Source organism: Brevibacillus humidisoli (assembly GCF_020923435.1).
Classification (GTDB): Bacteria; Bacillota; Bacilli; order Brevibacillales; family Brevibacillaceae; genus Brevibacillus_E; species Brevibacillus_E humidisoli.
In genome coordinates this window covers 746,731-803,960 of record NZ_CP087263.1, presented here as the reverse complement: position 1 = coordinate 803,960, position 57,230 = coordinate 746,731, and the positions used below count along the sequence as shown (strand labels likewise).

The window sequence follows — 57,230 nt, the reverse complement described above, 5'->3', positions numbered from 1 at the left end:
ACTCGCCTGCGAGCGGCCAATGGGCAATCTCGTCCAATAACCCTCGATCAGTCGAATCAATATGGATCGGCGTGACAGTAATATACCCACTCGTCAAGAGATGGTAATCGTCTCGCTCATCGGGCCTCTTCGCTTCTTTGTACTGCCGCTTGAGCCAGTACCCCTCATCCTCGCGGTGGTACTGGTCATCATAGTGATACAATGAGAGGACGGCTGGAGCAATCCCTTTTATGTCGGATTGCTTCCGATGCGGGATGTTCACATTCCAAAATACTTCAGGCGGCAGTTCGTTCTGCTTCGCCTTCTGCACGAAATGGCTAAGCAATGGCTGAATGATGTCAACCACTTCTCCGTAATCCTCTTCGTGGAAATAATTGTCATACGAGAGCGCGACAGCCGGTGTACCTAGGATCACCGCTTCCCGAGCCGCACTGCAGGTCCCTGAATAATAGACGTCTCGTCCAAGGTTATTACCCACATTAATCCCGGAGAGGACAAGATCCGGCTTCTTTTTGTCTGTCAACACCAGATGGTACGCAGACTTGATGCAGTCTGCAGGTGTGCCGTTCACCTCCCAAGCCTGTACCGGCAGCTCGTAAAAGGGATGGGGCTTGGGAGCCAGTGCCGAGCGATAAGTGATGCTGTGGCCGACACCACTGTTTTCTCCCGAGGGTGCTACCACAAACACCTCTACGTTGGGAAGCGTCAGGATAGCGTCAACCAGCAAGCGGATTCCTCGGGCGTTGATTCCGTCGTCATTTGATACCAAGATACGCACCATCTCCATGATTCCTCCTTCTGTTCCATTTTCTCATTTTACCAAAATCGCCACCGGGATGCGAAAGCGACAACAAAAAAAGCCGCGCATGCCACGGCTTTCTGGAAATGCTTCTTTATTCTCCGACGATCTTTTGCCAACGTTCTTTCCAATCGATACCTTCGAGTATCCAATCCTCCACCTGCTGCAGTTTATCCTGCTCGATTCCAAGCAGGCCGGCGATGCGCCGAATCTCTTGTTGTTCAGCGGGTGTGATCTTGCGGTCAGCAACCGCAACATGGTACAACTGTCGCAGCAAACGTAGCTTTTCCGTTCGTGTCAAGTCGGCCATATCTTGGACCAGTTGATCCGGCCGTTTGGGATTGTCTATGTCATCCATCAGGACTTGTCGTTCCCGCAGGGTAAAACGTTCGCTTTCCACCATGCGATAGACGCGCCCGATCTCTTTCTCTCCCATATACCCATCCGCATGACCAACACATATCATCAGTCGTATCGAATTAAACAAGATTTGCTTCTCATTCTCTGCATTGCCTGGCATGTTCATCCCTCTCTTTCGGCCAGCGGTGTTCTTGTCTATTATACGATGTTCAGCAGAAAGCGGTTGCAAAAAACTTTTGTCTTTTGTGTGAATCCAGTACGAAGTTGATTGATTGTTGCGCTTTCATATCTCCTGTTGAAACAAAAGCTGGCAATTCTTATAATCAGTCACATAGAAAGGGGTTGGGAATATTGAAAACGTTGGAACGAATCAGTCAATTTGTGGGGAACACGTTTGCTGTGTGGGTTTTGCTCTTTACGGTTCTGGCCTTTTTGTATCCATCCTGGTTTGTTGGCATTGCCCCCTATATCGTCCCTCTGCTGGGCATCATCATGTTTGGAATGGGATTAACCCTCTCCACCGCCGACTTTAAAGAAGTGTTTAAGCGTCCAAAAGAGGTGCTGCTTGGTGTTTTGGCACAATTCGTGATTATGCCGCTGTTAGGCTTCGGGCTGGCTGTGGGCTTGCGATTGCCCCCCGAAGTGGCAGTCGGCGTCATCCTGGTCGGTTGCTGTCCGGGTGGAACCGCCTCCAATGTGATGACCTACCTGGCCCGGGGGGATGTCGCCCTTTCTGTTGCGATCACCTCTGTCTCGACACTGCTCGCTCCGCTTGCCACACCCGGCTTGATCTTACTGTTCGCCAGCCAATGGGTTCCCGTTGACGCGCTCGGCTTGTTCTGGTCGATTGTTAAAGTGGTCATCATCCCCATTGCGCTGGGATTAATCGTCAAAATGCTGTTCAAACGTCAGGCAGAGGCAGGTGTAAAAGCACTGCCGCTGATCTCGGTCGTGGCCATCGTCGCCATTGTGGCCGCCGTGGTGGCCGGCAGCAAAGAAAGCATCGCCAGCAGTGGTCTCATGATCTTTGCCGTCGTTGTCCTGCACAACCTGATTGGTTTGGCACTGGGATACCTGATTGCCAAGCTGTTCAAACTGAACCTGAGCAAGCAAAAAGCACTTTCTATTGAAGTAGGGATGCAAAATTCCGGACTGGGCGCAGCGATTGCGGCCGCTCACTTTTCTCCGTTGTCAGCCGTCCCCAGTGCGCTCTTTAGTGTATGGCACAACATCTCCGGACCGATCATCGCCACTCTGTTTGGCAGAATGAAAGATCCAGATTGAGACACGTACAGGGTCTTCCCGATCTAATTCTTGTATAAAGAAGCTTGCAGGACACAGGAATCACCGGGAGCAAGAACCGATTGTCCGCTGCTTAGATAGGCTGATCGTTATCGCCTAACCGACGGGCAATCGGTTTTCCTTTTATACTTCCTGATGGACGCGCTCTAATTCAGCCGCTTGTGCCACCAGCTTCTTCACCTGAACCCGGTTGATCCGATAATGATCTACCTCGTCTACGATAAAACTATATCCTTCTGCGGTCACGTTATCTCCTACTTTTGGCGGATGGTCAATCTGCATGTAAATCCAACCCGCCAGCGTATCTACTTCCGTACCGTCCAACGAGAGTCCGAGGTAATCATTTACCTCTTCCAGCAGGACCCGACCGTCAAACGAGAAAACGTCATCTTTTTTCTCTACCTCCGGCCGCTCGTTGTCGAATTCATCCTGTATGTCCCCAACAATCTCCTCCATGATGTCCTCAATCGTTACCAGTCCTGCCGTACCACCGTATTCGTCGATCAGGATGGCCATCTGGTTATGCTGCTTTTGCATCATGGTAAGCAGTCGGCTGATGGAAATCGTCTCGGGAGCTGTCAAAACTGGCCGCATAATCGCTTCCAGCTCGCTCTTGTCTCCTTGCAAGACGTTGGTCAAGAGATCCTTGATATGCAGGGTACCGACTACATGATCCTTATCCCCTTCAATCACCGGATAGCGGGTAAACCTGCCATCCTTGACCAATTGTTTGTTGTGTTCATACGGATCGTGAAGATTCAACACCATCATATCGGTTCGCGGCACCATAATTTCCCGCGCCATTGTCTCGGAGAAATCAAAGATGTTGTCGACCAGCATCAACTCTGTCTTGTCGATCAAGCCGCTTTTATGGCTCTGACTAACCAGGATCCGGATCTCATCTTCCGTATGGGCCGCTTGCTGTTCGGTTATGGGTGGAATTCCAAACAACCCAAGAAACTTGAATGCCGCCCAATTGAGAAAGACAATAAACGGATACATCACCCTGTAAAACAGCTGAATGGGTCGTGCCACTTGTAAAGAAACCCACTCCGAACGCTGAATCGCAAGCGATTTAGGTGCCAATTCTCCCAGTACGATATGTAGGAACGTAATAAAGGAAAAAGCAACGATGAAGGAAATGGTATGGGTCCAGGGCTCTCCAATGGCAAAGAAAACGAACAACGGATGCAGCAAATCTGCAACCGCCGGTTCTCCCAACCAGCCCAAACCCAGCGAAGCCAGCGTAATCCCAAGTTGACAGGCGGACAGATACGCATCCAGATTGCGAATCAGTCGATCCACATGACGGGCCCGAGGGTTTCCCTCGGCGACAAGCTGGGCAATTCGCGACTCCCGCACCTTGACGACAGCGAATTCGGTAGCGACGAAAAAACCATTGAGAAAAACCAGCACCAGTACGAGGAAGAGGTTAAAGGCAGCGAGTAGCAGGAAATCGCTCTCCAAAGACAGTACCTCCTTTGCCAGCAGCTTCTCTCTAGTGTAACCCGCAACCCTTGGAAATATCGTCCCGACCAGCGCGCGGAAGACCGTACATGACAGACAAAGCCCCGTGCTGCTCTTCTGCGAAGACCACCACAGGGCTGTTACCAACTTGCTTCTCTATGCACTTGTTTATAACATCCTTTTCTCATCGTCATATCCGGCAATCGACAGCAGTTGTAGACAGCGGCATCACAATCCTCTGAGGAATCTCATCCCTCCCCCGACCTTTTCGCGAATTCCGTTTTTCAACCGGTTACTCCCTGCTATCAACCGCTCCTTTGCTGTAAAGTAGGCAGCGATGATGGATCGCTGTGACGATCATTATACGTATTATTTTTAATTTTGTAAATATTCAATCGTATGCGTTTGACGCGATCACCCCACCGCTTTTTCCCTCTGCTCACTCTCTCTTCTCCTTGCTCCTGTTTTGCATTTTTTCCTAACTCGCTTCCTGATCGGTTTTTTTCTTTTCTCTCCTCTACTGTGGTAGGATAGTGATAATCACTTGTACGAGGTGAACATCAGTGGAATACCGACCCGCTCTTCCCGCAATTGTGCAAAGTGACCGTACTGTCCTGCTTGAAGCCATGCATCCGCAGTTTGCCGAAGCGAGAGCGGCTTTGACCCGGTTTTGCGAGTTGGTCAAAAGCCCTGAGTACATCCATACCTACCGGATTACGCCGCTCTCTCTCTGGAATGCGGCAGCAAGCGGCGTCTCCGTTGAGGAGGTGCTCGACTCTCTGGATCGGTTCAGCAAGTATGGCGTACCCCCGACCATCGTCGCCGAAGTGCGGGACACGATGAGTCGGTATGGACTGCTGCTGATGGAACAATGGAGGGGACAACTGCTTTTGACGAGTGACAACTCCGGGATCCTCGCTGAACTCCTTCGCTATCCATCGCTGAAGCAGTATGTTCTGGAGCAGTTGTCGCCTACGACGTACGCCATCGCTGCCGACGCACGGGGGTTGCTCAAACAGGAACTGCTCCGGCTCGGTTATCCGGTGCGTGACCAGGCCGGTTACAACGACGGGGAGGCGTGCCCGATAGAACTGAAGGACGTGACGAACAGTGGCATGCCCTTTCACCTGCGCGATTATCAGCAAGCAGCCGTCGACGCCTTTTACGAGAGAGGCACGGAGTTGGGAGGAAGCGGTGTGCTGGTATTGCCTTGCGGAGCCGGCAAAACCGTGATCGGACTTGCTGCCATCAGTCGGCTGAAAACCGCAACCTTGATCCTGACTACCAACACCACATCAGTTCGGCAATGGAAACGGGAACTGCTTGACAAGACCAACATTGACCCCACCATGGTTGGTGAATACACTGGAGAAGGAAAGGAAGTAAGACCGATCACCGTCGCCACCTATCAGATCCTAACCTACCGCCGAAATGCGGAGGATCAGTTCCCGCATATGCGGTTGTTTCACGAGCGGAACTGGGGGCTGATCATCTACGACGAGGTGCATCTGCTGCCCGCTCCCGTCTTTCGAGTGACGGCCGGCATCCAGGCAAAACGGCGCCTTGGGTTGACAGCTACACTGGTGCGCGAAGATGGCTGCGCAGAGGATGTCTTCTCTCTGATCGGTCCGAAAAAGTATGATGTTCCATGGAAGGAGCTGGAGCAAAACGGTTGGATCGCCGAAGCCTGCTGTCGTGAGATTCGCCTGTCCATCGACCCGCTGTTGCGTCATGCCTACGCTCAGGCTGCACCGCAGCAGAAGTTCCGCATTGCGGCGGAGAACCCCCGCAAGATGCAAGTGATTCGCCAACTGCTCGATCGGCATCGCGATGACCAGATCCTGGTTATCGGTCAGTATCTCAACCAATTGAAGCAAGTGGCCGCTGAACTAGGGGCGCCGCTGATTACCGGCAGTGTCAGCGAGCAGGAACGGCAGGATTTGTACCGTCAGTTCAGAGCAGGTGAACTGAAGTGTCTCGTTGTGTCCAAAGTGGCCAACTTTGCCGTCGACTTGCCGGAAGCGAACGTGGCGATTCAGATCTCTGGAACATTTGGCTCTCGCCAGGAAGAGGCCCAACGGCTGGGCAGGATTCTGCGTCCAAAACAAAATGTCAACCAGGCTCATTTTTATACACTGGTAACACGTGATACACGCGAACAAGAGTTCGCCATGCATCGGCAACTGTTTCTCGTCGAGCAGGGCTACCGCTACGAAATAATGGAAGCAGAGGAGATAGAGTGAGTGATGAAACGCCGGCACCAATTGAATCGTCTCAATATCAGAAGGGGGGCCAATCGTACGTATGCAAACCGATCAGGAAATCATCCAGCAGATCACGCAGGGTGATGTAGAGGCGTACCGCGAGATTATCCAGCGGTATCAGCGGATGATTTTTGTCTTCATCTACAAGATGGTTAACAACACAGCAGACGCAGAAGATTTGACACAAGAAGTCTTTGTCAAAGCTTATGAAAAGCTTTCCACATATCGCGGTGACAGTCAATTCTCTACCTGGCTGCATACACTTGCTCGCAACCGTACGATCGATTTTTTGCGACGACGAAAAATCCACGATTCGGACGAGCAACTGGCTTTCATCCCTTCTCAGGCACGTGACGAATCGCCGCAAGATTCGTTATTGACAAAAGAACAGCGCAAAGAGATAGAGCGCGCCTTTTCGATGCTGTCTGATTCTTACCGCGAGGTGATTGTCCTGCGCTGCACGCACGAGTATCCGTTTGAGAAGATCGCTTCCCTCCTGGGGATTGCCGAATCGACCGCACGAGTACGTTATCTGCGCGCCCGTCAAGAATTTGCCAAATTATTAAGTCGCACGGAAGGAGGACTCGTTCATGAACTGCAATGACTTTCGCATCAAATGGATGGACCATGTAGACGAGACCGCCCTTTCCCATATCGAGACCTGCGACGACTGCTTGAACTGGATCGAAACCGCCTTTGCCAGTGAGGAGGAGGTTACATTCATGAAGGAGTTCCCCCAGCCGTCTGCAGAGTTGGAAGATCGAATCATGCAAACCATCTATGCCGCAAACGGACAAGGCGTGCTGCCTCCTTTGAGCGCTGCCCAGCAGTCTGTCTCCGTCGATCTAAAAAGACCGAAGCGGAGTTGGACGCGCTTGCGGACAGGAGCTTGGGTGAGTGCTGCAGGCATTCTTCTAGTCGTGGGCTTCATCGGAATGCAGGCACAGCTGGGCGGCGGAGGAATGCAGCAAGCCGGCTCGGACAGTACCGCGGTTGCACCACAAAGCTCTGCCCCATCTGCCGCTGAATTGGCTCCTGCCAACAACACGGCGATGACCTATGCCAGTCAGGAGAGCTCTATGTCCGATGAGCCCTCTCAAGAGAGTGGTGTGCATAACAGTGAGGCAGAGGCAGCGTCATTGCCAGAGGAAACAGAGCCGCAGGAACAGCGAGGCGGGACTGTCCCGGAGATGCTGGGGAAACCGCTGGAAGAGAATCTTAGCAACATGGAAGAAGCGCTGATCGCGATGGATTCGGCCAATCTCCCTCAAGCCAAGCATGCTTCCCGTCCTCACAGCGAAACATCACTTACCAGTCGGGATGCGGGTGCCAAGGTGCCGGAGAACAAGAACGCTTCTGCAGAGAACCCGAAAAACGCTGAAAAAGCGGATGGAACAGCTGCCAAGCCAACCGATGCATCGAATGCAGACCAGATAGAGGAACCTCTGGCGGTGCAGGATGGTACTGAAGAAAAGTTGACCGCAACTGGCAGCGAACAAGGGGAAGCAGCAACGGATGAAACGGGTGAGTTGTCTGATGACGTCCATCAGGGCATTGTCCGAGAGCCTGTGACGATTTCCACTTTTAGCGATGTAGAGACGGCCGCACAAGTCTCCGACATCCCGATTCCGGTACTGGTCAATCTGCCGAGCGGATTTGAACGGCAGTCGATCTCATTGCGGTATCGTTCCGAGACCAGCAACCAGGTTAGTGCTGTGTCCGCTGCTTATACGCGGGACGACGATCAGATTCAAGTGGCGATCACGCGCAACGATTCCCCCAAGCGGACCTTGTCGATCCCAGGTACGTTTGTGGACCGCCGCCTGTTCCCGGTCGGCAGCGATCAGGCGATAGCTGTGACACACGACCCGAAGAACTCTACAGCCAGGGCAGAACATGAGGTGCACCTGATCACCACACGTGACAACATCCCGCTCTATGTAACTCTGACCGCAAGCGGTATTCGCCTGGAAGAATTGATTGATTTGACGAGAACGATCCAGTGGGATCAGGAGTAGCAAAAACAGCCGGGGCATTCGCTCCGGCTGTTTTTATGGGAACAGCTGTTAGGTGGTCACATCCTTTTTGATAAAAACCAGATAAGAGACAAGCAGAGCCGCAATCGTCCAGACGGAAAGCACAGCGAGCGAGAAGGGTAACGTCATGCCTTTGATAGGGGGTAATGTTCCAGCCAGATAATCAGTTACCTGCAGGTTGACGACAAACAGATACTTGGCTGCCTCCCAGGATGAAGCCATCTGAGAGAGAATCGTCCCGCTGATCAGGGCGGCCATCATGATCCCCATACCCGCTGCGGCACTGCGGACAACGACTGAGACCATCAGGGTTATCATGCCGACGACCACGCAGACAAACCAGCCCAACCCGTACTGCATAAACAGATATAGCCACTGCGGCACCATAAAGACCTGTGAAGTGTCCAGTTCGGCACCGACCACCTGAAACCCGGTCAGTACCGGCATATCCCATCCCGAATAGCCAAAGACGATCCCAGAGATCAGGTACGCCAGCACCAATGTCAGCAGAACCGTCAAGGAAATGAACAAGATCAAGGTGATCAGCTTGCTGGTCAGTACCTTCCAGCGGCGTACCGGTCGTGTCAGCAGCAGTTTAATCGTGCCCTCGCTGTATTCCGATGAGACGAGATCGACTGCCAGCACGACGATCATCATCGGCAAAAACAGCGATACGGCCTGATCCATGAAGCCGCGGGCAAAGGTAGGGCCGCCCGGTGCTGTAGGGTTGATATCGTGTTCCAGGTAGTACTGCTGCTGCTGGACCCGGATTTTCAACCACTCCCGCCACTCTTCCGGCAGCCTGCTGGAGGTGAGCCTGTTCTGCGTATCGACGATCTGCTGCTGCAACAACGCTCGCCAGTCATCCGTACCGAGCCGTTCCTGGGCAGTGAGGGAGGCTCTGTACTGGGCATAGGTAAAAATCGGGATCAGGATCAGCAGAATCAGAAAGACCACAAGGAACCGGCGGCGGCGCAGGATCTTGATCGTCTCATTTTGTACCAGATGCAGCATGCTGCCGCCCATCGGACGCACCTCCTCCTGTCAACAGCAAAAACAGATCTTCCAATGTAACGGATCGCGAGACGATCTGCACAACGCCTACATGAGCATCCACCAGTGCTTTGTTTGCTTCGTCGATCCGCTCTACATCCATCTTGCATCTTATCGTACCATCCGGCAACGTCCAGACTTCCGTCACACTGGACAAGCGATTTAGCACTTCAACCGCTTTTTCCTGCCCTCCCTCTGTGAGCTGCCAATCGACCTGATCGGCGTAACGCTCCATCAGCTCACGTACGAATCCGACAGAAATCACCTTGCCCTTGTTGATGATCGCCACCCGGTCACACATCAGCTCGATCTCACTGAGCAAATGGCTCGATACGAACACCGCTAGTCCCTCTTCCTGCGCCAGTCTGCGAATCGTACGGCGGAGTTCCCGTATCCCCGCAGGATCGAGCCCATTGGTCGGCTCGTCCAGGATCAGCAGTTTTGGTCGGTGCAGCAAGGCTTGGGCAATCCCCAACCGCTGCCGCATTCCCAGCGAGTACGTTTTTACCTTATCGTCAATCGCCTGCCACAAATCGACGAAGCGAATCACTTCCTCTATCCGTTCCGCGCTGATCCCACCGCTCATCCGGGCATAGTGCTCCAGGTTTTCCCGCCCGCTCATAAACTTGTACATCTCCGGATTTTCGACGATACAACCCACCTGCCGAATCGCCTCGGGGAACCGGTCGACCAAGGAATGTCCATCAATCAGGATGTGTCCGCCATCTGCGGAAGCCAGTCCTGTCAACATACGAATCGTCGTCGTTTTGCCTGCTCCATTCGGACCGAGAAAACCAAACACTTCCCCGGCATACACATCAAACGTAATATCTTCGATAATGGGTTTGCCGCCCATCCGTTTCTGCAGGTGGGTGACTGACAGTACAACCTCCGCCATCCTCTCGCTCCTTTCCCACTGCTGTATGCCCATCTCAAAAGGTAGTCATCCGACCCGTATCAGCCGTTGGCAGCAATAGCTGCCATCCTGACGAGCGCGGACAACTTGTGGTACACTACCGATGATGAAATCTTGCGACCGATGATACAATCTTACAGTAGTATAACACGCACGCTTGGCAGACGAACATCGAAACGGAGGTACCAATATGCGCCGTCAGTCAGGACAACTGCTCTGGCCGATTACAGGATCGATCGCCTTGCTCTCCTTGCTTTTATTTGCCTGCGGCTTCGTTTTCGCCCTCAATCCACACATGCTGGCTGCTGACAAACCGTTGACTCCGACAGCAGAACAAGCGCCGGCCAATCCGGACCAGACGGACAACCAGTGGGACATAGTAGCACTGGGCGATTCGCTTACCCGCGGAACCGGTGATGTGAACGGTCAAGGGTACGTCGGCTTGTTCCGTGAGGCGTATGAAAAAGAAACGACGCACAAAATCGTCTTGCACAACCTGGCGATTAACGGCCTTACCTCCACCGAACTGCTTGAGCAATTGGAACAAAAGCAGGTACAGCAGCTGCTGGCGTCAGCCGATCTGATCCTGTTCACCATCGGCGGGAACGACCTGTTCCGCCTGAGCGAGGGTCTGTATGAGTTGGATGAGGAGACGATCGACACTGCGCTGTCGCATCTGGAGCAAAACTTCGTGAAGGTTCTGGCCGAACTCCGTCGGCACAATCCACAGGCAACGATTGTTTATACATCACTCTACAATCCATTTGGCAATACGGAGGCTGCCGGAGCCACGACCAAACCGCTCCTGCAGTGGAACAGTACGGCCCAGCAAACCGCCGCCCAGTTTGCCAAGGTACTCGTGGTCCCTACCTACGACCTATTTGCTCAAAAAGAAGACGCGTATCTCTACACCGATCATTTTCATCCCAACAGCGCTGGCTATGCCCGCATCGCTGAGCGGGTGTTGCAAGCAGTCGATTGAGGTGAGGTATCTAAGCAAACAGCGCGATCAAAACGGTACCGGCCAAAATCAATGCGGCGGTGATCCAGATGGAGAGCGTGTGTGTTTCCTCCCCTTTCAAAAACAGCATGCTGAGCAATACCGTCAAGATCGGCTCTACTGCCGCAATCACACTTACGTAGGTGACCTGCAGGGAAGTAGCAGCGAGAAAGAAAAACAGCGGTCCCAGGCTGGTCATGACGCCTGCGATCAGATAATACGGGTTCCACTGCGAAAAAGTACGCCGCAAGGCTACCTTCAGCTCCCCGCGCCAGCCTTGATAGATGAGCGCAAAGACTAGCGACGTGAGAGCGCCAACCCACGCTCCTAGAAAAGCGTCATTCATCTCCAGCAGCCCTTGCTTGCGTACACCCTGTCCCGCTCCAAAGATGGCGGCGGAGAGCAGCGCAAGCAGGAACCCGGCCCACCGTTTGTTTCGCTCCGCCAGTTGGTCTGCCGATTGCCCAGCTGTTTTCTCTGCCGATTGATCTGTCAATCTCCCCGCTGATTTCTCACTCGATTTCCCGGCTTGCAGTTTTCCGCTCGCTGAACCCCGGTACAGCACAAACCCCTGTAAAAAAATTGCAGCCAGCAACATCCCGATGCCAAGACCAGGAAGCAGCGTGATCGCCTCTCCCAACACCAGAAGGGCGAACAGCATGGTAAAAACGGGTGTACTGTTGCGGATAGCGGATGCTTTCGACGGACCGATACGGTGGATGCTGGAAAACAGCGTCAAACGTCCTAAACCAGTGGTGAACAGACCCGCCAGGACAAAGTACCACAGCCCGGTCCACGAAAATCGTAGTTCCCACCCTTTCCAGGCAGCCGCTGCGACAAAAAACAGTCCCAGCACCACCACGTTGATCAGGACCGTAGTGAAAAAACCGTTATCTTTTCCATCGCTCTGCTTAAACCCCTGTTTCACGACAATATTGTTGATCGCAAAAACCAAAGCGGTCAAAAAGGAAAATAAGATTCCTATGTCATTCCCCTCCTATCCTCTAAATGGAACAGCCTGTATGACTGCTCTTTCTGCTCCTCCTGTTTGTCCTGTTCCTCCCGTTCTCCTGTTCCTCCTGTTCCTCCTGCTCCTCCCGTTCCTCCTGCTCCTCCCGTTCCTCCCGTTCCTCCTGCTCCTCCCGTTCCTCCTGCTCCTCCCGTTTTCTCCTGCTCTAGCTACTCTGTCCTCTGGCGTCCCCTCTGTCCTGTGTTGTTTCCCTTTGTCTGCTGATATCCCGTCCGCTGCTCACTAGCACAGATAAAACGCTTCGCAGCCGATAGTTTATGCACTAAACTATTAAACAAAAAATTTACTCCCGCAAAATCCTGACAAGCGTTTCGATTCCCTTCTCAAAAATAGAGATTTCCTCTTCATTGAGATGTTCTCTCAACTGGTTGTAAAAGTGATGGTGCAATATCTCGTGCTGATGATAGGCCGTCTTTCCTTTGTCAGTCAGGGAGACCATCACCGCTCTGGAATCCTCCGGATGAGGTGTACGCTTCACCAGGTCTTTTCCTTCCAGACGTCCGACCAGCTGTGTCACCGCCCCTTTGGTCACACCGAGTCGAGCAGCCAGCTCGCTCATTAGGATCCCTGCATCGCAGCCAATCGCATCGATTGTGTGAACCTCCGTTGGCGTGAGCGGGCCAGCCTCGCCGAATACGCGCGGCTGTCGTTCCATCCGACGAAGCTGCAGGAATAGGCGGCCAAGCTGCTCGCTGCCCTTGGTACTATTTCGATTGTTTGTTGGGGGATTATGTTTTTGGTTCATGGATTTAGTTTATAATATAAATCATTTTTCTGTCAAGAGCAAGGATAGGTGGGATGGCAGTATAGCCCCTCTTGCCAAAACGACTCGTAACGAAAGTTATAGAGATACTCAATAAGAAAATGAATACCTCTCCGGCATTACAACCGAAAAGGTATCGATATCTTTGTCGAACTAGTTTTCTTTATCGAATGTGTTTGCTACTATTGTTCGCAGTTCATGGTAGTTTTCACTCGTTTCACTGATCACACTTCCTTTCCTGGAGACAATATCCAACCCACCTCCATCCACTTCCTCTAGGAAAACGAGATGCTTCTTGCCAATATCCACTTGATCGGTTGGCAGGACAAGGATCATTTTTTTGTTCTTGAAATCAGCGCCTTTAAAGCGTTCCTCCAGTTTAAACAAGACGGATTTGACGTAGCCATTGTCTTCAACGAGAGAATCGGGGGTAATTTCGATAATATGATCTGCAAGACTCATTAGCTGCTGATTATCTTCGGGTTGAACCAATAATTTATGGGATTTTTGACTTAGATGCTCATTTTTATCTTTTATGGAGTCAATGTACTTCTTCATCTCGGAGAAGTTGTTGTATTTGTCTTGTATAAAAGGCTTGTCATATTCCTTGCTGAGTGGATCTTTTAACAATAGTAATTTATCATCATCAAGCTTGACAATAAAGTCACTATTTTGTACAAAAAAATCCTCAGGGTAGGCCTTATCATCAAACTTTCTCAAAAAGAACACGTAGGTCTCGCCTATCTCCAACAAATGTTCATCAACATAAACCAATATGTTGTCCTTCTCAAATGTCCCAAGTAACGGTTCCTGTACCCTTACCTTAAACGTATTTTTACCTTTAGCCAGTTCTTCCACAGAAGCCGTGGCGATATGACTTGAATATTTATTCACCAAGTTGTCAAATGTTAGGTCATAATCATACAACCCTTGTGTCGTAATATTTTGGGTTTGACGAATCTCCAATGAATTAGCCCTACTCTCTGTACCATGATAGAGGCTAGCGGCTAAAAGAACGGCCAAACAAACAGCCATCACAATACTTACCTTTTTTCTCAACTGTTTCTCACTCCTTCCTTAATAGTTTTGGCTTAAATGGTCTTTATCTCGAGATGTCAAGTAAAGTTCATCCGTGTTTCTATACATTACGTCATCAGAATCGCTGCTGTGACCAAACCATCCTAAAGCGTGACCTAGCTCATGGGTTGCTGTTTCCTTGTAATCCCTTGACGAGTAATACCAATCTTTTGGAATGTATACTTCTGCTTTATCAATTCGATAATTTCTAACTCTTTTCCCATCGTAGGTGTGATCACCTACATGCTCTGTACTCTCCAATACAGCAACAGCCCTCCGTCCTTCAAGATTTGGCTCCATCCGTTCCAACTCTTCTCTTGACCCACCATACACTTCTATGGAAGAGTCAGACTTGTCGTCTTGCCCAGTGGTATTAATCCCCAGCGCTTCTTCCCACTCATCTCTTGCATGATCGACATAACTGTCAAAATCATCTGGATCGAATGCGTCACCGATAACACCAATCCAAATATCTCCTCCGTTATAACCTATGTTGTATGTATCAGCGTAGAATACAGAAAGCGTTTTGGCTGAAGCACCTGATGCCAATACAAACAATTGGCAACCAACAACTACAGATACTAATGTTTTACTTAAATACTTCATAAAACACCTCCGAAATTCTTTATGATAACATAATATACTATATATGGAAGTAGCTGAATAGTTCTTCAAAACCATATTTGGATAATATACACAAAAATAATGTCACCTTTCACTTGTTGTCGTGCTGCACGGCTGATCTCCATACCTTTACTGCTTATAAACTCTTAACGTCCTCTACAGGAAAGTACTGCGAAAACCATTCTACAGCCAACCTTTCCACCACATGCAAGTGATCCATAAAACTATGATCTGCCCCCTCAACGATCACCAGTTGAGAGTCAGCTGTCAGCCACTTCATCCCTTGCCTGGTGATATCGGCAAGCAGCGGCTCCTCCCAGCCACCGTCGCCATGCATGATCAACACTGGACAGGTGATACGCTTTAGCAATGTTTCCTGTGAAAATTGCTCAAAATCGAGCAGCATTTGTTTGTCAATCGTCATGTTTTTTCTCACTGTGCTGTTAGATGACACCGTTAGATATCCGCATTCCCGCAGTTGTCTCCATTGCGTTTCAGAGAAGTGCTCGTTCCAGTTATACCTGATCGGTCCTGTCCCTGGACCCGTCATGACAATGGTGGAAATATCTTGCGGGGAAAAGGCCTCCAGACATACTCTGCCGCCCAGGCTATGCCCATACAGCGCGATTTTGGCATAGCCGTTTGCCTTGACAAAGCGAATCGCTGATCGCAAATCATCTACCAGCTTGGCCAGTGTCAACCGATCATCGTGACTTTCCCCACAGCCGCTAAAGTCAAACGCCAGTACGCCGTAACCATGGGCAGCAAACGTTTGCGACAATCTGTCAAACCGTCCCCGGGATGATTTGTCAGAGATGAAACCATGACACATGATGATCATCGTTTGCGTCAGAGACGGATAAAGGTTACCGACCAATGTTCCATTTCTTGAATTGGTAAAGGTTACTCTCTCCACTCGTTTCTCCTCCATGACATTTGGTTACGCTGCTCCTTTAACATATAGCGACTATTCCATAGCCAATATCCATTATACAGTCACAGCGGACAGTTCTACTTCCTTGCAGGGTGGCAACGGATCAACTGGGAAAAGTAGACTCTCCTCCCGTGCCGGTCCTTTTTGTCTATAGACAACACGGCCAGCACAGCCTGACAAGAAAGGCATCGCCAGTTGAACACTTGAACGTTAGTTGAACACTTGAACAGTTAGTTGGACACTTGAACAGTTAACAGTAGAACACGGGGCTGCAGACAAAAACGACCTCTGTGGCTGTTAGGCCCGCAAGAGGTCGTTTTTCTGCTCTGTTCCAGCGAGACGCATCGCATACTGCCGCTGTCCGCCCCAGTAAAACAAGATGCTGAGCAGCGTGATCCCCGCCATCGTCACAAACATGATCGGTCCGCCGTAGCCAGCCAGCAGAAACCCGCCAAAGGTGGGGCCGATAAACTGTCCGAGGCTGGTGAAGCTTTGCGTACCGAAGTAGGCGCCGCGCATCTCGGCAGGAGCCAGGCGATCGATAAACAGGTTGGAAGCCGGAAATGTTAGAATCTCCCCAATCGTAAACACAATCATCGAAGTGATAAACAGCGACCAGTTGAAGGAAAAGGCGAATCCCACCTGTCCCAGGGCGTAAAAACAGCAGCCGACCACAATGCTGTAGAGAGGTGTCCGTTTTTCCGCCCATCGGGCCAGCGGATACTGCATCACAACGACGGCTATCGCATTGACACTCATCAAGACGGCAAATAATTTCACCCCATCGACAAACGTCGAAGCAACATATTGCGAAAGCGTAATCGTCATCTGCGAGTAGCCGACGCTGACCAAGATACCGCCGATCAGGAAAAAGCGGAGGGCCACATCATGTGTCACGACCTGCCAAGTACTGCGAAAGCTGACTGGTTCTTTCTTTTGCCCTTCGATCTGTTTGATTCCGAAGTGCGAGAGCATTCCCTGCAGACTCACGACATACAACAGGTACACAACCGCCGTCACCAGAAAGGGCAGCGAGTCTCCCCGCAACGCTAGGTAAGCGCCGAGCAGAGGCCCCACTGCAACCCCGATATTGATACACATATACCGAAGTGAGAAGACACGAAGCCGTTTCTGCGACTCGGTCACATCAGCCATCAACGCTTGGGAGACGGGCTCGTAAAAGGAGCGGCACAATCCTCCCAGCACACTAAGCAGTAAAAAAAGCAACGGGCTCTCGCCCACGGCAAATCCGAAGAAAACGATCGCCCATACGTATAAGGCTCCCAGCATGACGCGTCTTCTGCCGAACAGATCAGAGAGCGTGCCTCCGACAAAACCGCCAAACGCGCCGGCCAAAGAACTTGCGCCGATGGTCAATCCGATCATCACTTCGTTCATCCCTGTGTTGGTCGCCAGGTAGATGGCCAGAAACGGCATACTCATCGAACTGGCGGCGCGTACAAAGACAGTACCGATCATTAGCGAGTGAACAATCGGATGGTACTCAGCCAAAAAAGAGCGGACCCTATTCATCTCTCTACTCCTATCCCCTGCGGTTCTGTTTGTCGATTTTTCTATCTGACAGGTTGTTCCATCATTGTAGGGATAGGAGCATCATCCGTCAATCAATAATTTTTGATTACAGTGTTCAAAAATCTTGATAAGAGAGGATCATCCGCGGTTTGCAACGGCGATTCACGCTTTCGGTTCCAGCTCGATCTTTGCGATGATCTCCTGCTGCTCATTCCATTTCAACGCTCGGTAGATGGCATCATGGTAAAATGTAAACCATGCACCGTCACGGATACCCGCTTGAATCCACTTTTCCTTGGCAAAAATCGACGTCATCGGATAATCATCATAAGCCATCACCCATAGGGGGTTGGCGTGAGCATGAGTCGGCAGTAAATCAGCCAGATGAAGCAACTTTTCGCCTCCGCTCTCGATGGAGATGATGGCATGCCCATTGCTGTGTCCCCCAGTGTGGTGCATCACAATCCCAGGCAAGACTTCCAGGCTCTCTCCGTACGTCTCAACCTGCGATTGGATCGGGCGCCAATTGTCCTCCCAGTAAGTATTGCGTGAACGGATATTCGGATTGCGCATCTCGTCCCATTCAATCTGCTGCACGTAAATGACCGCATTGGGGAAAGTGGAGACCAGCTGTTCCTCATGACGAGAAACCAATCCGTTTCCATGATCGTAGTGCATGTGTGTCATCAACACGGCATCGATCTTTTCCGGGCTGAGTCCAAGCTCAGCCAGCGACTCGATGACCCGTGATTCTTCCGCCAATCCGTAATTCCGTTGCTGCTTTTCCGTAAGGCGGTCCTTACCGATCCCCGCTTCGATCAGCAGATTCTTGCCGTGTGCCTGCAGCAGGATGGGATCTGCCCGCAGGGGAATCTGGTTCAGCTCATTGACAGGATACCTTCTGCTCCACAACGGTTTTGGTACAACCCCAAACATGGCACCGCCATCCAACTGTGTCAAACCGCCCGACAGCCACGTTAGCGTGAACTCTCCCAGTTTCAGTTTGTTCATGCAGCCATTCCTCCTTTTGGCGACTTCGCCGTTGACCTGTCCCGGCGGAAGTCCGGTTTTTCCTGTCCCGTTCCATTATAAGCCAATTCAAACAAGGGAACCATTCCTGAAAGTCGAGAAGCACCCTCAGGGTGCTTCTGTCGGGAGTTATCGTTCCGTCTTTTCCGTCAGGAACACCAAACGCGCCCAGGGGATCACTTCCAGCTTGATTTCGCTTGCGATCGCCTCTACTGCCAAGACGGATCCCGTGCCCCGCTCAGCCAGATTCAACCGCGCCATTTTCTCCGAATCTCGATAGATGCTGATCAAGCTTTTTGCAGACTGCTCTGATCCGTCGGCTATTACCGTATACCCGGGGGCGATGTGGAACCTCCATCCTCTCAGCGTAATCGACTGCGCCCGATAAAACAGCAACTGACGTTTGCCCAGCAGGATACCATTATCGCCCATTGTGACGCCACCCTTCCAATCACTGTTGTGTACATCCATTGTGCACCAAATTCCGAGTAAAGAGGAAGTACTTCGACAAAACATTCCACCAATTGACAAGCTATCGACAGGGTGTTAGGGTGTTATTTCTCCATCAGCAGGAGATGTTCAAAATCTTTTAGTGCTGCAGCAGCTGTCGCCCGTGGATCAGAGGCGCCGCCGATAACGACCAGCTCTCCCATCTCCTTGCTCTTTACCTGGATCGCCTTGGTCGCTCCCTTGACATGGCCAAACGGATGAACAAGCGGATAGAACATACACCCGACCTGTGCTGTCAAGCGCCCGGCTGTTTGCGTCAAGCGGCCGATCAGCTTTGGCACCTGTCCGCTGCTGCGATACCGGTCAAGGTCTTTCTCAACCTGATCGATTCCCGAAACGTCTATGTCGGACAGCTTCAGCTTGCCCCCAAAGACCGCATTGGCGAGGATGGTCAGTTTGCAGGCGGTATCCCAACCGTCCAGATCAAAGCGGGGATTGGCTTCAGCAATTCCCAGCCGCTGTGCTTCCCTCACCGCATCTGCCAGTGGGATGTTCCGTTCTGTCATCAACGTCAGCACAAAGTTGGCGGTTCCTGTGAGGATTCCGCTAAGTTCATCGACCTCACAGCCCGTCAGATTGTAGCGGAACAGATCAACGGTCGGCAAAGCAGCGGCCGTGGCACCGCTGATTTTCAACTGGACACCTCGCTCGTCCGCGATCGCGGCAAGTCCGGGATAATCCACGACCAGCGCTCCTTTGGAGATAACGATCGCATGCATTCCCTGCGTCAATGCCGTCTTGATGTAGGTATATCCTGGTTCTCCAGTATGAAAGTCAGTTGGCCCCGCTTCGATCAGCACATCGGCGCCGCTAGAGGAGAGATATGCTGCACCTGTACAAGCTGCTGATGCTTGTCCAGACGCATCCAGACCCCCATTGGATTTGCTGCAATTCCGCAAAAGCTCCCAGCTGATTCCCGCTGGATCATGAATTCCCTGCCTGGAACTGCATACGGCAGTCACCCTGACATCTGCTCCATAGAGAGCAGCGTATCGCTGTTGCCGTTCGGCAAGCAGTTGCGCCACATGCCAGCCAACCGTACCGAAACCACTAATCGCCAGATTCCATCGTCTCACGTCCGCTTCCCCTTCTTTCAGCAGTTGCCGTTTTCACTCGAATCGGGTGCAACCATACAATGAATGGCACGCCTTAAGGACAGGCGTGCCGGTAAGTGGCATCAAAACACGGATTCTGTTCTATTCCTCATCATCGCCCTGACTCTTCTTACCCGATTCACCGATTGTCAACCGCCCCGTCTTTTTGGCCGCTTCGCGCAGTACGTATTCGATGTGTGTATTTACGCTTCTAAACTCATCTGCGGCCCATCGCTCCAGCACCTCGTACAGTTTGGGATCGATCCTCAGCAGGAACTTTTTTTTTACCGGACATACGATTCCATTCCTGTCCATCAGTATATCGTTCCTGTATTAACGACGGGGTGCGCGCCGCGATCGGAGACAACGGCAACCATCAGATTATTGATCATCGCCGCCTTGCGCTCTTCATCCAACTCAACTACCTGATCACGCTGCAACTGCTCAATCGCCATCTGCACCATGCCGACTGCTCCTTGTACGATCAGTCTGCGAGCGGAGATAATCGCCGCTGCCTGCTGCCGCTGCAGCATCGCGCTGGCGATTTCTGTCGAATAAGCAAGGTGCGTAAGACGGGCTTCGATCACTTCTACTCCTGCGACAGACAGACGTTCCTGTAGTTCATGAGCCAATTCCTCTGCGATCTCGTCCGTATTGCCGCGCAAGGAGTAGCCTTCCTGTTCAAAGTTGTCATACGGATAGCGGCTGGCAACATGACGCAGTGCTGTCTCACTCTGAATCTCCACGAACTCTTCGTAGTCATCGACATCAAACAGCGCCTTGGCCGAATTGACCACGCGGAACACGATGACGGCGGCAATCTCGATCGGGTTGCCATCCACATCGTTTACCTTGAGTCGTGCACTGTTGAAGTTGCGAACACGCAAGGAAACGCTGCGCCGCAGTGTAAACGGGATACTCCACCACAGACCGCTGTCGCGGATGCTGCCCAGATACTTACCGAAGAAAATCAGCACGACTGCCTGGTTCGGCTGCACGATCACAATCCCCGTAGCCAATACAACAGCCAGCAAGATCATGAGAACCCCAAACAGTATGCTCACCTGGCTGAACAAGGCCATAACACCCAGTACAAGCAGTACCGCAATGACAAAAACACCGATAAACCCGTTGACAGCCCATACCTTCCGTTCATTCATTTGTTGAACCTCCCTGTATCTCATTTCAAAAGTGATATTGATTCGATATCATTATGATATCACTTTTGTAAATCAATGTCACAGGAGAGGAATGGAAAATATCTCTTAGATCTGTCTGGCCAGCAGAGCCCCTTCCAATATCGCCCGTTTGGCATCCAGTTCGCCCGCTTCCCGCGCTCCACCGATCACATGGACAGGGAGAACACCACGCAATTCGTCAGCTAGGCGGTTATTCGGGGTAGCCCCTGCTGCAATTACTACTGTATCGGCCGACAGAATCCGCTCGTGGCCCTCGTGGATAATCCGAACCCCCTCTTCCGTGATCTCCCGGTATGCGACCTCCGTCAACATGGTTACGCCCTGATGCTTTAGTCGCGCCAGCACAGCCCAACGCGTCGTCTTGCCCAATCCAGTCCCCACCTGCTTCCCGCGTCGCAGCATCGTCACCGACCTTTTGCTGCCTTTCAGCCTCTCCAGTGAAGAAGTATCGAGCACGCCCCACTCCAGCAGATAATGAGCCGTATCCGCCGACAGACGGCGTGAATCCGTCAACAGATGAGCGAGATCACAAGCGATACCACCCGCTCCGACGATCACGACCCGCTGTCCGACATCTACTCTTCCTTCAAATACATCGGCATAGGAGACGACATGGGGTAGATCAATCCCCGGCAACTCTGGCTGACGAGGAATCACTCCTGTAGCGGAAATCACTTCCTCAAACCCTTCCGATACCAATCGTTCTGCCGACACTTCCGTACCGTAGCGGATCTTGACGCCATGATTGGCAAGCTGTATCCGATAATAGCGAAGTGTCTCATCAAACTCTTGCTTATCGGGAACCTGGCGGGCATAGTTTAATTGGCCGCCGATCTTGCTGTCCCGTTCAAACAAGACAACCTGATGACCTCGCAGCGCCAGCACCCGCGCAGCTTCCATGCCTGCCGGTCCGGCACCAACCACCGCGATCCGCTTTTTTTCCGCCGCAGGCCGAATAGCCAACTCATGCTCCCTGCCGGCCTCTGGATTAACCAAACAGCTGGCCGGCTGCCCTGAGAAAATATGGTCGAGACAAGCTTGATTACAAGCGATACAGGTGTTCACTTCGTCAAATCGTTCATCCATGCTCTTGTTCACGATCTGTGGATCTGCAAGAAAAGGACGAGCCAGTGAAACCATGTCACACAATCCTTCCTGCAGGTACTGTTCGGCGAGGCGCAAATCGTTGATTCGATTGCTGCCGATCACCGGGATTGTGACCGCCGTCTTGATCTCGCTGGCGACCCAGACAAAGGAGCCCCGCGGCACCATCATGGCGATTGTCGGTACCTGTGACTCGTGCCAACCAATCCCGATATTGAGCGCATCGACTCCGGTTTCCTCCAGCATCTGCGCGAACCGGATCGTCTCTTCCAGCGTGGTGCTGTGTGGAATCAAATCAAGGCCTGACATGCGAAAAATCACTGGAAACTGCTTGCCGACAGCCGTTCTGACCCGGCGAGCAATCTCCAGGGCAAAGCGGCTCCGATTCTGCAGGTCGCCGCCCCACCGATCAGTTCGCCGGTTTGTTACCGGTGACAGGAACTGGTTGATCAGGTACCCTTCCGAACCCATAATCTCAACACCGTCAAAACCTGCTGCCTGTGCACGGCGAGCTCCGGCTGCAAAGGCTTCAATCGTCTGTTCAATCTCATCGTCGCGCAGCTCACGCGGTGCCGTTCGATTGATCGGTGCTTGGATCGGGGATGGGGCAACGGGGTCCAATCCGGTCATCTCTTTATAGGCGTAGCGTCCAGCATGAAACAACTGTAGAAAGATTTTTCCCCCTTCCCGGTGAACGGCATTGGTCACAGGCCGAAACTGCTCCACATGTTCGTCTGCATAGATGCTGGCCGATTTATTGCCCAGTCCTCCTTCGGGGCAGACGCCGGCTCCTCCTGTGACGATCAGACCTGCGCCTCCTCTCGCCCGCTCTGCATAAAAGGCCGCCAACCGCTCCATGCCGCCTTCAAGAGCTTCCAAGCCGACATGCATCGATCCCATCACGATCCGATTGGGAAAGGTGGTATCGGCCAAACGTATCGGTTGGAATACGCGCTTTAACATTCTGATTCCCCCTTTGTGCTTGCTCTCAACAACACAGAATGAACATTCATTCATTTTTATTTCGGTTTTCGCCGCTTAATTCCTGCTTAAGGACAAACCCCAGGCGATCTGTATTTAAGGCGAATGGCGTGCTCCTCTCTATCTCGCTATAGCCTACAGCCGGAGCAAGGTCCCAATCTGTCTGGCAAGCCGCATCAGTTGCCCCTCCACCTCTGTTTCCTCCTCAGCCGACCGGGGAGAAGCAACGACAAAGTGAAAATCAAGCACCAAAACCGATTCCACCATTTGCTGCGGCCCGAGAAAACGGTGCTTCTCTGTGATTGCAGCCTCCACGCCGACTAAAGTGACCCGTTCAAACAGAAGTGAGCGATCCGGACTACCATCAACGACAGGGTACTGAATCTCCGCTTCAATCTCTACTGCCTCTTCTTCTGCAAGGGGGTATAGATGGATCGTAGCCAGCGGCTTATCCCAAGCTCCTTCTTCCTCCGCGACATAGATCTCAACCTCGTGGCTCTCCTCATCGCTGTAGAGAGATTGCTCCGTGCGTACCAACAGATTGGTAATCACACCCACCTGTCCCAGATGGATCTGCAGTTGTTCAGTCAACATACTCAACATCCGTTATGCTCCTCCTGTTCGTCCACCAGCCAGATCCTCTGATCCCATTTCCGGTTTTGTTCCACCAGTATACCACAGGAAGGAGCAGGCTAGTGCCGCTCGCTATCGCTATCATGTATCATCCGTCGCTTGCCACCACCACATATCCATCCCTACTCTGACCAAACTGGCTCCCCCTGTGAGATCCCAAAAACTCCCTGAAAAAAATCACGCATATAACGAAACAAATCGGTAATTAGCTCGTCATAATGTCATAGAGAAAGAAATAAAAAAGAGATTCGCGCCAAAGTGGAACATCTGAACGGGCTATATAGAGAAAATAAAATATCAAAAGAGACGCTGCAGCGTCTCTTTTTTTCCTTTTCCGCTTAGCTCTTCTCCGTTCGTCCGTTCATCAGTTGCTCCATCACGTCAGCCACCACACGCTTACCCCTCTGCTTGTCTTGCCGCCGTATCGACTTCTTCCCATCTGTGCTCCGCGTTAAACCAATAGAGCCACTGCCCGGGAACTGTAGTGATAGCGTCTTCAAGAAACCGATTGAGATGATTGGTCGCTTCTGTTCGTTGGTCGGGACGGTATGTCTGATGCAGGTGAATGGCTGGTCCAAACACCAGCTGATGCCGAAACCCTCTTCGACGATACCCGTAAAACGGAACGACCGGTACTTGCTGTTCCAACGCCAGGGCTGTGGTTCCAGCCGGACTGCGGGTGATCCGATCAAACAGCCTGGCTTGCGGAAACGTCGGGCGCCAAAAATCACCAAGCAGAAAAACAACCCCGTTTTGTCGCAAATGCTTTCTCAACGTCCGAATCAACTGCATCGGCGGCGTAGCATCGTAATCCAATCCCCGGCATCCCAACTGCTGAAACAGCAAATAGAGTGGGCGCAACTCAGGACTTCCGGCGGTTACGACGGTCAGACACGGGTACCTGCGGCTCAGATACCAGTAATAGTAAAAGAAGTTTCCCAGGTGCGGAGTAAAGACAATCACCCCTTTACCAGCGGAGAGCGCCTCCTGCAGGTTTGCCTCCCCACTCACCTGAAATCGCCATCGCTTTGTTTGCTCCAGTCTGAACGAGTCGATCAAAACCTCATACACCGTGATGAAGAAATTGCGAAAATAGCGGCGGCACTCCTTGCCAATCTGCAGTTGGTTTCGATTCGTCAGCACTTCCCCCATATTGTCCAGCACTTTCGTGCGTAGGTGATTCTCCTTTTTCCAAACCAGCCAGCCCAACAGACTGCAGATCCCTAACATGACCGGGCGGGGGACCCACCTGATCCACCTCGCTATGCCAGGCAGTCGGTCGAGATGGCCGGTCAGACGTCCGACCCACTCGTACAAGTAACCTTCTCCTCTCTCTCAATCGGTGTGCGAGTCAGAAAGCCGCGGCGATATCGTTCAGCGATCTGTCTGCTGTCGAGCATCGTAAAGAAGAGTGTCGAACCAAACCCCGGATCATAGGCGGGCTCCCCGGCGACGCACGCGCCAGCCCGCAGATACCCTTTTAAGAGCGGGGGCAGTTTCCGGAACATCTCCTGTTCGGAGTCGACTAGTTCCACTTCACCAACTCCTGCCACTCGATATTCGCTCTTCGCCTCCAGCCAAACGTCTCCCATCCGATAATGCCGAATGAGATAGGTATAGATTCGCATCAACTCCTCATTGGTAGAAGGGAATAAGCTGGTCAAGCCAATCAAAAAGCGGATTTGTCGTTTGATCATCAAGTCTCCGATCGCTCTCCACAGCAGGGTAATCGCCCTGCCGCTGCGGTAATCAGCACGGATGCAGCTCCTCCCCAACTCGATCGTATCGGTCAACTTCGATCGTATCGGGTGCAGCTGAAAAAATCGGTCAGAATAGAAACCAAGTGTCCGAAGAGCAGTCCCTCCGTCAACCAAGCGGTACGTCCCAATGACTTCTCGCGTTTCTTCATCCACAACAATGATGTGTTCACTGATCGCATCGTATTCGTCTTCTTCCCGCTCATTGAGCTGTATTCCCAGTTGACTGCCATCCGGATGATTCCCCTTTTCCTGGACAAACACTTGATGACGCAGAGCAAACGCTCTATTCCTCTCTTCTTCCGTTTCCGCCAGTTTTACCGTTAACGGCATACTGCTTCCCCCTTCCGCTCACCCTACTTAAAACTTATTACAAAACTGTGGTTCATAATCGATTATGGGGATTTATTTTAAAAAATCTTTACCTGGACCATACAGGATTTACGTTAATCCGACACTGTTTTACATCGTCTTCATATATTCGGCAAAGAAAAAAAGGATCTCCGCGGCGGGAGAACCTTTTCGTCGATGGCCACAGCTTACAACTGTCAATGCTTACTGATACGGTTGTTGAGCCTGCTGTTGTTGGGTTGCCATCGGCATCTGAGCTGGCTGATAGGTGCTGATGACGGTGTTGGTCGTCATATCTTTCATCGTCGGAACTTGATAGTACCCTTTTTGGTTCATGTACTGGAAAGTCTCGTACGCCATCTCAGAAGAGTTAACCGCACATTGCTGTACCATCCGGCGAAGCTGAGGATTAGCAATCTCTTGCGTCGCCACCATCCGCATCGTCGCTGAAGACTTATGACAGCCCAACATGCCGCTTGCTACATCTTGGTCGTTCATTTCGTTGGGCGAAGTGTTCGGGGTTTGCGGTGCAGGGTTGTTTAGTCCGTATGTCGGTGACATGCCAGCCGCCGTACGCGGGGTGCGGTAGCCGGTGCCACCCGTTGCCATCGCCTGCTGGTTCAAGGCGTTCACCAAGTTGTTGTACTCTTGAACCATAAACTGGATGTGCCGATCCATGATCGACTGCAGTTGCGGATCTTTGGCATAGGGGCGGTACAACTCAAACTGGTTGATCCCATCAACCGTGTCTGTCAACACTTCATGCAGTTCCATGACTTCATGCGCACCATACTGTGCTGCCATATGTAATCCTCCTTGCCTCTTGTGATGTTGGTGATGCGTCACCCTTACAAGTATGCCCAAACAACCTCTCCTTCAACATACGTTCTGCCCTTTTTTTGGACGAACCTGCTGGGAGAGGACGCCTCCTCCTACTCGCAGGGGAAACGGTGAAGAGATGCGTTTTTGCAGCTGCCGCAATTCGTGCAACCCGTTACCGGTTCTGCAGCTCGTTACCGCATCGGCACTTCAATCTTGCCCTCCTCAAACAGCTCCTTCAGCATATGTTTGGCATATCCGGCAGCCTGTCCAAAGGTGATCTTGGACGGCATCGGCGCTTCCAGTGCGTCAACTAGCACGTCGATGATGCATGGTTTGCCCAGCGCCAGTGCCTGCCGCATCGCCGGCAGCAGTTCGTCTGCCGTCTCGACCCGAAAACCGATCCCGCCGCAAATCTCTGCATACCGAGCGAAGTCAGGATTGTGCAGATTGGTGCCAAATTCTATGTTGCCCATCACTTCTTGCTCAAATTTGATCATGGCGATCTTGTGATTGTTGAAGACAATCACGACGATTGGCAGTTCATACTTCACTGCCGTCACGAAGTCATTCATCGTCATCGCAAATCCGCCGTCACCGCAAATCGCAAATACCTGTTTTTGCGGGTATGCGATTTTGGCGGCGATCGCTCCTGGCAGACCGCACCCAAGCGTTGCCAGCCAACTGGATATGACCATCTGCTGATTGGTCATCCGGAAGTTGCGTGCCACCCAGACTGTCACATTGCCCACGTCGACAGAGAGTACCGCATCGTCACTCACCACTTGCTGCAAGGCATGGATGACGCGCTGTGGTTTGATCGGTTTGGCTGGGTCCGCCTCCTGCCGCTCCATCTTCTCCCACCATTCCCGCATGTTTCGCTGGCATCGCTCCAGAAAGTCCCGGTCTTCATGCCGCGTGACCTGTCCGATGAGATGGGACAAGCTCTTTGCAGCGTCGCCGGCCATACCGACATCTACCGGATAGCGTTTGCCAATCTGAGTCGGATCGGTATCGATATGGATCGTGGCCGCATCATCAGGCAAGAACCCAGTAAACGGATACGAGGCTCCCACCATCAGCAGGGTATCCGCCTCTCTCATCGCCTCGTAGGCTGGCTTGGTTCCAATCAAGCCCAATCCTCCGAGGCAGAATGGATGTTCATCCGGGACAACCCCCTTGCCGGGAAGTGAGAGCACGATGGGTGCAGCAATTTTTTCCGCCAGAGCAAGCAGAGACTCTCGTGCTCCACGGGCCCCCCGTCCGGCAAGAATGACCGGTCTCTCCGCCTTGTCCAGCAGTTCTGCTGCTTTGTGCAGATCATCAGGCTGGGGCAGCATGTAGGGGCTGGTGACAAATGTGCTCGTTCTGCGCGCTTCTCTCTCGACCTCCATCTTGGGTATGTCGTCGGGCACCGTCAGTACAGAAACACCTTGCTTGGCATAAGCGGTGCGAATCGCCTGATTGACGACGGCCGGCAGCTGCTCCGCCGACATAATCCGCTGGTTGTACACAGCTACATCAGCAAACATTCGTTCCAGATTTACTTCCTGAAAGTAGTCAATCCCCATCAGATCCGTCTCTACCTGACCGGTGATGGCCAATACCGGAGCCTTATCCATCTTCGCATCGTAAAGACCGTTGAGCAGATGGATCGCACCTGGCCCGGCTATAGCGGTGCAAACACCTAACTTTCCTGTAAGCTTGGCATAAGCGGCGGCAGCCAAAGCCCCTGCTTCCTCATGTCTCACCTGAATAAACTTGATTTTGTCCTTTGCTTTTCGTATCGATTCGATCAGCGAGTTGATGGAGTCTCCCGGCATTCCGTAGATATGGTCAACCCCCCACTCAATCAGGAGCTCAACCAGCACATCTCCCGCATTCTTTCCAAACATACGATCTCTCCTTTTTGCCTATGGGTTCAGGGTTATTGTGTGCAGTTGCGGCAAAAAGAAACCCCCTCCTTATTGCAAAGGAGAGGGAGTCTTCCACTCTTTCTGACTAACGAATTCGGACAGCCAGGCACGGCGGATTTCCTTGTTGGGGCAGAAACCGAGCACGTAGCTTTCCCCGCGCAAGTATTTTTCCTTGATCCAGTCTTTATGTTTACGGAAAAAGGCTTTCTGAAATTCGATTGGCATTTGCTGATATTCTTCCAGCGCAGATGGATTGCGCAGGAAAAATTCTTCGTCGTAGACGACGTCCTGATACGGGCGACGGCTAATCAGATATAAAAATAAGATGATAAGACCCATGTTAATCAGAAACAGCACCATGCGGCATTCCTCCTCACTGCCTGGAATGTTCAGAAGTATCAGTCTACTATTCGTATTCCTATCTTACCACGAATTTTCTCTTTGCGAATCCCTTTCTTGCACTTGGACACAGAAAGCAGGCAGCGCGCACAACAAAAAACGGTCAAAAGGGGGTGGTGAATCCCTCCTGACCGTAATCTCTCTAACCAACTGACGTATTCGTTTGATTTGACTGATGGGTAACCGTTGGTGTCTCCGTTCCTTCTCCGCCTGTCGGCTCTGTCGCAGGGAAGGTAGTCCCTGGAAGGGGAGCAATATCCGGTGGCGGTGCAACACTCCCGTTGCCCCCGTTGGCGGCTCCCCCATCCTCCGTTCCTGACGGTGGAGGCTCCAGACTGCCCGGATTGGTATTCGGCTCAGGGTCTTGCTCGCTTTCGCTATTGCCAGATGCAGGTGGTTGGGACGGTTCACCTGTGCCACCCTGATTCGGCTGTTGCGGTACCAGGACATCGATGTCAGGCGGTGGAGTGGTGCCATTGGTACCGCTCTCTCCATCACCATCGGTTTCCTTGGCTGTATCCGGCTGCTCCTGCTGGCTGTCCGCCGGCTTCTCTGACTTCTGTTCAGGCTTTGCCGCTTCCCGCTGTTGCTGGCTGCGATGGCTGGCTACCTCTGCAGCCGCATATTCAGCAATCGCCGCATCGCTCAAATCGGCAGTCATAGTCACACCCATCTCCCGCATCAACGTCGAACGGATGTTTTCCATATTTTCTTTCGGCAGAAGCGTCTTACTCAGTACCGAATTCCAGACTGCTCCGTTTTCCAGTACTGTGATGTCCTGGGAACGGAAGCTCTTAAAATCGTAAACCAGCCCTTTGATCTGATCCTTGGACAGATCCGTATGGACATACTCACTAGCTGTGCCAATCACATTAAGAACCTTCGTGATGCCGTCAAAGGAGGTCATCTTTTCCACAACCGCCTTTACCACTTCCTGTTGGCGTCGGTTGCGGTCAAAATCACTGGAATAGTACCGAGGTCCCCTGTTGTCCATGCGGTGACGTACATACCCCAGTGCCTGCTCGCCGTTTAACAACTGCAGCCCAGGCTCCAGATAGATATGGGTACCGTCACTCGGATCATCGTAAACCAGTTTGCGGTCCACATTAACCTCAATTCCGCCCAGTTCGTCGATGACCGCCTTAAACCCATCAAAGTTTACTTCGACATAGTGTTGGATCGGAATGCCCAGCATGTGTTCCAGCGTCTTCTTGGTCAGGGTCATGCCGTTCTCCGTCGGCGTCTGACCGCTCGCTTCCGCCTGGCGGCGCTCTGCTTCCCCATTGGCAAACACAGCGTTGATTTTGTGATAACCGCGATAACCGGGGATTTTAACGCGCGTGTCCCGCGGCAGCGATAGCAGGGTTACCTTTTTCGTCTTCGGGTTGGCCACGGCGACCATCATCACGTCGGTATTGAGTGACCCGGACCCCTTTCGCGTATCCCGCCCAAGCAAAACGAATGAGAGCGGTTTTTCCGATTCGTAATCCGTCTCGACCGGTTTTCCGTCGGTTGATGGCGTTTCATAAGGATTTTTCGTAACGTTCTCGATTGCATGATTGAGTTGGTATACAACTGCGGCGGCCACTCCGCCCACAGCTAGGATCATAAACAGCGCAAACAAGGTGAGAATCCGCCGCCATTTTTTGCGTCGCGACGGCTTCGTTCGTCTTTTGGAAGAAGCGGTGCGTCGATTCGCGACCGTCTCGGGCATAAACAATCAAACTCCTTGTATGTATCCTTCTGAAATCTGTGAAAGGTGCGTCAACGTCAAACTGTCAGTCGGTTCCGGCAGAAAAATTTGGTGACCGCCACACCTTAGCCGTTGGCGGTCAAAACCCTGCTCATTATTTTAGCATAGGCAGTCGAGTATTTGTAGATAAATGTTTCGAACATCAAAAATCCCTACCGAAGATCTACAACGGTAGGAATCATTCGACAAGATCAGGGTAGATCCTACTGTCTATCCTTTCATTCGCTTGGCCAATTCCAGTGCAATCTCTGCACCTACACGGGCATTGTGCTTCACCAGTTCGATGTTAGCCGCCAGACTTCTTCCACCGGTGATCTCCCCCAACCTGCTGAGCAAAAAGGGTGTTACCTCTTTGCCCGCGATGCCTCTCCTCTCTGCCTCACGCAGCGATTCTTCAATCGCACTCTCGATTTCCTCGGCAGGCAGAGCGTGCTCGTCTGGAATCGGGTTGGCGATAACGGTACCGCCGCTAAGACCCAGCAGGTGTTTCTCAGCCAGCACTTCCGCCACTTCCGCCGCACTGTAGAGCGAGTGCGGAACAGAGAAGCCACTGTCCTGACTGTAAAAGGCGGGAAAACGTTCCGTCTTGTAGCCGATCACCGGCACACCCTGAGTCTCCAGGTATTCCAGGGTGAGTCCAATGTCGAGAATTGACTTTGCCCCTGCACAAACGACGGCCACTTCTGTCCGCGCCAGCTCGCTGAGGTCGGCCGAGATATCCATCGTCTGTTGGGCTCCCCGATGCACACCACCAATGCCGCCGGTAACGAAGATGCGAATACCGGCCAGTTCAGCGATGATCATCGTGCCTGCCACTGTGGTGGCACCGTTTAGTCCCCTCGCCGTGACGTAAGCCAGGTCGCGGCGGCTGGTCTTGATCACGTCACTCGTTTGGGCCAGTTGCTCGATCTCTTCGTGAGTCAGCCCTACTTTGCATCTGCCGCCAAGTATAGCGATCGTTGCCGGGACAGCACCGGCGCGGCGGATGATCTCCTCGACTGCCACTGCCGTCTCCACATTTTGCGGGTAAGGCATACCGTGCGAAATAATCGTCGATTCAAGTGCGACGACGGCCTCTCCTTTTTCCAGCGCTTCTGCCACTTCAGGTTTGATATCCAGTTTCACGTAAAAAGGCCTCCTTTGCCTGATTCAGTTTATCGGCATTTACCTCGTGGGCGACCGAATGTTTGCTGGCGAGGGTCATTCCGGCCATAGCCAGCCCGTATGCTGCCTGTTCGATCAACGAGTCAGTTCGCATAAACCCGTACATGACACCTGCCGTAAAAGCGTCACCCGCTCCGGTCACATCATGCACAGGTCCCCTCGGCGCAGGCAGCCAGCAGGATTCTGTCTGGCTCATCAGATACACCCCGTCTGCACCGCAAGTGATGATCACTCGCTGCACACCTTGCTGGAGCAGTGATGCTGCCGCTCGTTCCACACCTGCCTGATCTGTGATGGTCAGTCCGGTTAACACCTCTGCTTCTGACTTGCTCGGGGTAATCAAGGCGATATCACGCAGGAGGCCGCACCATTTCTCCGCTTTTTTAACCGAGACAGAATCTGCCGCTATCGGGCAGCCGCGTGCGTGAGCAGCAGCGAGAAACTGCTCCATCACCGGCCGCGGCAGGTTGGCCTCAAGAAAAACGCCGCTTGTTTCGTCCATTAGCTGGACACCGCTGTTGACTAGCGTATCGTCCCACGCTTCATTGATCTCCATGTCAGCGATGGCTACGACCAGTTCACCCGACTCGTTGTGAACCGATAGGTAGCGCCCGGTTCGCTGGCCACCGAGGCGGAACATGCCGGCTGTACTAACACCGCTTGCTGCCGTCTCCTGTCGCAGCCACTCGCCGTCGTTGTCTTCACCGACAAGTGCCAGCAGCGCTACTTCTTCGCCTAAACGAGCCACGTTTTCTGCCACATTGCGGGCTACTCCTCCCGCAGCCGTTCGCACAACTCCCGGATTGCTTGTCTCCAGACGCAAAGTAGAATGCGGCCCGCCCTTCACGTCCAGATTGGCTCCACCGATTGCCAGCCAACGTCTCAATCTCATGAATGGTTCCCTCCATCCTCTTGCCAACACAATCTGACTCGTTTCCCCGTACCCATTTTACCAGTCTTTTTGTTATGATGGAAAGATCAACAAGACGTTCCGTCCGCAGTATGACCAGCGGAGGGTGGAACTCGTCATAATGAGAAATGGAGAGCTGATGCCCGTGAATCCGATTCATACGCCAACCGTTTATCGTGTCTTGTTTGCGATCAGCCTGGTTCATCTGTTGAATGACAGCCTGCAAGCGGTAATTCCAGCCGTATTGCCCATCCTGAAAGACAGCCTAACCCTCGACTATGCCCAACTGGGTATGATCCTGCTGGTGATGAATGCTACAGCCTCCGTGCTGCAGCCTCTGGTTGGCTATCTGTCGGATCGTACGCCTCGTCCCTTTCTGATGCCAGTCGGGATGTTGGCCTCTGGACTTGGGATGCTGGGAATCGCCCTGGCAGAGCACTACCTCGTGGTACTACTCTCCGTTGCGCTTGTCGGAGTAGGTTCCGCCATCTTTCACCCGGAAGCATCCCGTGTCGCCTACCTAGCTTCCGGTTCCCGACGCGGTCTGGGCCAGTCCATTTTTCAGGTTGGCGGCAATACCGGACAGGCACTGGCTCCATTGATGACTGCTCTCGTGTTTGTACCATTTGGCCAATTCGGCGCAGCCTGGTTTGTGATTCCAGCGTCAGCCGCCCTTGGCGTGTTGATTTTCGTCGCCTACTGGTATGCAGGCCAACAGCGGCAGCGCGGTCGTGGAGGAGCCGTTCCCATCGTCACCCATCTCACGAAACGGCAGATCGCTCTTTTGCTGCTCATCATCATTGTCAGCGTTCGCTCCTGCGTCTATGCCGGCCTGCAAGGGTTTTATCCGCTTTATCTGATTGACGTTTTCGGTTATGAAGTGAAGCTGGCTCAACTGTACGTGTTTTTGTTTCTGCTCGCAGGCGCTGTCGGTACCTTGTTTGGCGGTCCATTAGCCGACCGCTTTGGCAAGCGCAACATGCTGATCGCATCTACAGTGGGAACGCTGCCGCTCAGTCTGTTTATCCCGTTTGTCCAGGGATTCTGGGCATTTCCACTCTTGTTTGTTGACGGTTTGATTCTCTTGTCCAGTTTCTCCGTTACTGTCGTCTACGCCCAAGAACTTCTGCCAGGCAAAATCGGCACCGTATCCGGATTGATCCTCGGTTTCTCGTTTGGGATGGGAGGCATTGGCGCATATGCGCTTGGACTGCTCGCCGACCAGCAGGGGTTGTTTGCCGTGATGATGCTCTGCGCGATCATGCCGGCGATTGGGCTGCTCGGATTTTTGCTGCCTACTGACAAGAGGCTGCAGGCCTGGACACAGCAAGCGACGCAACCGCTATGAGAAAAAACGTCAGGGGAAACGATGACCTGCACCTCCAATGGTAAATGATGTTAACGATTATCCTTAATCGTATCCTTTTAAAAAACGCTGCCCGTCACCGGCAGCGCTTTTTTTTTTGCACATCGTGGAACTATATTAGACAAGCACGTTTCGTCGTACTCCCAGCAGTTCTGCGACTAGTGGCGGATACAATTCAGGCAAGCCATACAGATGCCATCTACCGTCAGCCGTTTGACCGATCAGAGCAAAGACGATCCAGTCCCCGGAGGGAAGCTGCTCCTCCTGCTGATCCATCTGCAGCCGTATTTCTTCTCCGTTGCCCCTTTTCACCTGCCAGCCCGCGTCCTCGGCAGATAGTACCAGAAGCGCCTCCTCTGTCACCCGTTCCGGCTGTTGATCATGGTCGTGCAGACGAGTTACGGCTTGCTTCTGCAGTTGGCCGCGAAGCCTATATGCTTCTGGCAATTCCTCCTTCAGGGCAGACAAGAGAGGCTGTAGTTGGCCGCTCAGGTCAATCTCATGCTGCTTGTCGAGCCATTTAAAAAATGCGCTCAACACAGATAGCAAGTTGCCGGCTAGTGTTTTGGTCGACGTGTCCGTTCGTCTCAACACATCGTGAACGAGGAAGTAGGCTACCTCCTCCCGACGCAACTCCTCCCAGGCAAATCCTCTGCCAAACGCACTGCGGAGAAAGCTGCGGAATAGATTCATCGCCTCGTCGTACTTTTTCACTGTCGATTCCGACTTGCCTTCCGTCATTTCCCTGACGAAAGCTGCAATATCGGCGAGACGATCCGGATGAACCGTAAATGAGTCGGCGGGCAATCCATCGATCAAGGGCCGTTTCAGCAAATTTTCGATGGACAACTGTCGATTGGGGAGAGACAAACGCGGTCGGATCAAGTCCAATCGCATAAACCGGCCTGGTCCTGCCCCTTTCTCTCGCGCCTGCTCAATCTGGTCTACCACCTTCTCCAGCTTTGCTTTTAGACGGTCATCTTCTGCGGCAGCAACCAGCAACGGCGGCAAATCCTCAATCTCAGGATGTGGCGTCACCAGCCATTTCTCTGCAAAGTAGGTCTGCACGGCCCACTGCATCACTTTCGAGGGCAGAGGGGGTTGACTGGTGATGAAAATAGTTCCACGCGTCAGTCTGGAACCGCTCGATGTGAGCCTGTCGATCGGCTGTTCGTTTTCGGCTTCTGGCAACGGCAGGTTCTCCGTCAAAGACGATAATGCGTCCGGAAATCCTTCGAAGGCGATCGTTTCGTCGCCTACCAGCAGCTCCCCCTGCACCTCGTGCAGTTCAACCAGTGCGTTATCCAAAGCAGCAAGTAATCCGCCTTCCTTACGGGCCGCATACACCCAGATCTCCTGTGACTCGTCTCTTTTCTTCAATTCAAAAGCGGAGTGAGTGCGCAGAGCCTCCCGAACCGCTGGTAGATTGGATGGATGCCACACGGAACGAATCAACTTTTCTGGCGGGTTGCTTCCGGCTTTGGCTGTATTCCCCTGTTTTAACAAGAACCGGTACAGACGGGTAGTATGGCGTCGCAGGTCGCGCTCGCCTACCTTCGCCAGCCATTGGGCAAACTGGCGTTTTAGTGCGGCAGGCAGTACGATGCTGCCGGTGAACAGTTGATAACGCTGTCCAAACGGGAGCAGCCTTCCCAGCAGCAGTTGCCCCGGCCTCGTTTTGATTACATTGGCTGCAACCACTTGAAGTAAATCTCCACCGGAAAGCGAGCGTACTGTCAATACATCGTCCACGCGATGCACAATCTCGTACAGCCCTAACGTAAGCTGAAGGTAGGCCTGCTGCACATCATGTTCGACGCGCCGCCCATCTGATTCAAAAAACGATTCCACGACAGTGGTACCATCTGTCTGATCATCAAAAACGAACCAATTGTAAAAGTGGATCGCCCACTGCGGGTGCTGCACCTCCTCTGCAGTAAGCCCGGTCTCCCGGGCGAATCGCTGCCTGGCCTGCTCGATCTCCTCACGCGAGAAGGATTTGGATACGTATGTGTTCAAACGCTCGTTCACTTCATCATACGCACTGCGAAGTTTCCGCTCCCGCACCTGGCTGATTGAGGTGACGATGCCGCAGCATTTTTTATACTTCTTTCCGCTTCCGCACGGACAAAGTTCGTTTCTACCGACTGACATTGGGGTAGGTTCTCCTTTCGTCCCGGCAACGAGGCCAGGATTGACAACAGTTCGTTTCGTTCCATTTCATGTATAGTATATCGCGAATGCACAAGTTATACTGGTTCTCGCCTCAATCGATGCGAAGATCGTCCTGCTCTTCCCATCGTGAGACGAACTCCTCCAGTTTTTCAACACGCCGTTCAATGCGTTCCCGTTCGCGAATGCTTGATGCAATCGCCTCCAGTTCGTTGACCTCAAACAACGTCAGTACTTCCGCCTCCAGTTGTGTAAGGCGCGAGCGGTACATCACGACAATCTCCCGCAAATGGGCGAACCGCTGCGCCAAATCGATCGAAGGCTTGCTGTCCATCATTGCTGGGCCAAGCTTGCGAGTACCTGCTTAATGCCAAGTACCACCTGCTCATTATGCTGCTTTTCTTTCATTAATCCCTCTATTGAGCGCATATCGCTCTCCTGAAAGCGGGCCACCACTTCCTGCCCCATTTCCTGATTGCGGTTTTCCAGTAAGTGCAATGCCTGTTTTAACAAATCGTTCACTTCTTTTTGCACATTTGTCTTAACAGCGGTACTATTCATGCTCCAATCATCCTCCAGAGAAAGTTGTTGTCGTGCCGATTCCGGTGAAGTCGTCGCTGCGGCGACTTCTGCCTCGGCCTGCCTCTGTTCCGCGTCTGCCTCGCTCTCAGTGGCTTCGGACTGCTCCGCAGACGTGAGATGGACAGTACCTGTTTCCACCTGGAAGCGATCATCCAGCTCCGGCAAAAAGACGTATTCTTTCGGTGACAAGCCTATTTCCCGTTCCATCGTATAGGATACCGCGCGAAGCGGCATCGGTGCCGCTTTGGCTGACACGAGATATTCGTAAACGTGGTCATTGGCCAGTTTCCACTCTGCCAGGAACCAGCGATCATCGTTTTCATATTGGACGAAGCGCGGGTCTCTTTCCAGTATGAGTATGCGGGCGATCTGATTCCACGAGAACTGCGTCCGCTTGCGGACCTCCCGGAAGATCTGCTCCGCCGTTTTCGGCACTTGTGCATCCAGGAGATACCGATACGCCAGATCGAACAGCTGATGCGGCTGATGGACAAGCTCAATGATCGCCTCTGTTCGTCCGACGCGTATCGGCGCATTCGGGATATGCAGAATCCTGGTTAAAAATTCTTCGCCATTTCCGTCTATTCCAGCAGCCTGCAATCCCACCTCAAGCCGCTCCACGATTTCGCTGCGCGAAAGGGAACGTTCCCCTGGCCGAAATGCTTTCTTCATGATGCTCGTGATCGTATAGGTTGGCCGTCTCATGGACATTCTCCTTCATCTTTTTTCCACATTGTTGGGGAGCAAAGCATGGAATAACTAGGTATTCTACAAAAAGCCAAAATCTCCTACAGCAATCAACTGATTTTTGTGGGCGAGAGACGTGTGTCACTCATGTACGGATAGGACTCGTTTATCGAACACCGGAAGGCAAGGGTTCCGAAAGACAAAAAAGTTGCCAGGGCTTGCCTGACAACTGGGCTGCACGAAGCAGCATCCTCTAGTACCCACGCCACACTCTGCGGCGCAGTGCTGGAGCGTACACCCATTCCTCCTCGTCCTGTGCGCCGTTGATCACTTGCTGCAGTGCGTTCATCTTGCTGTCAATCTGATCAAGGTAGTGAAATAGGACCGCGGTCGGGGTTTTGCCGGATACGGCGCTCCCCCATCCATTTTCCACATCGCCATGATGACTCAGAATACAGTGCTTGAGGTGAAGGACTTCACTCTCTTCCGCAGAGATCGACAGTTGGCGGCATGCTTCATTCAGCCGTTCCACCCCCATCACCAAATGGCCGATCAACTGCCCGGGGGTGGTATAGTCGGGGGCAAGTGGATCCGACAGCTCGTCTAGCTTGCCTATGTCGTGCAGGATACAGGTGGCGTACAACACATCCTGCTCTATCTGCGGATAGAGCGGGATCAACTGCTCCGCCAGTGTCAGCAGGGAGACGATATGTTCCAGAAGGCCATGATAGTAATTGTGGTGCATCTTTACCCCTGCAGGATAACAACGCAGCCGCTCCGCACAAGTATCATACGCCAGAATATGCTGGACGATGGCACGCAGCGTCCCGCTTTTGATCGCTCCTATATAGGATTGAAGACGCTCCCACAACTCCTCAAAGGAGCGCTCAGATGCCGGAATCAACGTCTCCATCGCCACCTGATCGTCTGGTACAGCCAATCGCACCCGCTGGATGACCAGTTGCTTTTTCCCCTTGTAGGATTGCACCAGCGCGTCCACCTTGACGATCGATTTCACCTGCAGCATCGCTTTCAGCTCTTCCGTCACATCCCACAGTTTGGCCTGCAAGCTGCCGGAGCGGTCGCCAACCTCCAGATTCATATACTCGCGCTGGTTGCTGGCAACCGCTACCTCCCGACTCTTGATCAGGCAGAAAGCGATCAGTCTTTCCCCTTCTGTATAGTCATGCAGATATCGCATTGTTTTCAATCTCCTCTCCTGCGGTTCTCTCTCTGGGTTGCAGCTCCTTATTTCCGCAGGCTGTCTGTCAGTTTTCGTTCCAGTTTGCTCAGCACCTTTTTCCCTACCAGATCGTCTGCCGATTCGATGATGCGAGTGATCGTCTGCAGCAGATCCTGCTGCCCGTTCCAGTGTTCGTAAACAATGCTGCGATCCACATCAACGAGGATCCGCCGCAGCGCGTAGACGGCCAGCACCACGTCGTCAAGAAAACCGAGAGGCCCGGTGAGTACCTCCGGAATAACGTCAATCGGAGATAAAAAGTAAGCAACAGCCGCACCGGCGACTGCTTTCGCCTGGAACGGGACTCGTTTGTCCAGAACGAGGCGAGAGAGCAGCACAAACAAGTCAGGTGCCAGCAGCAGGTATTCCGCCGTCTTGTCGCTCATCCCTTTCTCACGGACAAACTGCTCGATTTTTCGGCGCAGCTTGTCGTAAAACCGTTGGTGTTCCTTGGGCAATGTAATCTGAACAAGCTGATTCGGCTCGCGAACAGCCGGCACATTGGCCATTCCTTGGGTCTCTTGTTCTGTTTTCTCTTCGTTCATCGCGTACCCTCCTCTTTGGTTCGGGGCAACGGCGAGCGCCTGCCATTTTTTTCTCGAGATCTGCGGCGGAACCAGGACCAGATGAGAATGACCGCCAACAGGAGAAGGAAAAACACAGCCAGATTGCGGGCAATCAGTTCGAACAACTGCTCCCACCTCGCCCCCAATTGCCAGCCAAGTATGACAAACAAGGCACTCCAAAACAAACCGCCACTATACGTAAACAAGGCGAACACGGGAAATGGAAGCTTGGTGATACCGGAAAAATAGGCGGTAAACTGACGAACGCCGGGAATGAAGTAGCCGATCGGAAGCGACCACTTTCCGATTGAGATGAACCATTCCTCGGTACGTTTATATGCAGCATACCCCAACCCAAACCTGCGTCCGTACTTTTCGACAAACGGATAACCGAGCACGCGCCCAATCCAGTAGGCAGCGGTCATCGCGCTAATCGAGCCGAGGTAACAGACCAGGATCGTCTGTACCAGCTCCAGTTGGCCGATGGAGACCAGAAAGCCGGAAAAAACCAGCAGCGTCTCCTCCGGCAACGGCATGCCGATAATACCGAGGAAGAACAAAAAAAACAAAGCGAAATATCCGTACGCCACTATATAGGGTTGGATCATCTGCACAAATTCTTGCAAGCTTTTCACCACATTTCCCGCGTTGTCTGACACTTCTGAGCCACTAGTACTTGTCCCTGACGGATGCAAAAAGAGGACAACCGGCTCCTTACAGAAACGGGGCCGGTCGGTTTACACGATGTGCTTTGCTATAAAGACGTATTATCTTGCTTGGTGAAACACGTTCTTTTCGCGCAGAACCTCCATAATTTCGCTCACCGTATATTTTTGATCCAGAAGGGACATGATTTCCTCTACCTGTTCTTCCTCCAAGCCAGTCGCCCACAAACTTTCGCGGAGCAAAACCAGATTGGAACGACGGAAGTACGACTGTAGCGTGCGGAGTACCCGTCCCTCCAAGTTGGCCCGCAGCATCAATTCCGTTGTCGACATAACCCATTCCACCTCTTTTTGAACAAAGATCTGTGATACATGATATTATCGTACAAACGCAGCGAAGAATCAACGATCCACTGCCGCCTGGCGCTACGGACAACCGCCACTACTCGCAACCGGTCTGCGGAACGTGCATCGGTCAGCCGTTACTGCTTATACGTCCGGCATCAAACTGCGCTTATGCTCGGAAATGCGATGCAGTCGTTCGATTTTTTCCCGTGCTTCGGGGCTAGTCTCACCGGTAATCAAATAGCGGTCCAGCTCTTCATAGGTGAAGCCCATCTCCTGCTCATCCGTCTGTCCGGCCCACAAATCAGCGGACGGCGCTTTGGTGATGATCGACTCCGGGATTCCCAATTCGACCGCCAAGAGGCGCATTTCGTGTTTGGTCAAGCTGGCCACCGGATTGATGTCAGCCAGACCGTCGCCCCCTTTGGTCATGTAGCCAACGTAGATTTCACTGCGGTTGCAGGTGTCTACAACCAGATACCCTTTCTGATTGGCAATGGCGTACAGCGTTGTCATCCGCAGCCGGGCTTTGGTGTTGCCCTTGGTTTTGTCATCCAACGAAACGACGCGGTCTAGTTCATCCACGATGGCATCATACGCTTGGCTGAGGTTAACGGAGACCAGATTGAGCCCAATCGCTTCAGCCAGCTTTTGTGCATCCTCGGCATGTATCTGCTGGGAGTACGCCGGCATCCAGACGCCAATGACCCGCTCCTTGCCAAGGGCACGTACACATAACGCCGCTGTAACCGCACTGTCGATCCCGCCTGAGATCCCTACAACGGCCCCGCCCAGCCCCTGACCGATGATCTGTTCGTAAAGAAAGTCTGTCCGTTTTTTGATATCCTGATCAATCTCCTGCTGATATCGTCTCAAGTATTCCTGAAACTTGTCCACTGCAATCCCCCTCCTCACCAAGCAGTGCTCTCGGAATTCATCCTATCATGTGGCAACTGAGGTGGCAACCGGCAAGGCCCCCCCCCCGGAGAACGATTACAGGAGGATAAGGGGTGGTGTTCCGCGAGAGCGATCAGTCGGGCCGTGCCGGAGCAACGGCCTCATACGGATCACACCTATGTATAGAAAGAAAAGATGGGCCGCAAAAGGCTTCCATCTCGTTATATTGCCGACAAACTCCCTATTTTGCCTGTTTGTCGGGGAGTACGACCAACATTTCCTCCAGCGCCTGTACGTCTTTTTCCAATTCGCGAATGTCTTCTTCGATCAGTTCCTTCAGATGCTGCTTCTCCCGAAGAATTTTCCGCGTCTGTTCCAGGCGCTGACGCATGTCAAACACACCGAGATACACTGCTTTTCCCCTCCCTATGTAAGGCCTTTTCTTCCACCTTACATCGTATGCAGCATTTCGCTGATGTTGACACGATATGACAACAAGGGCAGTTTTTTCAGCGGGCCTGGTACTTGGCCAGCTCGCTGCGCAGTCGATATACCTCTTGCTGCAACGCCCGTTTTTCCAGTCGGTCGATCTCATCATCCAGGCTGTCCGACGAAGGACGCGCCCAATCGTCCCACAACGGATCTCCTGTACGACCCCAAAACGGTTCTTTTGGCACGATCATCGCTGCCAGCACGTACAAGAGAATCGGCAACCCGGTAAAAAGGGTCACGACAACCAGTCCGAGACGAATCCATGTGGGATCGACGCCCACGTACTGGCCCAGTCCGCCGCACAGTCCAAACAGCTTTTTATCATCGCGAGAGCGGTACAAACGATTCATTTGCATCCTTCCCTTCCTCGTTCTGTCTATTTACAAGATACCCTAGTACCCCCTCCGCGTAGAACTGGCTCCAGTGGGATTTCAACTCCGTCTCAGGTCGGAGGGAGCCACGGCGGGATGAATGAAACGGATTCAGCGGGAACACGCTAACAGCACGAGGTGATTGACGTGGACAGGAAAAGAGCAGGCTGCGTAGGGATGGCTTTGTGGCTTGCGGCTATCGGGACGGGTTGCAGCCCAGCTACTCCCGAGAGCCAGCAACCGGCCACCTACAGTGATCCGGATTATTACTATCAGATCAACGTAGTGCGGCCGGATGGACAGCAACCCCCTTTTACCCCATACGGGACACCGGCAAACAGCGGCACCAATAGCGATTATGGGCGGACGATTCGCCCGGACAGCCTCTCCATCTACCGTTAGGTGATTCAACTAAGGGACATGTCTTGCTGGGCGCTGCTGGGCAAGTGGCAGCAAGCTGTTTCTCACGATCTCCTTGGGTGTGAGGATGCAGACAGAGAAGAGGCCTGCAGACTAAACTCTATGAGCCAGTCTACAGGCCGCCGTCCTGGTGGGAAGCTATTCTTTTTTTTCGTATACGGGACGAGGCCTGTCAAACATCTCACCGATCTTGGCGTAGCTGTGTCCAGCCATCCTGCTGACCGGGGCGTACTTGTCGACATCGATTTTCCCGTCAAAGTACAGTTCATCATCGATGTGCACATAGACCACCTCGCCAATGATTAGATCAGAGGCAGCAGGCTCTCCCAGCGTCACCACCTGGTGCAGCTTGCACTCAAAGTGGATCCGCGATTCCCCGATGCGCGGCACCTTGACCGCCTTGGACGGTATGAGCGTCAGTCCGATGGCCTCGGCCTCACTGATCTCCGGCGGGTAGTCGGCCGATGACTGGTTCACCGCCTCCACATTGTGCACATCTACCATATTAATCACAAACTGGCCTGTTTCCTGAATATTTCGCGATGTATCCTTCGGCACACTGCCGGGTTTGCGCGCCACGGCTACCGAGACCATCATCGGGTCGATACAGGCGACGTTAAAATAACTGAACGGGGCCACGTTGACCACTTCGTCCCTGCTGATTGAGCTGACCCAAGCGATCGGCCGCGGCACTACGCTGCCGATCAGCAATTTGTACTTCTCCTGTCGCCCAATCTGGCCGATATCGATTTCCACGTCTTTTTCCTCCTTGATCCAGACTGGCGATCCGCCATCAAATCATCCCTGACTCGCTCACTGTTCCGCTGGAAGCCAGCTGTACATGTAGTTGGAATCCTCCACTTCAAGCGCCTGGCGGGTGACCTGGAGCGGGCGGAATGTATCGACCATCACGGCCAGCTCCTTTGTCTCCTTCTTACCGATGCTGGCTTCCACTTTGCCCGGATGAGGCCCATGCGGTATGCCCATCGGATGCAGTGTGATCGATCCTTCGTGAACCCCTTTGCGGCTCATAAAGTTGCCGTCCACATAGTAGAGCACCTCGTCACTCTCTACATTGCTGTGATAGTAGGGAGCGGGAATGGCCTGCGGATGGTAGTCGTAGAGCCGCGGGACGAACGAACAGACGACAAAGTTTTGGCCGGCAAACGTCTGATGGACCGGCGGGGGTTGATGGACCCGACCGGTAATCGGTTCGAAGTCGTAAATGCTAAGCGCATAGGGAAAAAGATACCCATCCCATCCTACTACATCAAACGGATGGAAGTCGAATGTATAGCTGTACAGCGTATTGTTCTGCTTCACCCGGACTTCAAATTCTCCTGCTTCATCGTAAGTGACGAGCCGCTCCGGCGGCCGGATATCCCGCTCGCAAAACGGAGAGTGCTCCAGAAGTTGGCCATGTTCATTGCGGTAGCGCTTGGGTGGAACGATCTCGTTTTGTGATTCCAGCACCAAAAATCGGCTGCTTTTGCTGGTTGGTTCAATCCGATAAGTGGTGCCGATCGGGATCACCAGGTAATCCCCTTTTCGATAAGGAACGGTACCAAAAATCGTCTGCAACTCTCCCTCGCCTTCGTGTACAAACAGGAGTTCATCTCCCTCCGCGTTCCGGTAGAAGTAATCCATCTTCTCTGTCGGTACGCAGACACCCATCACGAGATCGTGGTTGCCCAGCAGATATCTCCGCCCGCTGATCGGGTCACCGCCGGGAGGCAGATCAAAACTGAGAAAGTGCCGGTGCTTCAACACCTCTCTCGGCACAAACTGCAAGTCGAGGTCGGCATAGCGCTTGGCCTCCCTCACTTGTGTCGGGGGATTGTGGTGGTACAAAATCGACTGAATCCCGGAAAATCCCTTGGTTCCCATCAACTGCTCACGAAACAGCTCGCCATTCGGCTTGTAAAACGTGGTATGACGTTTGTGGGGAAAGCTCCCCAGCCGATGATAAAACGGCATATCCTCCCTCTCCCTTCCCCGTTAGACTCTTTTTTCCGCGATCCGATTGCGCAAAACCCCGAGACGCTCCACTTCCAACTCCACCACATCGCCCGGCTCCAGCCATGGGTAGTCGCCGCCAAGCTCCAAAATGCAGCCGGTACCAACTGTTCCGGAGCCGATCACGTCCCCCGGATACAGCGTGCAGTCGGCAGACGCACGGGCGATCATTTCAGCAAAGGTGTAGTAGATGTCGCGAAAGTTACCTCGTGAATACTCTTTCCCATTTACTTTGGCCGTCATCGTCAGGTCGTAGCGTGCACCCCGTTCACCGTCGACACGCCTGTCCTCCAACTCATCCGGTGTGACCAGATACGGTCCCAACGAGGTGGCAAAATCTTTTCCCTTCGCCGGACCGAGCCCCACCTTTACTTCCTCCCGCTGCAGATCCCGGGCGCTCCAATCGTTGAGCACGCAAAAACCGGCAATATGCCGATCCGCCTCGTCCACCGGGATGTCGACCCCCTCCTTGCCGATCACGCAGGCGATCTCCAGCTCATAGTCCAGCCAGCGGGTGGCACGGGGGCGAACAACCTCTGCCTCCGGTCCGACAAATGCGGCGGCGTTGGAGAAGTAAAACACCGGAAAGTGGTACCACTCGGGCACCATCTCCAGACCGCGACGACCTCTTGCTGTCTTGACATGCTCTTCAAATGCGTAAAAATCGCGAAAGCTGCGCGGCCGAAGTAGTGGAGGCCCCAGTAGGAGCTGCTCCAGCGGCAGAGCTTCCACTCCTTGCTGTCCGGCCAGGCGGTGGAGCGGGTCCCTCCACCGCTGCCATTGCTCCAACAAACCGAGCAGATGCTCCGGCGCCCCGGACAACTGCTCGCCGATGTCCAGAACACCTCTCTCAACCAGCAGACCAGCCCGCCAAGGAGTGGCTGCTTTCTCTTTGTACTTGTAAGTGACCAGTTTCACCGTTCAATCCCTCCTTCTATGTGCAGCAATGCCGGCACAGAAAGAAAAACCCAGTTCCGCGCCAATGTCTGCCCGCACGGGATACGTCCCTTGATGCCAGCAGAAAAGCGTTGAACTGGGCCCTATCTACTCCAACGAGAAAGGTTCTTGCGACGGATCCTCTCCCCGTAGATAACCAGTAGGTTTCTTATCATCATTGCCACCACGGATAGGTCTATCTGGCGCGCTGCTTTGTTTCCACGTAGCGATCTACGGCAGCCCGCAGCGCCTGCAGAATAGCTCCCTGGGTAGGGACGAGAAAGCGTTCCCGCACCGCCTGCTGCAGTTCTTTCCATTCGTCCGGCAAGCGGCGTCCTACCACCAAGGCAATCAAAAACTCTTCCGTTACATCCATCAAGAAGGTAAAAGAGGCATCAACTACCCGGTCGTCCGTCTGGTCGAACACCAGTGAACAGGCGAATACCTTTTGCTGTTCGGAAAGCGGTGTTCCTTTGGGCAGTTGGGCAAATCCCGTCGCCAATACATATGAATCGGACGAATAACGGGAATCAACAGGATTCATTTGCGGACCTCCTCCTTTTTATCTTAACGGAAACGCTTTCTTTTTTCCAGATGCCTTCTAGCGATTCATCGTACATTTTTTCACCAGCTCTGCCATGTCAGCCGGCAGCGGCTCTTCAAAGCAGAGCAGTTGCCCGGTTCGGGGATGAGAAAAGGCCAGCCTCGCTGCATGCAGTGCCTGGCGGCCAATCAAGCTGCGCTGCCCGCCGTACAAGTCATCACCGACGAGCGGATGACCGATATGGCGCATGTGCACACGGATCTGGTGCGTCCTCCCCGTGAGCAGCTGCAGTTCCACCACGGACATCTCCGCTCCGCGGCTGAGCACACGGTATCGGGTCAGCGCCGGCTGGCCGTCGGTGCGCACTTCCCGTTCGATGATCGACCCAGGCCGAAGACCGATCGGTGCTGCAATCTCTCCTGTCTCCTGGTTGAGCAATCCATGCACGACAGCCAGATAGGTTCGTCTCAACGTCCGCTCCCGCTGCATCCGTGCAAACCCCTCATGTGCCCACTGGTTTTTCGCTATGATCAGCAAGCCGGAGGTATCCTTATCCAGCCGATTGACTGGTCGGAAGCGTCTCATCTCTCCTTTTTCCCGCCAATAGGCTACCACTGCATTGGCCAGTGTTCGATCCGGGTGAGTGCGGGTCGGATGCACCACCATGCCGGCCGGTTTGGCGATCAGCAGCAGATCACGATCCTCATAGCGAATCGCAAGCGGCATCGGCTGCGGCTGGATCGTCTCCGGCTGTTCAGAAGGAAGGATCACCTCCACCACGTCCCCTGCCTCAACTATACGGGTTACGCGTACCGGCTCTCCGTTGATGAGAATCTCCCCATCGTATTTGGCCCGGTTGAGCAGCCTTCGCGACACTCCGTACGTGCTCTGCAACAGATCGCGCACAGTCCGGCCTTGTTCATCCTCTGCAACCTGAAAATGAAGCAGTCGTTCGCTCATTCCTCGTCTCCTCTGGTTGATCGTGCAACGTGGCGATACCATGGAATCCCGCTACCCGCCGCTCGATCAGTTTTCATGAGAGAAAGCTGCCAACCTGCCCTTCCGAGAGCAAAAGAAAGCCCACCCCCATGGGGATGGGCCACTGTTGTTCCGGTCATCTATTACTTTGCCTACTTTGCCGCCTTCGCTGCTTCGATCGCCGCTTCGTAGTTCGGATGTTCTCCTGCAGCCGGAACATATTCGGCATAGACGACTTTGTCGTTGGCATCTACGACAAACACCGCACGGCTGAGCAGCCTGTGTTCTTTGATCACCACGCCGTAGGCCAGGCCGAAGGACAGATCGCGGTAGTCAGACAACGTCTGCACGTTCTCAATACCGGCAGCGCCGCACCAGCGGGACTGGGCAAACGGCAGGTCAACGGAGATGGTCAGTACCTTCACTCCATCCAGTTGTGCCGCTTCCTCATTGAAGCGACGGGTTTGCGCATCGCAAACTCCTGTATCGAGGGAAGGGACAACGGAAATCACCCGCACCGTACCTTTCGAATCGGTCAGTGTCACCGGGGACAAATCGTTGGCTAGTACGGTAAAGTCAGGCGCTTGATCACCTACCTTCAATTCAGGTCCAAGCAGGGTAACAGGGCCTTTAAACTGAAACGCACCTTGACGCTCAACTGCAACAGTCATGGGATTCCCTCCTTCTTTCCTATCAGAAAAATTATGTACACGTATCATCATACACCATCTTTTGCTGCTTTTCACTATCGGAATGGGGAAAATGACACCTGATGATCCGCTTCACTTCGAATTCACCATTCTCCTCAGCCAGTTCATTGAGGTGGGAGCAGCATAGCAGCCCGTGATACAGGGCAAACGTAAACGTAACCCCGGTCAGATAATAGCTGGCGATCGTCTGGCCGACTACGAGCGCATCCACGATTTCCACCTGGTAATCCCCCTGGTCCCGCCGCCCGGTGCAGGAGACGACAAACCCGATTCGCCGCAAGATAGTGCCGATGTCAAACATGCCTTGCTCGTCGAAGTCAACCGTCTCTTCTGCCGTCATCACATGTTCCAGAAAACCGCCGAGCGACAACTGTTCCAGGTGAGCAGGCGCTGGCAGCGCGATAACAGCCCCGTCATCATGGACAAAGTAGACACTGTCCCGATAACGGAATATCAGTTCGTCGCCGGGCATATCGTCCTCAAACAGCTGCATGCGCTCTGGGATCAACAACCGCCACACATCGACAGGCTCCAGTTTGCAGAGTTCCATCGCACTCCCTCCGTTCTTTTTTTACCCATTGTGGGCAAAGAGAACGGGATGTATTCAGACTGCATGGGCTCCCCCTTCAAACAGCAAGACGAATAAGGCCAACAGCTGACCAAACGGCCAGAGAAGCAGTTGGGCGATCAGTGTGCCCACCAAACGCCCTACTCCCAGTTGGAACACAGCCGCCTTGAGATCGCGAAGCGGTCGTTTTTCCAGCACCACGTCATCAAGCAGCTTGGCACTAACCGGATCGACAAAAATGACCAGGATAATCGTACCCAGACCATTCACAATCGATGCCGTATTGATCGCAACCGAACGGTACTCGGGAACAAGAGCGCCCGCGTACAGGGCAGACAGGTTGCCAATCGCGTAAAAAGAAAAGATGGCTGCGTTCAAGGCGAGAAACCAATAGGTAAGCTGCGACTTCCGGATCTCCTGCCAGTTGGCGCGAAACGATGGGAGCCAAAACTGGGAGGGCAGTTTGCCCAACGTTCGGAACAGTCCTTCGCTCAAAACGATTTTGGGTATGCTTCCATGGCGATCCAGCTTGACCGTGCCAATCGCCAAGATACGGGCCATGGAAGGGATCAGCAGCAGACCGATGATAATCCCTCCGCTCATCGCCAGCAGCACCAGGCGGAAATCGGATAAGAGCGATTCGATGCTCCCGGTACGGATCGCGTTGTCCAGCATGGAACCGAGAAAGACCATCTGGGTCATCACCGCAAAACGGGAAAAAACGACGAGGATGTTAAACAAGGAAGCGGAGGCCCCGACTCGCCGCGTTCTCGCCCCTGAGAGACGGGCTGCGTACGAGACCGTCTCTATCGAGCTGATCACCATCGTAACCAGCATGATGAAGCCCAGTTTCATGTGGAAGTGCTCTCCTCTGATTTTGTTTTCTCCATCATACCAGTTTTGCCCACTTTGGTCCTGGATCAACATGGAGTCCTAAGAACAGGTAATTCCCCCTTTATCGAGCGGAAAAATCAATTTTCCTGGGAAAAACGGATGTAAATACAGCAAAAGTTTTGTATATTAAAACTATGGCAACTTTGTGAAACTTGAGGAATCACGAGATAGGGGGGAAACCATGAAACAGAGAAAAATCAATCGATTGTTAGTGGCCAACCGTGGTGAAATCGCGATACGAATCTTTCGGGCGGCAACCGAGCTGGGCATCCGCACGGTCGCGATCTACTCCGAGCAGGACAATGTGTCGATCCATCGCTTCAAAGCGGATGAATCGTATCTGGTCGGCGCGGGCAAGGGACCGATCGAAGCTTATCTCGATATTGAGAGCATCATCGAGATTGCCAAGCGGAACGACATTGACGCGATCCATCCCGGCTACGGCTTTCTTGCTGAAAATGAAGTGTTTGCTCGACGCTGTCAGGAAGAAGGCATCGCCTTTATCGGGCCATCGCCTCAACTGATCGAGATGTTCGGCGACAAGGTGCAGGCTCGCAACATGGCGATCAAGGCCGGCATCCCGGTAATCCCAGGGACACCGGAACCGATCGAGACCCTGCAGGAAGCGCTCCTGTTCACCAAAGAGCACGGCTATCCGGTGATTATCAAGGGTGTTTCAGGCGGCGGTGGCCGCGGTATGCGCATCGTCCGCAATCAGGACGAGCTGCAGGAGGCATTGGACCGGGCCCGTTCGGAGGCTCGCTCCTCCTTTGGCAACGCAGCCGTCTACGTGGAACGTTATCTGGAGGAGCCAAAACATATTGAGGTGCAAATCCTGGGGGATCAGCACGGCAACATCGTCCACCTCTACGAGCGGGACTGCTCCATCCAGCGGCGCCATCAGAAAGTGGTGGAAGTGGCCCCAAGTCTGTCTCTGTCAGACGAACTGCGGGAAGAGATCTGCCAGGCAGCGCTGAAACTGATGAAAGAAGCGGGATACACCAACGCTGGTACAGTCGAGTTCCTGCTTACCCCGGACAACAAATTTTACTTCATCGAAGTCAATCCGCGGATTCAAGTAGAGCATACGATTACCGAACTGATTACCGGGATTGATATCGTCCAGGCGCAAATCCGGATTGCGGAAGGATATACACTCTCTGATCCAGAGATCGGCATCCGCTCGCAGGAAGAGATTGAGATGAACGGGTATGCCATCCAGTGCCGGGTCACCACGGAAGATCCGGAAAACGGATTTATCCCAGATGCAGGACGTCTGCTGGCTTGGCGCTCGGGAGGTGGATTCGGCGTCAGGCTGGACGGAGGGAACGGCTATCCTGGCGCGATCATCACACCACATTACGACTCGCTGTTGGTCAAAATCTCCACGTACGCCGATACGTTTGAGCAGGCTGCCCGGAAAATGCTGCGGACACTGCGGGAGTTCCGTATCCGCGGGGTGAAGACCAATCTTCCTTTCCTGGAAAACGTGGTCACACACCCGGACTTCCTCAGCGGTCAATACAACACGTCCTTTATCGACAGCAAACCGGAGCTGTTCGTGTTCCCTGGCACACAGGACCGCGGCACCAAGCTGCTCAACTACATCGGCAACACGATCGTCAATGGCTATCCGGACCTGCCCAAGGGGGAGAAAAAACCGCGCGTCGGCTATCCGCGGATTCCCAAAACACCGTTCTCTCAGCCGTATCCGGACGGAACCAAGCAGATCCTCGATCGGGAAGGGGCAGACGGGCTGGTCAAATGGATTCAGTCCCAGCAAAAGGTGCTGCTGACCGACACCACCTTTCGCGATGCCCACCAGTCGCTGTTCGCTACACGCGTGCGAACCTACGACCTGGTAGCAATCGCCGAAGCCACCGGCAAACTGGCGCACGACGTCTTTTCGCTGGAGATGTGGGGCGGTGCCACGTTTGACACGGCGATGCGTTTTCTAAAGGAATCGCCTTGGGACAGGCTCCAGCTGCTGCGGGAAAAGATCCCCAACGTGTTGTTTCAGATGTTGCTGCGCGGCGCAAATGCGGTCGGCTACACCAACTACCCGGACAACGTGATCCAGGCCTTTGTCAAGGAATCGGCCGCACGAGGCATCGATGTGTTTCGGATATTTGACAGCTTGAACTGGCTGCCCAATATGCAGGTGGCGATTGACGCGGTACGTGAATCAGGGAAAGTGGCGGAAGCGGCGATCTGTTATACCGGCGATATACTCGATCCGACCAAAACCAAGTACAACCTGAAGTACTACGTCGATCTGGCCAAAGAGTTGGAACGGGCGGGTGCCCATATTCTGGCGATCAAAGATATGGCCGGATTGCTGAAACCGTATGCGGCTTATGAGCTGATTCGGGCCCTCAAACAGGAGGTAGCCCTCCCGATTCACCTGCACACCCACGATACCTCCGGAAACGGCGGTGCGATGCTGCTCAAGGCCATTGAAGCAGGAGTCGATATTGTGGATGCCTGCGTCAGCTCACTCTCCGGACTCACCTCACAGCCGAGCATCAATGCCTTGATCGCCTCGCTGGAGCGGACTGAGCGCGATACTGGCCTCTCGCTTGAGGCATATAACCGCTTGTCCGATTACTGGGAGGATATTCGACCGCTGTATCAAGGTTTTGAAAGCGGTATGAAGGCAAGCAACGCAGAGGTTTACGTTCATGAGATGCCGGGTGGTCAGTACTCCAATCTGGAACAGCAGGCCAAAGCTGTCGGTTTGGGAGGACGCTGGGACGAGATCAAGGCGATGTATGCGGCAGTGAATCGATTGTTTGGCGACATCGTTAAAGTGACACCCTCCTCCAAAGTGGTCGGTGACATGGCTCTGTTCATGGTGCAAAACAACCTCACGGAAGAAAACCTGTATGAAAAGGGAGCACGACTCGATTTCCCCGATTCCGTAGTGCAGTTCTTCCAGGGGTATCTCGGACAGCCTCCGGGGGGTTTCCCGAAACGACTGCAGGAATTGGTGCTGAAAAGTCGTGAATCGTTTACGGCGCGGCCCGGCGAACTGCTCGCCCCTGTCGACTTCGCCAAACTAAAACAAGAACTGGAAGAAAAGATCGGACGTGAACCGAGTGAGTTGGATGTCCTGTCCTACATCATGTACCCGCCGGTCTTCCTCCAGTACGATCAAAGTTTGAAGGAGTACGGAGATCTCTCGTTCCTTGATACCTCTACCTTCTTCTACGGGCTGCGGCCGGGTGAGGAGACGTCTGTCAGCATCGAACGAGGGAAAACACTGATTATCAAGCTGGTCGCCGTCGGTGATCTGCAGCCGGACGGACGCCGGATCGTCTACTTTGAGTTAAACGGTCAGCCACGAGAGATCAAGGTGCGGGATCATGCTGCTCAAGTCACGGAACAACAGCGGGCCAGAGCGGACTCGAAAAACCCCAGCCACGTCGGTGCCTCGATGCCAGGGAAAGTATTGAAGGTGCTGGTCGAAGCGGGTGACAAGGTACGAAAAGGGGAGCATCTTCTCGTCAGCGAAGCGATGAAGATGGAAACCACGCTTCAGGCTCCAGTCGATGCTACGGTAAAGGCAGTTCACGTAAAAGCAGGCGATACCATTGAAGCCGGTGACCTCCTCCTTGAGCTGGAGTAGCTCGCCTAGAAAAAACGGCATTCCGCTCGGCGGAATGCCGTTATCCTCTTTCAATCACATAATCTTCGTCATCAGCGTGTGTCACAATGCGCGTTGTTGAGTTTGACTGTTGCTGATCGTTGGAAAACATGCCCTGGATCTTGTCCACAAATTGCGGAATCGAATCTAGGATGCGATCATACAAATGGGTTGCGTTTTCCAGCGGAATGGACCGAATGCCCTGCTTGCCGACGACCAGGAAAGCGACCGGGGTAATGGATACACCGCCACCACTCCCGCCACCAAAGGGGTGGTTTCCAGCCGAATGCATATGGTAATCCTGGGAGTATTCAAACTCGCTTCCGCCTGCAGCGAAGCCAAAACCCACTTTGGATACAGGCAAGATGACACTGCCGTCCGGGGTCTCCACCGGGTCCCCAATAATGGTGTTTACATCGACCATTTGTTTTAGGTTTTCCATCGTCGTCTTCATCAAACCCTGGATGGGGTGGTCTGCCATCATTAATTCCTCCTTAGTTTATTCGGCATTCGTAGCATGCCCCAACTTGGGTCTAAGCATGTACTGTTGAAAATGAGTGAGCCACGTTGGTTACAATCAATTTACCTAAATAAAGGAATAATTAGCAGATATTGAGTGGCTCGTTTGGAGACTTCACATGATATCACTTAGATTCAGTTGTCCCTACAATTTCTCCTGCATTCGTTTTAACATCGGCCATCAATGATCACAATAAAAAAAGGTCCTTTCCGCCTTAATCAATCAATTATTTTGCTTAATGTCTTGTTGTTCCTGTAAATATTGGTGTAATGCATTTTCAAGTTGAGTGTTTCTTTTCATACCCATTATTTCATAAAACTTCATGAGACTTTGACCCTGCGTGTTTCTTAAATCGATGAGAATTCGTGATCTAATCAGTTTTTGTACGTCTACAGTAGTGGTTAATTTTGAACGATTTTTCGTACTTCTATACACTCCATGTAGCATTTTATTTACTGTTTGGTTGTTAGCTGGTGCTCCTTTAATAATGACAAATGGAGCATTCAGTTCACCATCATATTGGTCGCAATATTTTTTGATAACATTATATGAATATAAATCCATTTCCAACCATTTATCCACTGATTCATCGAAGTCATGTCTAAGATTGCGTATTTTTCTTTCTTCAATCTTTACGTCATTCCTTTTCAATTTATAAATGTGATCTTGTTCGAAAAGCATATGGTAAGCCAGTGTGACTATCAATGGCGTCAAAATCTTCTCTTGAGTTTGTTTTTTACTAAAATCGGTTTCGTGCATAATATAGTCAATGTCTTCTTCTGTTAAAAAATCAAGCTTTTCCTTTGGTGTCTTTTTAACACTTTGGATTGTTTCTTTAATACGAAAATATGACTCTAAATCAATTTTTCTTAAATCTGCTGAACATAGTAACTCAAGAAAATTCGTTAGTGCTGCTCTTGCTGTAGAGCCCGTTCGATTTTCTAGAAATCTTTTTATTAAATGCTTTGCAAAAAAACTTTTAAAATCAACAAGGGCACTGTCTTCTAAATAATTTTCAACATAATTATTAATGTCTCGTAGGTATTGTTCTCGAACCCTTGGAACTAAGCTCCTATCTTTTGTTTTTAAAAACATTGCGAAATCTTTGTTAATGAAGTCCTTCAACAGTTGGATTGAAATCTGTTCCATAGTTTATAACCTCCATATTAAATAAAATTAAAATTTTATGCATATTTTGCAAGTAAAATTTTTGTATTATTTCCCTCTTCAAATTTTATAATACTACAATTACAAGTCAGAAAATATTTGCATTTATTATAATAGCGAAGACTGTCATCGAACAGCTGACAGTCTTGAATGTACTTATATAGCCAAATCCAACGGCAGATCCGATATATCCTTTAACCGCTTCCCGTCAATCATAATATTGAGCAACTCCAATGCATCTTCTGCATTTGCCATTTCCACCGATTGTTTAAGTTCATCCAGAGCGAAATGGTAAACACAATCTATATCACCTGTACCAAGTGCAATGGAGGCAAGACGACTTGGCAATGGTTCTGCCGTAACAACGACAATGTGAGGCAAATGTCCTTTGCGATTTCGGATCAAGTTCAAAGCTTCTGAACGACTGTTTTGACTTCGATCTGAACGAATCGTCCACTTGGAAGAAATGCTAGCGTGAAGCAGCGGCTTTCCTCCGTTAATTGCCCGAATCGCTGCACGGCGGCTGACATCTAGATCAACCATAAGATCATCCCTATTAAGTTCATCATCCTGCAAAAGATTCTGAACAATAATGATATCAGGAGTAATCGTATAGTCATTTCCAAGAGCAGCCGCAAGCTCTGGATTGTTTTTGGAGGCCTCGTCAAGTGCGGTTAAATGAGCGTATTGTTCAAAACCAGCTATCGCCATTCTTTTGCGATTCCCAATCTTCTTAATCTCCCAATAACCAGGACGTATATGATTTAGTGCCAAAAAAGTATCACGTATAAACTCGGCATTAATAGCCTCAAATTCACTTCCGCTTGTTTGACCTGCTAATCTTTCTCCTGCTTCTGATTCCAGTATTTCAGCAATTCCCTTAGCAATTCTAACCGATAATTTACTGTCTTTATCTGCGTTGCTCGGAACTCCTTGACTATTGACTGTAAGTACTGACTGCAAGAGCGAGGCATGATATTTCTTTCGTGCTTTAGCAATAAGCGCATTTGTCATAGTCTATGTATCCTTTTCAGATTTATTGTAATTCCAGCTTCTAAGCACTTTCGAATTTCCAGTCCAACCGCTTGAGCAACCGGTGGTGGAAATGCATTGCCGATTTGACGATAGGCTGGCGTTTTCTTGCCGAAAAATTGCCAAGAATCAGGAAAACCTTGTAACCGTGCAACCATTCTTGTGGTCAATCGGGGCAAACCAATGAAATTAGGCTCAGGTGCTTGGTCAGCAATGCCCATCCCATCAACCCCCAGAGCTGCCCATGCTCGTTTTGCACGTGTTGGTCCCAAATCAGGCCCCCCGTGTTTCTTTGAACCACCAACGATAGTTGGAGCAATATCATTTGCCCAATCTTTCCAGCGATTGGCCAAAAACCAACCATTCTCAGCCATAAGGTCATAAAGAGTTTCTCCCACTGTAGGAGGTCGATGCCACAATGGCTTTGGCCAGCTAAAGTTATGAGCGAGGTCGTTCCTTATTGCAACAAAGACAACACGCGGGCGAAGTTGAGGAACGCCAAAGTCGGAAGCGTTTAAAAGTTTCCATTCCGCTGTATATCCCATTTTACGAAGATCATCTACTATCTTTTCTCGATAATCGTCAAATACTGCATCCAATAACCCACGAACATTTTCAAGCATAACTGCCTTAGGTTGAATTTCCTCAACCATGCGAATTGCTTCGGGGAACAAGTCGCGTTCATCTTCTTGTCCAAGCTGTTTACCAGCCTTTGAAAACGGCGGACAAGGAACACCGCCCGCAAGCAAATCAATACCTTTGAAGTGTTTTCCAGATACATTTCGCAAATCATCTTCTATAACGTTCCAGTGAGGTCGATTTAAGCGTAGAGTTGCGCAAGCTGGAGATTCAATTTCGACAAGCGCGGCATGTTCAAATCCTGCTAATTCAAGACCAAGAGCTTGTCCACCCGCTCCTGCACATATTTCAAGTGAATTCATATGGGATACTCTCCTAACTGTCTTGCTTAAGAATTAAGTATAGATGATGTTGGACCTGTCTTCAAGATGCTAAAAACGAACGTTTGTTCCTGTTTTTATTTTAACAAAAGATAAGCCAAAATCAAAGTAATTGAAAAGCGAAAAGACATGTACCACAATGTGAACATGTCCAAATAAACGTTAGTATTTCAATGCCAGGGGGTTAGCGCCGCTTTTCTGGCGTTATCGTTTGCAGATTCCACACGCGTCCGGGGTCTCCACCGGGTCCCCGATAATGGTGTTTACATCGACCATTTGTTTCAGGTTTTCCACCGTCGTCTTCATCAAACCCTGGATGGGGTGGTCTGCCATTTTTGCTCACGTCTTCTTCTCAGTTTTAGTAAGATACGGATCCCTGCGACAAGAGCGTGTCCCAGCCGAAATCGAAGTATACAGCGAAACTGCGTTTGGATCTGTTCCCCATTCCAGACAGGCTGCACGCTGAGCCGTGGTACCGTCCTCATCGTGATGTAGTGGGAAAAGCAGGTTACGATGGCGCTTTTAATGCCCCATACCAAGCCCGTCAAGGCGTCCGTTGAGGCCGCCTCCCCGAATCCAAGGCGCGTATGCCATTCGATCTCTTCGCAGCGCACGTGGCGCATCATTTTCTTTATCGTCTTACGCAAATCGATAACACGCTGCTGAAACTGCTTGTA

At 52.2% G+C, this 57,230-nt stretch carries 57 protein-coding genes and 1 pseudogene (2 of these 58 only partly in view); 8 read left to right on the top strand and 50 right to left on the bottom strand.

What is annotated here, in order from left to right:
• Positions 1 to 781, bottom strand: partial view of a 5'/3'-nucleotidase SurE gene (gene surE, locus LOK74_RS03940; protein ID WP_230046900.1) — the 5' portion only. The gene continues 23 nt to the left of window position 1, outside the view; the window shows 781 of its 804 coding nt (coding positions 1-781); it begins with the start codon at positions 779 to 781; its stop codon lies off the left edge, out of view.
• Positions 782 to 893: 112 nt separating this feature from the next.
• A complete protein-coding gene (locus LOK74_RS03935; RefSeq protein WP_230045301.1) occupies positions 894 to 1,319 on the bottom strand; it encodes a tellurite resistance TerB family protein in 426 nt (141 codons plus the stop codon).
• Positions 1,320 to 1,510: 191 nt separating this feature from the next.
• On the opposite strand from LOK74_RS03935, the gene LOK74_RS03930 reads away from it, so the two are divergent.
• Entirely contained in the window at positions 1,511 to 2,443 is a 933-nt protein-coding gene (locus tag LOK74_RS03930) for a bile acid:sodium symporter family protein (RefSeq protein ID WP_230045300.1), read from the top strand.
• 141 nt (positions 2,444 to 2,584) lie between these two features.
• Here the strand turns inward: LOK74_RS03930 and LOK74_RS03925 are convergent, their stop codons facing one another.
• Complete coding sequence (locus LOK74_RS03925; protein ID WP_230045299.1) at positions 2,585 to 3,928, bottom strand: hemolysin family protein; 1,344 nt, start codon at positions 3,926 to 3,928, stop codon at positions 2,585 to 2,587.
• Between the two features lie 563 nt (positions 3,929 to 4,491).
• Here LOK74_RS03925 and LOK74_RS03920 point away from each other — a divergent pair.
• The 3 genes from LOK74_RS03920 (at position 4,492) to LOK74_RS03910 (ending at position 8,210) form a co-directional block, all read left to right on the top strand.
• The gene (locus LOK74_RS03920) at positions 4,492 to 6,171 is read left to right on the top strand and encodes a DNA repair helicase XPB (protein ID WP_230045298.1); all 1,680 of its coding nucleotides are present in this window, start codon (positions 4,492 to 4,494) and stop codon (positions 6,169 to 6,171) included.
• A gap of 61 nt (positions 6,172 to 6,232) precedes the next feature.
• Positions 6,233 to 6,796: an RNA polymerase sigma factor gene (locus tag LOK74_RS03915; protein WP_230045297.1), complete on the top strand. Its 564-nt coding sequence runs from the start codon at positions 6,233 to 6,235 to the stop codon at positions 6,794 to 6,796.
• Positions 6,783 to 8,210 (top strand): hypothetical protein, encoded by a 1,428-nt coding sequence (locus LOK74_RS03910; RefSeq protein WP_230045296.1) that lies wholly within the window; start codon positions 6,783 to 6,785, stop codon positions 8,208 to 8,210. The genes LOK74_RS03915 and LOK74_RS03910 overlap by 14 nt, the downstream gene beginning before the upstream one ends.
• Before the next feature lie 48 nt (positions 8,211 to 8,258).
• Here the strand turns inward: LOK74_RS03910 and LOK74_RS03905 are convergent, their stop codons facing one another.
• Entirely contained in the window at positions 8,259 to 9,254 is a 996-nt protein-coding gene (locus tag LOK74_RS03905) for an ABC transporter permease (RefSeq protein ID WP_230045295.1), read from the bottom strand.
• On the bottom strand, positions 9,220 to 10,179 hold the full coding sequence (locus LOK74_RS03900; RefSeq protein ID WP_230045294.1) for an ABC transporter ATP-binding protein: 960 nt from the start codon (positions 10,177 to 10,179) through the stop codon (positions 9,220 to 9,222). The genes LOK74_RS03905 and LOK74_RS03900 overlap by 35 nt, the downstream gene beginning before the upstream one ends.
• A gap of 208 nt (positions 10,180 to 10,387) precedes the next feature.
• Here LOK74_RS03900 and LOK74_RS03895 point away from each other — a divergent pair, with 208 nt between their 5' ends.
• A complete protein-coding gene (locus tag LOK74_RS03895; RefSeq protein ID WP_230045293.1) occupies positions 10,388 to 11,179 on the top strand; it encodes a GDSL-type esterase/lipase family protein in 792 nt (263 codons plus the stop codon).
• 10 nt (positions 11,180 to 11,189) lie between these two features.
• Here the strand turns inward: LOK74_RS03895 and LOK74_RS03890 are convergent, their stop codons facing one another.
• The 21 genes from LOK74_RS03890 to LOK74_RS03790 form a co-directional block, all read right to left on the bottom strand.
• Positions 11,190 to 12,161, bottom strand: coding sequence for an EamA family transporter (locus LOK74_RS03890; protein WP_230045292.1), 972 nt, complete (start codon positions 12,159 to 12,161; stop codon positions 11,190 to 11,192).
• A gap of 349 nt (positions 12,162 to 12,510) precedes the next feature.
• The gene (locus LOK74_RS03885) at positions 12,511 to 12,972 is read right to left on the bottom strand and encodes a MarR family winged helix-turn-helix transcriptional regulator (protein ID WP_420908723.1); all 462 of its coding nucleotides are present in this window, start codon (positions 12,970 to 12,972) and stop codon (positions 12,511 to 12,513) included.
• A gap of 171 nt (positions 12,973 to 13,143) precedes the next feature.
• The gene (locus LOK74_RS03880) at positions 13,144 to 14,049 is read right to left on the bottom strand and encodes a hypothetical protein (RefSeq protein WP_230045290.1); all 906 of its coding nucleotides are present in this window, start codon (positions 14,047 to 14,049) and stop codon (positions 13,144 to 13,146) included.
• Between the two features lie 18 nt (positions 14,050 to 14,067).
• On the bottom strand, positions 14,068 to 14,673 hold the full coding sequence (locus tag LOK74_RS03875; protein WP_230045289.1) for a matrixin family metalloprotease: 606 nt from the start codon (positions 14,671 to 14,673) through the stop codon (positions 14,068 to 14,070).
• 154 nt (positions 14,674 to 14,827) lie between these two features.
• Entirely contained in the window at positions 14,828 to 15,607 is a 780-nt protein-coding gene (locus LOK74_RS03870; RefSeq protein WP_230045288.1) for an alpha/beta hydrolase family protein, read from the bottom strand.
• A 315-nt stretch (positions 15,608 to 15,922) separates the two neighbouring features.
• A complete protein-coding gene (locus LOK74_RS03865; RefSeq protein WP_230045287.1) occupies positions 15,923 to 17,158 on the bottom strand; it encodes an MDR family MFS transporter in 1,236 nt (411 codons plus the stop codon).
• A 162-nt stretch (positions 17,159 to 17,320) separates the two neighbouring features.
• Positions 17,321 to 18,169 (bottom strand): YtnP family quorum-quenching lactonase, encoded by an 849-nt coding sequence (locus tag LOK74_RS03860; RefSeq protein ID WP_230045286.1) that lies wholly within the window; start codon positions 18,167 to 18,169, stop codon positions 17,321 to 17,323.
• Between the two features lie 147 nt (positions 18,170 to 18,316).
• Positions 18,317 to 18,619 (bottom strand): hypothetical protein, encoded by a 303-nt coding sequence (locus tag LOK74_RS03855; protein WP_230045285.1) that lies wholly within the window; start codon positions 18,617 to 18,619, stop codon positions 18,317 to 18,319.
• Between the two features lie 122 nt (positions 18,620 to 18,741).
• The gene (locus LOK74_RS03850; protein ID WP_230045284.1) at positions 18,742 to 19,773 is read right to left on the bottom strand and encodes a homoserine dehydrogenase; all 1,032 of its coding nucleotides are present in this window, start codon (positions 19,771 to 19,773) and stop codon (positions 18,742 to 18,744) included.
• A gap of 120 nt (positions 19,774 to 19,893) precedes the next feature.
• The gene (locus LOK74_RS03845) at positions 19,894 to 20,106 is read right to left on the bottom strand and encodes a type II toxin-antitoxin system antitoxin (protein WP_230045283.1); all 213 of its coding nucleotides are present in this window, start codon (positions 20,104 to 20,106) and stop codon (positions 19,894 to 19,896) included.
• On the bottom strand, positions 20,106 to 20,951 hold the full coding sequence (locus LOK74_RS03840) for an SPFH domain-containing protein (protein ID WP_230045282.1): 846 nt from the start codon (positions 20,949 to 20,951) through the stop codon (positions 20,106 to 20,108). Before LOK74_RS03840 ends, LOK74_RS03845 begins: the two co-directional genes overlap by 1 nt.
• Positions 20,952 to 21,056: 105 nt before the next feature.
• Entirely contained in the window at positions 21,057 to 23,057 is a 2,001-nt protein-coding gene (locus tag LOK74_RS03835) for an NADPH-dependent 2,4-dienoyl-CoA reductase (protein ID WP_230045281.1), read from the bottom strand.
• A 153-nt stretch (positions 23,058 to 23,210) separates the two neighbouring features.
• Complete coding sequence (locus LOK74_RS03830) at positions 23,211 to 23,678, bottom strand: hypothetical protein (protein ID WP_230045280.1); 468 nt, start codon at positions 23,676 to 23,678, stop codon at positions 23,211 to 23,213.
• A 426-nt stretch (positions 23,679 to 24,104) separates the two neighbouring features.
• Positions 24,105 to 25,025: a lysophospholipid acyltransferase family protein gene (locus tag LOK74_RS03825; RefSeq protein ID WP_230045279.1), complete on the bottom strand. Its 921-nt coding sequence runs from the start codon at positions 25,023 to 25,025 to the stop codon at positions 24,105 to 24,107.
• Positions 25,001 to 25,798 (bottom strand): GNAT family N-acetyltransferase, encoded by a 798-nt coding sequence (locus LOK74_RS03820; RefSeq protein ID WP_230045278.1) that lies wholly within the window; start codon positions 25,796 to 25,798, stop codon positions 25,001 to 25,003. The genes LOK74_RS03825 and LOK74_RS03820 overlap by 25 nt, the downstream gene beginning before the upstream one ends.
• Positions 25,799 to 26,020: 222 nt before the next feature.
• Positions 26,021 to 26,620, bottom strand: coding sequence for a spore coat protein (locus LOK74_RS03815; RefSeq protein WP_230045277.1), 600 nt, complete (start codon positions 26,618 to 26,620; stop codon positions 26,021 to 26,023).
• A 209-nt stretch (positions 26,621 to 26,829) separates the two neighbouring features.
• Positions 26,830 to 28,530 carry a pyruvate oxidase gene (locus tag LOK74_RS03810; protein ID WP_230045276.1) on the bottom strand — a complete coding sequence of 567 codons (1,701 nt, stop codon included), beginning with the start codon at positions 28,528 to 28,530 and terminating at the stop codon, positions 26,830 to 26,832.
• Positions 28,531 to 28,599: 69 nt separating this feature from the next.
• Positions 28,600 to 28,911: a hypothetical protein gene (locus LOK74_RS03805; protein WP_230045275.1), complete on the bottom strand. Its 312-nt coding sequence runs from the start codon at positions 28,909 to 28,911 to the stop codon at positions 28,600 to 28,602.
• Between the two features lie 181 nt (positions 28,912 to 29,092).
• Complete coding sequence (locus LOK74_RS03800; RefSeq protein ID WP_230045274.1) at positions 29,093 to 30,664, bottom strand: LCP family protein; 1,572 nt, start codon at positions 30,662 to 30,664, stop codon at positions 29,093 to 29,095.
• 249 nt (positions 30,665 to 30,913) lie between these two features.
• Complete coding sequence (locus LOK74_RS03795) at positions 30,914 to 31,828, bottom strand: pseudouridine-5'-phosphate glycosidase (RefSeq protein ID WP_230045273.1); 915 nt, start codon at positions 31,826 to 31,828, stop codon at positions 30,914 to 30,916.
• Complete coding sequence (locus LOK74_RS03790; RefSeq protein ID WP_230045272.1) at positions 31,806 to 32,759, bottom strand: carbohydrate kinase family protein; 954 nt, start codon at positions 32,757 to 32,759, stop codon at positions 31,806 to 31,808. The genes LOK74_RS03795 and LOK74_RS03790 overlap by 23 nt, the downstream gene beginning before the upstream one ends.
• Before the next feature lie 139 nt (positions 32,760 to 32,898).
• Between LOK74_RS03790 and LOK74_RS03785 the strand changes: the two genes are divergently transcribed.
• The gene (locus tag LOK74_RS03785) at positions 32,899 to 34,125 is read left to right on the top strand and encodes an MFS transporter (RefSeq protein WP_230045271.1); all 1,227 of its coding nucleotides are present in this window, start codon (positions 32,899 to 32,901) and stop codon (positions 34,123 to 34,125) included.
• Between the two features lie 135 nt (positions 34,126 to 34,260).
• Here the strand turns inward: LOK74_RS03785 and LOK74_RS03780 are convergent, their stop codons facing one another.
• From LOK74_RS03780 to LOK74_RS03735, 10 genes are all read right to left on the bottom strand, one after another.
• Complete coding sequence (locus LOK74_RS03780) at positions 34,261 to 36,297, bottom strand: SEC-C domain-containing protein (RefSeq protein WP_230045270.1); 2,037 nt, start codon at positions 36,295 to 36,297, stop codon at positions 34,261 to 34,263.
• A 112-nt stretch (positions 36,298 to 36,409) separates the two neighbouring features.
• Complete coding sequence (locus tag LOK74_RS03775; protein WP_230045269.1) at positions 36,410 to 36,652, bottom strand: hypothetical protein; 243 nt, start codon at positions 36,650 to 36,652, stop codon at positions 36,410 to 36,412.
• Positions 36,649 to 37,602: a hypothetical protein gene (locus LOK74_RS03770; RefSeq protein ID WP_230045268.1), complete on the bottom strand. Its 954-nt coding sequence runs from the start codon at positions 37,600 to 37,602 to the stop codon at positions 36,649 to 36,651. The genes LOK74_RS03775 and LOK74_RS03770 overlap by 4 nt, the downstream gene beginning before the upstream one ends.
• 235 nt (positions 37,603 to 37,837) lie before the next feature.
• Complete coding sequence (locus tag LOK74_RS03765) at positions 37,838 to 38,785, bottom strand: 3'-5' exoribonuclease YhaM family protein (protein WP_230045267.1); 948 nt, start codon at positions 38,783 to 38,785, stop codon at positions 37,838 to 37,840.
• A gap of 47 nt (positions 38,786 to 38,832) precedes the next feature.
• Positions 38,833 to 39,372, bottom strand: coding sequence for a YkvA family protein (locus tag LOK74_RS03760; RefSeq protein WP_230045266.1), 540 nt, complete (start codon positions 39,370 to 39,372; stop codon positions 38,833 to 38,835).
• Entirely contained in the window at positions 39,369 to 40,001 is a 633-nt protein-coding gene (locus tag LOK74_RS03755) for a DedA family protein (RefSeq protein ID WP_230046899.1), read from the bottom strand. Before LOK74_RS03755 ends, LOK74_RS03760 begins: the two co-directional genes overlap by 4 nt.
• 159 nt (positions 40,002 to 40,160) lie before the next feature.
• Complete coding sequence (locus tag LOK74_RS03750; protein WP_230045265.1) at positions 40,161 to 40,391, bottom strand: hypothetical protein; 231 nt, start codon at positions 40,389 to 40,391, stop codon at positions 40,161 to 40,163.
• 156 nt (positions 40,392 to 40,547) lie between these two features.
• Positions 40,548 to 41,300: an NAD(+) synthase gene (nadE, locus tag LOK74_RS03745; RefSeq protein WP_230045264.1), complete on the bottom strand. Its 753-nt coding sequence runs from the start codon at positions 41,298 to 41,300 to the stop codon at positions 40,548 to 40,550.
• A 241-nt stretch (positions 41,301 to 41,541) separates the two neighbouring features.
• Positions 41,542 to 41,712 (bottom strand): hypothetical protein, encoded by a 171-nt coding sequence (locus LOK74_RS03740; RefSeq protein WP_230045263.1) that lies wholly within the window; start codon positions 41,710 to 41,712, stop codon positions 41,542 to 41,544.
• Between the two features lie 97 nt (positions 41,713 to 41,809).
• Positions 41,810 to 42,148 carry a PspC domain-containing protein gene (locus LOK74_RS03735; RefSeq protein ID WP_230045262.1) on the bottom strand — a complete coding sequence of 113 codons (339 nt, stop codon included), beginning with the start codon at positions 42,146 to 42,148 and terminating at the stop codon, positions 41,810 to 41,812.
• 192 nt (positions 42,149 to 42,340) lie between these two features.
• Between LOK74_RS03735 and LOK74_RS03730 the strand changes: the two genes are divergently transcribed.
• Complete coding sequence (locus LOK74_RS03730; RefSeq protein ID WP_230045261.1) at positions 42,341 to 42,565, top strand: hypothetical protein; 225 nt, start codon at positions 42,341 to 42,343, stop codon at positions 42,563 to 42,565.
• 156 nt (positions 42,566 to 42,721) lie between these two features.
• Here the strand turns inward: LOK74_RS03730 and LOK74_RS03725 are convergent, their stop codons facing one another.
• From LOK74_RS03725 to LOK74_RS03690, 8 genes are all read right to left on the bottom strand, one after another.
• Positions 42,722 to 43,339, bottom strand: coding sequence for a flavin reductase family protein (locus tag LOK74_RS03725; protein ID WP_230045260.1), 618 nt, complete (start codon positions 43,337 to 43,339; stop codon positions 42,722 to 42,724).
• A gap of 57 nt (positions 43,340 to 43,396) precedes the next feature.
• A complete protein-coding gene (locus tag LOK74_RS03720) occupies positions 43,397 to 44,560 on the bottom strand; it encodes a homogentisate 1,2-dioxygenase (protein WP_230045259.1) in 1,164 nt (387 codons plus the stop codon).
• 21 nt (positions 44,561 to 44,581) lie between these two features.
• Positions 44,582 to 45,517: a fumarylacetoacetate hydrolase family protein gene (locus tag LOK74_RS03715; RefSeq protein WP_230045258.1), complete on the bottom strand. Its 936-nt coding sequence runs from the start codon at positions 45,515 to 45,517 to the stop codon at positions 44,582 to 44,584.
• A gap of 214 nt (positions 45,518 to 45,731) precedes the next feature.
• The gene (locus LOK74_RS03710; RefSeq protein WP_230045257.1) at positions 45,732 to 46,079 is read right to left on the bottom strand and encodes a DUF3870 domain-containing protein; all 348 of its coding nucleotides are present in this window, start codon (positions 46,077 to 46,079) and stop codon (positions 45,732 to 45,734) included.
• A 57-nt stretch (positions 46,080 to 46,136) separates the two neighbouring features.
• Positions 46,137 to 47,039: an RluA family pseudouridine synthase gene (locus LOK74_RS03705; protein WP_230045256.1), complete on the bottom strand. Its 903-nt coding sequence runs from the start codon at positions 47,037 to 47,039 to the stop codon at positions 46,137 to 46,139.
• A 170-nt stretch (positions 47,040 to 47,209) separates the two neighbouring features.
• Positions 47,210 to 47,728, bottom strand: a complete 519-nt coding sequence (gene tpx / locus LOK74_RS03700; protein ID WP_230045255.1) for a thiol peroxidase — start codon at positions 47,726 to 47,728, stop codon at positions 47,210 to 47,212.
• Positions 47,729 to 47,759: 31 nt separating this feature from the next.
• Positions 47,760 to 48,317, bottom strand: a complete 558-nt coding sequence (locus LOK74_RS03695; RefSeq protein WP_230045254.1) for a hypothetical protein — start codon at positions 48,315 to 48,317, stop codon at positions 47,760 to 47,762.
• A gap of 54 nt (positions 48,318 to 48,371) precedes the next feature.
• Positions 48,372 to 49,190, bottom strand: coding sequence for a lipid II flippase family protein (locus LOK74_RS03690; RefSeq protein WP_230045253.1), 819 nt, complete (start codon positions 49,188 to 49,190; stop codon positions 48,372 to 48,374).
• Positions 49,191 to 49,410: 220 nt separating this feature from the next.
• Here LOK74_RS03690 and pyc point away from each other — a divergent pair, with 220 nt between their 5' ends.
• On the top strand, positions 49,411 to 52,857 hold the full coding sequence (pyc, locus tag LOK74_RS03685; protein ID WP_230045252.1) for a pyruvate carboxylase: 3,447 nt from the start codon (positions 49,411 to 49,413) through the stop codon (positions 52,855 to 52,857).
• 40 nt (positions 52,858 to 52,897) lie between these two features.
• Here the strand turns inward: pyc and ytfJ are convergent, their stop codons facing one another.
• The 6 genes and pseudogenes from ytfJ to LOK74_RS03655 all read right to left on the bottom strand — a co-directional run.
• Positions 52,898 to 53,356: a GerW family sporulation protein gene (gene ytfJ, locus LOK74_RS03680; RefSeq protein ID WP_230045251.1), complete on the bottom strand. Its 459-nt coding sequence runs from the start codon at positions 53,354 to 53,356 to the stop codon at positions 52,898 to 52,900.
• A 261-nt stretch (positions 53,357 to 53,617) separates the two neighbouring features.
• On the bottom strand, positions 53,618 to 54,544 hold the full coding sequence (locus tag LOK74_RS03675; RefSeq protein WP_230045250.1) for a hypothetical protein: 927 nt from the start codon (positions 54,542 to 54,544) through the stop codon (positions 53,618 to 53,620).
• Between the two features lie 174 nt (positions 54,545 to 54,718).
• Positions 54,719 to 55,576, bottom strand: a complete 858-nt coding sequence (locus LOK74_RS03670; protein WP_230045249.1) for an NgoMIV family type II restriction endonuclease — start codon at positions 55,574 to 55,576, stop codon at positions 54,719 to 54,721.
• Positions 55,573 to 56,535: a DNA cytosine methyltransferase gene (locus tag LOK74_RS03665; protein ID WP_230045248.1), complete on the bottom strand. Its 963-nt coding sequence runs from the start codon at positions 56,533 to 56,535 to the stop codon at positions 55,573 to 55,575. Before LOK74_RS03665 ends, LOK74_RS03670 begins: the two co-directional genes overlap by 4 nt.
• A gap of 246 nt (positions 56,536 to 56,781) precedes the next feature.
• Positions 56,782 to 56,886 (bottom strand): annotated as a pseudogene (locus LOK74_RS03660) (sporulation protein YtfJ); the annotation flags it as partial.
• Positions 56,859 to 57,230, bottom strand: the 3' portion of a protein-coding gene (locus LOK74_RS03655) for a DUF2953 domain-containing protein (protein WP_230045247.1). The gene runs 294 nt beyond the window's last position; 372 of the gene's 666 nt are visible here — the last part of the coding sequence; the start codon falls outside the window, past its right edge; the stop codon is at positions 56,859 to 56,861. The gene LOK74_RS03655 and the pseudogene LOK74_RS03660, both read right to left, overlap by 28 nt.

What these genes read in the sequence shown, in the direction of transcription:
- LOK74_RS03935 (WP_230045301.1), bottom strand. Translation starts at nt 1,319, where the DNA reads ATGCCAGGCAATGCAGAGAATGAGAAGCAAATCTTGTTTAATTCGATA.
- LOK74_RS03915 (WP_230045297.1), top strand. Translation starts at nt 6,233, where the DNA reads ATGCAAACCGATCAGGAAATCATCCAGCAGATCACGCAGGGTGATGTA.
- LOK74_RS03910 (WP_230045296.1), top strand. Translation starts at nt 6,783, where the DNA reads ATGAACTGCAATGACTTTCGCATCAAATGGATGGACCATGTAGACGAG.
- LOK74_RS03905 (WP_230045295.1), bottom strand. Translation starts at nt 9,254, where the DNA reads ATGGGCGGCAGCATGCTGCATCTGGTACAAAATGAGACGATCAAGATC.
- LOK74_RS03900 (WP_230045294.1), bottom strand. Translation starts at nt 10,179, where the DNA reads ATGGCGGAGGTTGTACTGTCAGTCACCCACCTGCAGAAACGGATGGGC.
- LOK74_RS03895 (WP_230045293.1), top strand. Translation starts at nt 10,388, where the DNA reads ATGCGCCGTCAGTCAGGACAACTGCTCTGGCCGATTACAGGATCGATC.
- LOK74_RS03885 (WP_420908723.1), bottom strand. Translation starts at nt 12,972, where the DNA reads ATGAACCAAAAACATAATCCCCCAACAAACAATCGAAATAGTACCAAG.
- LOK74_RS03875 (WP_230045289.1), bottom strand. Translation starts at nt 14,673, where the DNA reads ATGAAGTATTTAAGTAAAACATTAGTATCTGTAGTTGTTGGTTGCCAA.
- LOK74_RS03865 (WP_230045287.1), bottom strand. Translation starts at nt 17,158, where the DNA reads ATGAATAGGGTCCGCTCTTTTTTGGCTGAGTACCATCCGATTGTTCAC.
- LOK74_RS03860 (WP_230045286.1), bottom strand. Translation starts at nt 18,169, where the DNA reads ATGAACAAACTGAAACTGGGAGAGTTCACGCTAACGTGGCTGTCGGGC.
- LOK74_RS03855 (WP_230045285.1), bottom strand. Translation starts at nt 18,619, where the DNA reads ATGGGCGATAATGGTATCCTGCTGGGCAAACGTCAGTTGCTGTTTTAT.
- LOK74_RS03845 (WP_230045283.1), bottom strand. Translation starts at nt 20,106, where the DNA reads ATGGACAGGAATGGAATCGTATGTCCGGTAAAAAAAAAGTTCCTGCTG.
- LOK74_RS03840 (WP_230045282.1), bottom strand. Translation starts at nt 20,951, where the DNA reads ATGAATGAACGGAAGGTATGGGCTGTCAACGGGTTTATCGGTGTTTTT.
- LOK74_RS03835 (WP_230045281.1), bottom strand. Translation starts at nt 23,057, where the DNA reads ATGTTAAAGCGCGTATTCCAACCGATACGTTTGGCCGATACCACCTTT.
- LOK74_RS03830 (WP_230045280.1), bottom strand. Translation starts at nt 23,678, where the DNA reads ATGTTGAGTATGTTGACTGAACAACTGCAGATCCATCTGGGACAGGTG.
- LOK74_RS03820 (WP_230045278.1), bottom strand. Translation starts at nt 25,798, where the DNA reads ATGCCGTTAACGGTAAAACTGGCGGAAACGGAAGAAGAGAGGAATAGA.
- LOK74_RS03815 (WP_230045277.1), bottom strand. Translation starts at nt 26,620, where the DNA reads ATGGCAGCACAGTATGGTGCGCATGAAGTCATGGAACTGCATGAAGTG.
- LOK74_RS03810 (WP_230045276.1), bottom strand. Translation starts at nt 28,530, where the DNA reads ATGTTTGGAAAGAATGCGGGAGATGTGCTGGTTGAGCTCCTGATTGAG.
- LOK74_RS03805 (WP_230045275.1), bottom strand. Translation starts at nt 28,911, where the DNA reads ATGGTGCTGTTTCTGATTAACATGGGTCTTATCATCTTATTTTTATAT.
- LOK74_RS03800 (WP_230045274.1), bottom strand. Translation starts at nt 30,664, where the DNA reads ATGCCCGAGACGGTCGCGAATCGACGCACCGCTTCTTCCAAAAGACGA.
- LOK74_RS03790 (WP_230045272.1), bottom strand. Translation starts at nt 32,759, where the DNA reads ATGAGATTGAGACGTTGGCTGGCAATCGGTGGAGCCAATCTGGACGTG.
- LOK74_RS03785 (WP_230045271.1), top strand. Translation starts at nt 32,899, where the DNA reads ATGAGAAATGGAGAGCTGATGCCCGTGAATCCGATTCATACGCCAACC.
- LOK74_RS03780 (WP_230045270.1), bottom strand. Translation starts at nt 36,297, where the DNA reads ATGTCAGTCGGTAGAAACGAACTTTGTCCGTGCGGAAGCGGAAAGAAG.
- LOK74_RS03775 (WP_230045269.1), bottom strand. Translation starts at nt 36,652, where the DNA reads ATGATGGACAGCAAGCCTTCGATCGATTTGGCGCAGCGGTTCGCCCAT.
- LOK74_RS03770 (WP_230045268.1), bottom strand. Translation starts at nt 37,602, where the DNA reads ATGAGACGGCCAACCTATACGATCACGAGCATCATGAAGAAAGCATTT.
- LOK74_RS03765 (WP_230045267.1), bottom strand. Translation starts at nt 38,785, where the DNA reads ATGCGATATCTGCATGACTATACAGAAGGGGAAAGACTGATCGCTTTC.
- LOK74_RS03760 (WP_230045266.1), bottom strand. Translation starts at nt 39,372, where the DNA reads ATGAACGAAGAGAAAACAGAACAAGAGACCCAAGGAATGGCCAATGTG.
- LOK74_RS03755 (WP_230046899.1), bottom strand. Translation starts at nt 40,001, where the DNA reads ATGATCCAACCCTATATAGTGGCGTACGGATATTTCGCTTTGTTTTTT.
- LOK74_RS03750 (WP_230045265.1), bottom strand. Translation starts at nt 40,391, where the DNA reads ATGTCGACAACGGAATTGATGCTGCGGGCCAACTTGGAGGGACGGGTA.
- LOK74_RS03735 (WP_230045262.1), bottom strand. Translation starts at nt 42,148, where the DNA reads ATGCAAATGAATCGTTTGTACCGCTCTCGCGATGATAAAAAGCTGTTT.
- LOK74_RS03730 (WP_230045261.1), top strand. Translation starts at nt 42,341, where the DNA reads ATGGCTTTGTGGCTTGCGGCTATCGGGACGGGTTGCAGCCCAGCTACT.
- LOK74_RS03720 (WP_230045259.1), bottom strand. Translation starts at nt 44,560, where the DNA reads ATGCCGTTTTATCATCGGCTGGGGAGCTTTCCCCACAAACGTCATACC.
- LOK74_RS03710 (WP_230045257.1), bottom strand. Translation starts at nt 46,079, where the DNA reads ATGAATCCTGTTGATTCCCGTTATTCGTCCGATTCATATGTATTGGCG.
- LOK74_RS03705 (WP_230045256.1), bottom strand. Translation starts at nt 47,039, where the DNA reads ATGAGCGAACGACTGCTTCATTTTCAGGTTGCAGAGGATGAACAAGGC.
- tpx (WP_230045255.1), bottom strand. Translation starts at nt 47,728, where the DNA reads ATGACTGTTGCAGTTGAGCGTCAAGGTGCGTTTCAGTTTAAAGGCCCT.
- LOK74_RS03695 (WP_230045254.1), bottom strand. Translation starts at nt 48,317, where the DNA reads ATGGAACTCTGCAAACTGGAGCCTGTCGATGTGTGGCGGTTGTTGATC.
- LOK74_RS03690 (WP_230045253.1), bottom strand. Translation starts at nt 49,190, where the DNA reads ATGAAACTGGGCTTCATCATGCTGGTTACGATGGTGATCAGCTCGATA.
- pyc (WP_230045252.1), top strand. Translation starts at nt 49,411, where the DNA reads ATGAAACAGAGAAAAATCAATCGATTGTTAGTGGCCAACCGTGGTGAA.
- ytfJ (WP_230045251.1), bottom strand. Translation starts at nt 53,356, where the DNA reads ATGGCAGACCACCCCATCCAGGGTTTGATGAAGACGACGATGGAAAAC.
- LOK74_RS03675 (WP_230045250.1), bottom strand. Translation starts at nt 54,544, where the DNA reads ATGGAACAGATTTCAATCCAACTGTTGAAGGACTTCATTAACAAAGAT.
- LOK74_RS03670 (WP_230045249.1), bottom strand. Translation starts at nt 55,576, where the DNA reads ATGACAAATGCGCTTATTGCTAAAGCACGAAAGAAATATCATGCCTCG.
- LOK74_RS03665 (WP_230045248.1), bottom strand. Translation starts at nt 56,535, where the DNA reads ATGAATTCACTTGAAATATGTGCAGGAGCGGGTGGACAAGCTCTTGGT.